A 57,110-nucleotide genomic window follows, 5' to 3' on the forward strand; every position below is an offset into this window, starting at 1 on the left:
TACGACGTCATCATCAGCAACCCGCCGTTCCACACGCCCTCGCGTGCCGACCGTCCGGACATCGGCCAGCGCTTCATCGCCGTGGCCGCGCAGGCGCTGCGCCCGGGCGGGCGCCTGTACGTGGTGGCCAACCGCCACCTGCCGTACGAATACACGCTCAATGAGAGTTTCGGTGCGGTGCGCGTGGTTGCCGAGCGCGATGGCTTCAAGCTGGTCGAGGCAGTGAAGGGCAGGGGGAAGGGCAAGTGAAGCTGGTCAAGCTCATCGCCAACCTGGGCTATGGCAGCCGCAAGCAGGTGCAGTGGATGTTCCGCGAAGGCCGCGTCACCGACGCCGATGGCGAGGTGCTGTACGCCGACGACCAGGTACCGCATGAAGCGGTGCGCGTCGATGGCGAGCCGCTGGACCCGCCGGTGGGCCTGTCGATCGCGCTGCACAAGCCGGCCGGCTACACCTGCTCGACCAAGGACAAAGGTCGCCTGATCTACGACCTGCTGCCGCCGCGCTACCGCGACCGCGACCCGGTGTTGTCCACCGTCGGCCGGCTGGACCGCGACACCAGTGGCCTGTTGCTGCTGACCGACGATGGCGGCCTGCTGCACCGGATCATCTCGCCGAAGTCGAAGCTGCCCAAGGTCTACGAGGTGGAACTGAGCGACGACCTGCGCGGCGATGAAGTGGCGCTGTTCGCCAGTGGCACGCTGATGCTGGAGTCCGAGAAGACGCCCTTGCTGCCGGCTGAACTTGAAGTGCTGGATGCGCGCCGCGCACGCCTGGTGCTGCATGAAGGCCGCTACCATCAGGTACGCCGCATGTTCGCCGCCACCGGCAACCATGTGCAGGCCCTGCACCGCAGCCGAGTCGGCGGGCTGGACCTGCAGGGATTGGACGAAGGGCAATGGCGGCAGCTCACTCCTACCGACCTGGATACGCTTTTCGCTCCATGACCACCATCGCTGCGCTGCCGTTCCTGCCCGACGCCATCATCTTCGACATGGACGGCCTGATGATCGACAGCGAGCGGGTCTCGCTTGCCTGCTGGAGCCAGGCCGCCGATGAGTTCGGCCTGGGCCTGGACGAAACGGTGTTCCTGCGCATGGTCGGACTCGGCGACCGCGATACGCACGCGTTGCTGCGTGTGCAGGGTGTCGAGGACAGCGTGATCGAAGCCGTGGCCGCACGCTGCCACGATCTCTACGAGGAACGCACGCAGACCGGCCTGCCGCTGCGGCCGGGCATCCTGGAGCTGCTGGAACTGCTGAAGGCGCACGCGATACCGCGTGCGGTGGCAACCACCACGCGGCAGCCGCGGGCCAACCGCAAGCTGTCCGCCGCCGGCCTGCTGCCGTATTTCGATGCGGTGATCACCAGCGGCGACGTGGCACGGCCGAAGCCGGCGCCGGACATCTACCTGCTGGCCGCGCAGCGGCTGGGCCAGGTGCCCGAGCGCTGCCTGGCGCTGGAAGACTCACCGGCCGGCACGCGCGCAGCGCTGGCTGCCGGCATGACCGTGATCCAGGTGCCGGACCTGGTGCATCCGGACGAAGAGCTGCGCGCATTCGGACACCGCATCGTCGGCTCGCTGCTGGACGCGCACGCGCTGCTGGTGCCGTTGCTGCCGAAATAACCGGTAGGTACCGACCACCGCCCTGGTGGGTGCCGACCGTTGGTCGGCACGCTTCACCGCTCTCGCTGGGCATGGCCCGGCGCTACCGCTCTGGTGGGTGCCGACCGTTGGTCGGCACGCCTTCCCATCACACCCGGCCGAACACCAGCGCCGCGTTGGTGCCACCGAAGCCGAAGCTGTTGGACATCACCGTATCCAGCGTCTGCTCGCGGCTCTCGCGCAGGATCGGGAAGCTTTCCACCTTCGGGTCCAGCTCGCCGATGTTGGCCGAACCGGCGACGAAGCCGTCGCGCATCATCAGCAGGCAGTAGATCGCCTCGTGCACGCTGGCCGCACCCAGCGAATGGCCGGACAGCGCCTTGGTCGAGGACAGCGGCGGCACCGCATCGCCGAACACTTCGCGGATCGCGTTGAGCTCGGTGACGTCGCCCAGCGGCGTGGAGGTGCCGTGGGTGTTGAGGTAGTCCAGCGGACGATCCACGCCCTGCAGCGCCATCTTCATGCAGCGCACCGCGCCTTCACCGGACGGCGCCACCATGTCGGCGCCGTCGGAGGTCACGCCATAGCCGATCAGCTCGGCATGGATGTGCGCGCCGCGCGCAACGGCGTGGTCGTAGTCTTCCAGCACCAGCATGCCGCCGCCACCGGCGATGACGAAGCCGTCGCGGTCCTTGTCGTACGGCCGCGAGGCGCTGGCCGGGGTTTCGTTGAAGCTGGTCGACAGCGCGCCCATCGCATCGAACATCACGCTCATCGACCAGTGCAGGTCTTCGCCACCACCGGCGAACATGATGTCCTGCGCACCGTGGCGGATCATGTCCGCGGCGGCGCCGATGCAGTGCGCCGATGTCGCGCAGGCGGCCGACAGCGAGTAGCTGACGCCCTTGATCTGGTAGGCGGTGGCCAGGCAGGCCGAGACCGTCGAGCACATCGTGCGCGGCACCATGTACGGGCCGACCTTGCGCACACCGCGTTCGCGCAGCAGGTCGACCGCGCCGATCTGCCATTCGCTGGAGCCGCCACCGGAACCGGCGATCAGGCCGGTACGCAGGTTGCTGACCTGCTCGGGGCTGAGCCCGGCATCGGCGATGGCATCGCGCATGGACAGGTAGGCGAAGGCCGCCGCATCGCTCATGAAGCGCTTCTGCTTGCGGTCGATCAGCGCGTCCAGGTCGAGGTCGACACGGCCGCCGACCTGGCTGCGCAGGCCCGCGTCGGCGTGGTCGGACAATGCCGTGATGCCGGAGCGCCCTTCGCGCAGCGCATTCGAAACGGTATCCAGATCATTGCCGAGGCAGGACGTGATGCCCATGCCGGTGATGACGACGCGACGCATCAGAAGCTCCCGGTTTCAGTGAACAGGCCGACGCGCAGATCGCGCGCGCTGTAGATTTCGCGGTCATCCACGTACATGCGGGCGTCCGACTGAGCCATCACCAGCTTGCGGTTGATGACCCGGCTGATGTCGATCTCGTAACGCACCAGCTTCGCATCCGGCAGCACCTGGCCGGTGAACTTCACCTCGCCGCAGCCCAGAGCACGGCCCTTGCCGGGGGCACCCAGCCAGGTCAGGAAGAAGCCGGTCAGCTGCCACATGGCATCCAGGCCCAGGCAACCAGGCATCACCGGGTCGCCGATGAAGTGGCAGCCGAAGAACCAGAGGTCGGGGCGGATATCCAGTTCGGCGCGTACCATGCCCTTTCCATGCGGTCCGCCGTCCTCGCGGATTTCGGTGATGCGGTCGAACATCAGCATCGGATCGTTGGGCAAACGGCCGGCAGCGGCGCCGAACAGTTCACCGCGTGCGCTGGCCAGCAGCTGTTCGCGGTTGAACGCGTGGAGACGGGTCATGAAGCACAATCCTGGAAGCGAAGAACAGGGAAACAAGCGCCCGAGAATGCCCGTGGAAACTGCGCCGATCAAACATTTCAACCGTACGCAACCGTAGTGTTTTCAAGGGAATACGCGCATCCTGTTGATGTGCAACGACCATACCTGTGCGTGTGGTCGGTTCAGCCTGCCCCCGCCCTTTCCGCCTGACATGACCCGACTGCGCAAGATCATCCACGTCGACATGGACGCCTTCTACGCGTCGGTGGAGCAGCGCGACGATCCGTCACTGCGCGGCAAGCCGGTGGTTGTGGCATGGCGTGGCGCGCGTTCGGTGGTGTGCGCGGCGTCCTACGAGGCGCGCGTGTTCGGCGTGCGCTCGGCGATGCCGGCGGTGCGTGCCGAGCGCCTGTGCCCGGATGCGATCTTCGTACCGCCGGACTTCGCACGTTACAAGGCGGTGTCACAGCAGGTGCGCGAGATCTTCCTGCGCCACACCGACCTGGTCGAGCCGCTGTCGCTGGATGAGGCCTACCTGGACGTGACCGAGCCCAAGAGCGGCATGGAACTGGCCACCGACATCGCGCGCACCATCCGCGCGCAGATCCGCGAGGAAACCCAGCTGACTGCTTCAGCCGGCATTGCGCCGAACAAATTCCTGGCCAAGATCGCCTCTGACTGGCGCAAGCCCGATGGCCAATTCGTGATTCCGCCGCAGCGGGTGGACGCCTTCCTGCTGCCGTTGCCGGTGAACCGGGTGCCCGGCGTCGGCAAGGTGATGGAAGGCAAGCTGGCCGCGCGCGGCATCGTCACCTGCGGCGACCTGCGGCAGTGGGCACTGATCGATCTGGAAGAGGCGTTCGGCAGCTTCGGCCGCAGTCTGTACAACCGCGCACGCGGTGTCGATGAACGGCCGGTGGAGCCGGACCAGCAGGTGCAGTCGATCTCCTCCGAAGACACCTTCGCCGAGGACCTGCCGCTGGAAGATCTGGGTGAGGCCATCGTGCAGCTGGCGGAGAAAACCTGGAACGCCACCCGCAAGACCGAACGCGTCGGCCACACCGTGGTGCTGAAACTGAAGACCGCACAGTTCCGCATCCTCACCCGCAGCTTCACCCCGGAGCGCCCGCCGGAATCGATGGAAGAACTGCGCGACATCGCGCTGGCCCTGCGCGCGCGGGTGGATCTGCCCGCCGACACCCGCTACCGCCTCGTTGGCGTCGGCCTCAGTGGTTTCCGCGACAAGGAACCTGTGGTGCAGGGCGAACTGTTCGAGCACTGATCATTGCCGTGCCGACCAACGGTCGGCACCCACCAACAGCAGCAGGTTCCATCAGCAGCAGGAAACTGTCGAAGGCGAGGTGGGTCCGGTTGCGGGGGCGTGAGCGCCATGGATGGCGCGACCGAGCCTCCATGGACGGATTCACGGCGTCCCCCGCAGCCGGACCCACCTCGCCATCCCACGGATAGCCAGCTGTTGCTTCGGCTGTTGCCGTTGCATTGAGCAGGTGCAGGGCGCAGCCCTGCAAAAGACCCCCCCTACCTCATGGCCACTGCATCTCGCCCTTGGCCACCTTCGCACTCAGCTCCAGCGACGCCACGCCTGCCAGCTTCGGATAGCGCGACTGCATCGCCTTCACCAGCGCCGCACTGTCCTTCGCCTTTGCCGCCTCAACATCGAACGCACGGATGTAGTCTGCGGTGAAGCGCAGCGCACTGGCATCCAGTGCCGCACCCGGCGCGTAATGCCCCGGCACCACCACCTTCGGCTTCAGTGCCTGCAGCCGCTGCAGGGTCTGCAGCCAGTCGGCGTGCGACTTCGGGGTCTGCGTGTCGGCCATCCACACGTGTTCGCCCGCCACCACCGGAATGCCACCGACGATCGCGCGCAGCGTCGGCACCCATAGCACCGTGCGGTCCGGGGACGGGCCATCGAGGCCGATCAGCGGCAGGCGCTGGCCTTCCAGTTGCAGGGCATCGCCGTCCAGCACCTGCGGCACCACGATGCGCGCCGGCACGTCGGCGCCCATCTTCGGTCCCCAGTAGGCCAGTTTGCCGGCCTGGGTCTGCTGGATGTGAGCGACGGTCTGCGCAGTGGCGACGATGCGCGCCTGCGGGAACGCGTCCTGCAGCGTGGCCAGGCCGAAGTAGTAATCCGGATCGCCGTGGCTGATGTAGATCGTGGTCAGCTGCTTGCCGCTGGCGCGGATCAGATCCACCAGCTTGCGCGCATCGCTGGCGCCGAACTGTGCGTTGACCAGGATCGCATCGTGGCGGCCTTCGACCAGCACCGAGGACACCGAGAACATCGCCTGCGGGCCGGGATGGAAGGTCTGCAGGTGCAGCTGGGATTTCGTCACCGTGGCCGGCGCCGCGGTGGCCGGTGCGGCCAGCAGCGGCGCACTGGTGAAGGTGGCGGCCAGGGCGAGGGGAAGCAGCAGGGCAGCGGTACGCATGGGAATTCCTTGTGGCGGATGGCGAGCCGAGCGTGGGCGCGGCTCTACAGGTGGGTAGCGCCGGGCCATGCCCGGCGGCCTGGCATCAGTACGCCGCGGTGATGATCTGCTTCGGGTAGCGGTGCGCTTCCAGCTCGGCGACGAACGCCGCGCCGTAGTCGGCGTAGCTGATGCGGCTGTGGCCGCTGGCGTCGGCCAGGAACGCCTTGGGCTGCACGCGGTACTGGCCGCGCTCTTCGCCCGGGCCGATTTCGGCGGCCGGCGAGAAGAAGGTCCAGTCCAGGTCATCCACCGCCTGCAGGCGGTTGAACGCCTCACGGTGGGCCAGTGCGTACGGCTTGTAGGCCTCCGGGAAGGTGGGGGTATCGACCAGCTGCACGCCGGGCGCGACTTCCAGGCTGCCGGCGCCACCGACCACGACCAGGCGCGGCACGCCGGCCTTGCGTGCGGCAGCAGCCAGCTGCGCGGCGACCTCGCCGACGCGGCCGATGTCATCGCCCGGGCGCGGGCCGTAGGCACTGGCCAGCACGTCGTGGCCGGCGATGGCGGCGACCAGCGCGTCCGGGTCATCCAGCGAGGCGATCACCGGATGGGCACCGGCCAGTTCAGCCGGAAGGTCCTGTGCGCTGCGCACGATGACGGTGAGTTCGTGGCCGCGGGCCAGCGCGTGGCGGGCGATCTGGCGGCCGATGTTGCCGGTGGAACCAACGAGGGCGATCTTCATGGCAGGACTCCGTGGGGCGGTGTGGGGTGGGAATGGGGCCACTCTAGGCCGCTGCAGTCGCTCGAAAAACAGCGTATAACGCGCTTGTTTGTTGCATGGATCGAGCATATGGACCGATTGACCGCCATGACCGTGTTCGTCGAGGTCGCCGAGCGCGGCAGCCTCACCGCCGCCGCCGAGGTGCTGGACATGTCGCGGGCGATGGTCAGCCGCTACCTGGCCGAGGTCGAGGGCTGGCTGGGGGCGCGCCTGCTGCACCGGACCACGCGCCGGGTCAGCCTGACCGGGCCGGGCGAGGCAGCGCTGGCGCGCTTCCGGCAGATGCTGGCGATCGGCGAGGAACTGCGGGGCGAACTGGCCAGCGATGACCCCGAGCCGCATGGCACGCTGCGGGTAACCGCCAGTGTCTCGTTCGGGCAAAGCCACCTGGCGCGGGCGGTGGCCGGCTTCGTCGCACGCCACCCGGCAGCGCGCATCGAACTGCTGCTGGTCGACCGCACGGTGAACCTGGTGGAAGAGCGCGTGGATCTGGCGGTGCGCATCGCCCGCCAGATCGACCCGAGCCTGATCGCGCGGCGGCTGGCCACCTGCCGTTCGGTGCTGTGCGCGACGCCGTCCTACCTGCAGGCGCGTGGCACACCGACCGCGCCCGAGCATCTGGCCGCGCACAACTGCCTGACCCATCACTACGTCGGCAAGAGCCTGTGGCAGCTGCACCGTGAAGGCCGTTCGCTGTCGGTGGCGGTGGGCGGCAACATCAGCGCCAACGAAGCGTCACTGCTGCTGGAGGCAGTACGCGCCGGTGCCGGCATCGCCATGCTGCCGACCTACCAGGTGGCGCCGTTCCTGCGCAGTGGCGAACTGATCGAACTGCTGCCCGAATTCAGTCTGGACGAACTGGGCATTCATGCGGTGTACGCGTCACGGCGCCAGCAGCCCGCTATCATGCGGCGATTCCTGGACTTCCTGGCCGAGTGCTTCGCCAGCCCGGCCTTCCAGGATCTGGATTGGCGCCCACCGGGCAAGGAGAACACATGAACCATGGACAGGCCTTGATCGACCACAACCGTGCTGCCTGGGACCGCCAGGCCAGCGAAGTGCGCGAATGGTCGCGCCCGGTGGAAAGCTCAACGATTGCCGCCGCGCGCGAGGGCCGCTGGCAGGTACATCTGACCCCGCGCGCGTTGCCACTGGACTGGATGGGTGATGTGCGCGGCCGTCGCATCCTGTGCCTGGCGTCGGGCGGTGGACAGCAGGCGCCGGTGCTGGCGGCGGCCGGGGCAGACGTCACCGTGTTCGACCTGTCCGATGGGCAGCTGGAACAGGACCGCGCGGTCGCCGCGCGCGATGGCCTGCAGCTGCGCACCGTGCAGGGTGACATGCGCGATCTGCACGTATTCGCCAACGACAGTTTCGATGTGGTGTTCCACCCGATCTCGAACCTGTACGTGCCCGACGTGCGCCCCGTGTGGACCGAATGCCGGCGCGTGCTGGCGCGCGACGGCATGCTGATGGCCAGCTTCTACAACCCGGTGCTGTTCGTTGGCGCGCGCGATCCGCAGCTGGATGCACAGGGCCTGATCCGGCCGCAGTACGCCATTCCCTATTCGGACCTGGAAGACCTGCCGCCGGCCGAGCGCGAGGCGAAGCTGGCACGGGGCGACGCACTGACCTTCGGCCACAGCCTGACCGAACTGATCGGGGGCCAGCTGGATGCCGGCTTCATCATCGATCGCTTCATGGAAGACTGGCAGCCGCAGCCGCGCTTCCTGATCGATCGCTATCTGCCCACCTTCCTGGCGACCCGCGCGCGCCGGATCGGCTGAGGCGGATCGGCGCAAAAACCAGCGGCGTACAATGGACGGCCCCACGTCATGCAGGTGCCGTCCCTTGTCGTATCCCTATCCGCTGGTCGTGTTCGACCTTGATGGCACGCTGGTCGACAGCGCAGCTGATATCGCCGAAGCACTGAACCGCACGCTGGAGGACATCGGTGTGGCACGCGTGCCGGAAACCACGGTGCTCGGTTGGATCGGCGACGGTGTGCGCCGCCTGGTCGAACAGGCCGTGCATGCGGCCGGCCGCGAGGTGGACCTGGCCGAAGTGATGCCGGTATTCATGGTGCACTACCGTGAGTGCCTGCTGCGTAGCCCGCGTCTGTTCGATGGCGTGGCTGAAGCACTGGCGCGACTGCGTGCGCGCAACGTGCCGCTGGCGATCTGCACCAACAAGCCCGAAGCGCTGGTGCCACCGCTGCTGCAGCACCTGGGTATCGGTGATGCGTTCGCGCTGGTGCTGGGTGGCGACTCCCTGCCGCAGCGCAAGCCCAGTGGTGAACCGCTGCGGCATATGGCCGCGCACTTCGGGCTGCCTGTAGAGGCGTGCCTGATGGTCGGTGATTCGTTGACCGACTACCGCGCCGCCGAAGATGCAGGCATGCCGATCGCGCTGGTGCGTTACGGCTATCCGCGCGGCCTGGATCTGGCCACCGCGCATGCGGTGGCGGTGATCGACGACCTGCGTGAGTTGCCGGGGTTGAAGGGCTGATGCAACGGATAACGCCGGTCACCGGGCGGTAACCCGGGCCGACGCAATGGGTAGTGCCGGCCGCTGGCCGGCAAGCCGGAACGCGTTGCCGAAGGTCATGATGTTGCCGGCCAGCGGCCGGCACTACCATGACCGTCGCGGTCACTTCGGCTGGTAACGCACGCTCAGCTGGTACTCGCGACCAGGCTGGTTGAACCACGCCACCGTCTCGTAGCGGCGGTCGAACACGTTGGCGGCACGCGCCAGCAGCGACCACTCCGGCGTCAGCGCGTACTCGGCGCGCAGGTCCAGCGTGCCGTAGCCGCCGACCTTCACTGCGTTGGCGGCATCGTCATAGCGCTTGCCCGCACCCTGCACGGTCAGGCCGGCGCGGAAATCACCGAAGCGGCGGTCAATGTCCAGGCGCGCGGTCTGCTGCGCGCGGCGCGGCAGCCAGTTGTCGAACTGGGTGCTGCCGTGGGTGCGGTTGCGTGGGTCGGTGTAGCTTAGCTGCGCATTGATGTCGAAACCGGCCAGCAGCACGCCACCGGTCAGCTCGGCGCCACGGATGCGTGCCTTCTCCACCTGCTGCATTTTCATTGTGGACGCATCGTAGGTGATCAGGTCATCAATGCGGGTCTCGTATACGTCCAGGCCCCAGTGCCAACCTTTGCCGTGCTGCGAAACGCCGAGGTTTGCGCTCTTGGACTTTTCCGGGTTCAACGTTGGCACGCCGCTCCACGGGTCATACAGGTCACTGAAGGTCGGTGCCTTGAACGCCGTGCCGTAGCTGGCATTGACGCGCAGGCCGTGCTCCAGTTCCATCGCCCAGCCCACGCTGCCGGTGGCATGGTTGCCGAACTGCTGGTTGTCGTCGTTGCGCGCGCTGACCTGCAGCTGATGGCGGCCGAAGCGGCCCTGGTACTGCACGAACACGCCGGTGTTGCGGCGGCTGTCGACCAGATATCCGGCGCTGCTGCCATCCAGGTTGTCCTCACTCCAGTCCACGCCGGTGCTCAGCAGCTGACCTTCGGCCAGCGTGATGTCACCCTGCAGCGAGGCGCTGTCACGATGGGTCTGCGCGCTGCCAAACACCCCTGGTGCACCGAAGTTGTCGGATTCATTGTCGCTGCGGCCGACGTTGGCAGTGAATGCCAGGCGTTCGGACGGGGTGTAGCGCACCTTGCCGGCCAGGACCTGCTGGCGGGTTTCCGAGTAGTTGTAGTAACCGTCGTAGTGGTTCTTGCCGTCGGCGCGCAGCGCGCTGCCTTCCACGTTCCACTGGTCGTTGAAGCTGTAGCCGCCACGCAGGCTCTTGGACAGGTTGCGGTAGCCGTCGCGGTCGGGTTCGTCTGCGAAGCAGCCGGCGAACAGCGTGGCCGAGCCGCGGCAGGCATCGATGCCGTCGGAGTGCTGGTAGGCGATGTCGGCGCCGAACCAGCCGCGCTCGGTACCACCGCCGATGCCGCCGCTGGCTTCGCGCAGGCCATTGCTGCCGCCACCGAGCTGGAAGTGCGGGGCGAAGTCGCCCTGGTTGCGGCGGGTGAAGATCTGGATCACGCCGCCGATGGCATCGGCACCGTACAGGCTCGACTGCGGGCCGCGTACGATTTCGACGCGCTCGATCTGCGCCAGCGGCAGGTCCTGGTACATGGCCAGGCCGAGATCGGCGCTGTTGATGCGCACGCCATCCACCAGCACCACGGTGTGGCCGGAGTTGGTGCCGCGCAGGAACAGCGAGCTCTGCTTGCCGAGGCCGCCAGCATTGGTCAGGTTGATGCCTGCGCGGCCGCGCAGCAGCTCCTGCAGCGAGGTGGCCTGGCTGGATTCGATCTGCGCGCGGTCGATTACCTGCGCCGGCGCGATGCTGTACTGCAGGGCGATCGGGGTGCGGGTGGCGGTGACCAGGATCTGGTCAAGCGCGGTGGTGTCATCGGCGGCCTGGGCCAGCGCGGGAAGGGCGGCGAGCACGGCCAGGGACAGCATTCGGGACTGCAGCTTCATCGGGGGAACTCCGGGTGCCACGCACGCCCGCGTGGCGAAGGGGAGGAGCCGCGAAGGCAGGCACGCGCCGATGCCGCAGCACAGGCCGCGATCATCCAGCGCCATGCCCACCGCATCGCGACCTGAGGCTTCCGGGCCGGTCTCCGGGCTTGCCGCCGGGTGGCGCGAGGCCACCGTCCAGGCGCCTTCCCATGCCTGCGGCACAGTGGCGGTGTTGCCTGGAACTGACGTGCTTACCGTTGCGGGGGCAGCGCCGGCATGGCGTGGAATCACGCGTCACCGGCTTCCCGTTTCAACCTGCCGGCCATGGCCGCAGGTCACCTGGAAGTGCGCGCAGTCTACGGCATCGCAGGCAGCCCGTAGCGTCGAGCTTGCTCGACTGCCCTTAGAATGGCCCCTTGATCCCGTGGTGCCGTTGCCGATGTCCGCCCGTTTTCCGTTGTACCTGCGTCGCCCGCATGGGATGCACGCATGATCCTCGACCTGGTCCGCCACGCCGGCAATGGTCGCGATGAATTCCTCGATGGCCGCAGCGATCCGCCGCAGCTGGCCCGCCTGCCACAGGAACTGGTCGAGGCCTACGCCGCGCATCCCTGGGAGCGGGTGATCAGCTCGCCGCGCCTGCGCTCGCTGCACACCGCCATGGCACTGGCCACCCCACGCGGGCTGGACGTGGACGCGGACGAGGAATGGGAAGAACTGGACTTCGGTGATTGGGACGGGCAGTCGCTGTTCGACCTGCCTGAGGATGCGCTGGCCGCTTTCCATGCTGACCCGCATGCGTTCCCACCACCGAATGGTGAAAGCTGGGGCCACTTTGAGCGACGTATCGCACGCGCGCTGGATCGCCTGCTCGATGATGACGATCCGGTGCCGACGCTGGTGGTCAGCCATGGCGGTCCGCTGCGTATGGTGCTGTCGCAGGTCTGTGGACTGCCGATGTCGCTATGCTGGGCCCTGCGCATCGACCACGGCACCCGCCTGCGGGTGTGGCTGGAGCGAGGTGAGGTCGGGCTGGTGGGCGAACTGCTGGAGCTGCAGCAGCCCTGACGAATCCGGTAGCGCCGGGCCATGCCCGGCGAATTCCACATCACCCGCGCTACGCGCTCGCCGGGCATGGCCCGGCGCTACCGGTCAATCCTCGTCGGCGCTCTCGGCCACGCTGTCTTCCGCGTCATCATCGGTGTCGAAGCGCTGCTCATGCACCGGTCCCGAGGCCGGGCCGGCCGCTTTCAACGGATGCGCGGCGATGCGCGCCTCATAGTCCTGCACCAGCGCATCGCGCTGCGGCTCGCTCAGTTCCTGCCAATGGCAGTCCAGCAACGCGCCTTCCAGTGAATAGAGCAGGTTCAAACTGGGCTTGAAGCCGGCGCGCTTGACCTTGACGAAGGCGCCGACCGCGCCGATCGCCACCAGATCCTCGCGGCTGCGCAGGCCGACCTGGCGCAGCCACGCCGCACTCTTCGGGCCGATGTTGCGCAGCTTCGGTGCGCTCATCCCAGCGCCTCGACGAACACGCGGGCGATGGCTTCCAGGCCGGCCTGGTCGTCGGCGTCGAAGCGGCCGACCTTGGGGCTGTCGATGTCGAACACGCCGATCAGTTCATCGCCGCGCAGCAACGGCACCACCAGTTCCGAGCGCGAGGCCGAATCGCAGGCGATGTGGCCGGGGAAGGCATCGACATCATCCACGCGCTGGGTCACGCGCTGGCTGGCGGCGGCACCGCACACGCCCTTGTCCAGCGGGATGCGGACGCAGGCCGGCAGGCCCTGGAACGGTCCGACCACCAGCTCTTTGCCGTCGTACAGGTAGAAGCCCACCCAGTTCAGGTCGGGCAGGGCGTGGTAGACCAGTGCCGAGAGGTTGGCCGCGTTGGCGATGCGGTCGGACTCGGCGTAGACCAGGCCACGGGCCTGTTCCAGCAGCTGGGCGTATTGTTCCGGCTTGCTGCCGGTAAGCGAGGCATTGGCGAACATGCCCGCAGTCTAGCAAGCGCGCCGGGCCGGCGATAATGCACGCTCTGTTGTCCCGCTGGAGCTTATCGATGCCGTTGCCCGCCACGCTACCGCCTGCCCTGTTCGTCACCGGCACCGATACCGAGATCGGCAAGACCGCGGCCAGCACCGCGCTGCTGCATGCACTGCGCCGGCGCGGCCTGCGCGCGGTCGGCATGAAGCCGGTGGCCAGCGGCAGTGAGGATCTGGGACAGGGCCTGCGCAACGAGGACGCGCTGGCGCTGCAGGCGGCCAGCTGGCCGGTGCCGGACTATGCCGACCTGAACCCGTATGCGCTGCGGCAGCCGCTGGCGCCGGAGCTGGCTGCTGCCGAGGACGGCGTGCAGGTGGAGCTGGCGCCGATCGTGGCTGCATTCGAGCGCCTGCGCGCGCAGGCAGACATCGTGGTGGTGGAGGGCGTTGGCGGTTGGCTGGCGCCGGTCTCGGCCACGCTGGACCAGCTCGATCTGGTGCGTGCGTTGCATCTACCGGTAGTGCTTGTGGTCGGCATGCGGCTGGGCTGCGTCAACCACGCACGGCTGACTGCGCAGTCGCTGCAGGCCAGCGGCGTGGAGTGCCTGGGCTGGATCGGCAATCACATCGACCCGGCGATGCAGCGCCAGGAAGAGAACATCGCGACGTTGCAGCAGCGGCTGTCGATGCCGTGCTGGGGGCGGTTGCCGCATCTGCCGGGTGCGAATGGTGAGGCGCTGAGTGCCAATCTGCACGCGGACCTGCGGTAGCGCCGGGCCATGCCCGGCGAGCGCGCAGCGCGGCGACCAGAAAGTCCACCGGGCATGGCCCGGCGCTACCGATCAATCAGCGCGATGCCAGCTCCTTCGCGATCGCACCGAGCCGCTCCACCGCGCCGATGAAGCGCGCATCCAGCGTCTGGCAGCACGACAGCCGCAGGCAGTGACGGTAGCGCGCGCCACGCGAATACACCTGGCCGGGCATGAACACGATGTCCTCTACCAGCGCACGTTCGAACAGTTCGCGGGTATCCACCCCCGGCAGTTCCAGCCACAGCAGGAAGCCACCCTGTGGCTCGGTGGCACGGGTGCCGGCCGGAAAGTGTTCGGCCACCAGCTGGCGCAGGCGACCGACCTGTTCGCGGTACAAGCGGCGCATGCGATGCAGATGATGCTCGTAGCTGCCTGCTTCCAGATAGGCCGCCACCGCATCGCCCAGCAGCTGCGGTTCGCCACCGGTGGACTGGAACTTGAGCAGCGCGATGCGCTCGGCGAAGCGCCCCCCGTCCAGCCAACCAATGCGATAGTCCGGCGCCAGCGTCTTGGAGAAACCACCGACCACCATCACCCAGCCATCGCGATCGAAGGCCTTCAGCAGTGGTGCCGGCGGCTCGCAGAACTGCAGTTCTGCGTACACCGCATCTTCGATCAGCGGCAGCTGGCGCGCGTTGACCAGTTCGGCCAGGCGTTGTTTGGCGGGTGTCGGCATGGTGCAGCCGAGCGGGTTGTGCACGGTCGGCATCACCACCAGCGCGGCCAGCGACGTGTGCTCCAGCATCGCTTCCAGTGCATCGACATCCAGGCCGTGCTGCGGGTGGGTGGGCAGCTCGATGGCCTGCAGGCCGAGGTTGGCCAGCAACGGGTACAGGTTGAAGTAGGACGGCGCCTCGATGCCTACCGCGTCGCCGGGCTGGGTTACTGCACGCAAGGCCAGCTGCAGGGCTTCCATCGCGCCGTGGGTCAGCAGCAGCCGCTCGCTGTGGGTGTGCAGGCCCATACGTGGACCGCGCCGCACGATCTGCGCCAGCAGTCGCGGCGAGCCGTTCGGGCGCGCGTAGGTTTCCACTGTCTGCTGGCCGTGGCGCAGTACCTGTGCGGTATGCCGGGCCAGCTGCGCACCGGGATAGAACTGGCGTCCGCGCGGTCCCGCGAAAGCCAGATCGATCACACCGGCGCGGCGTTGTGCCTCCAGCACGCGGGCCATCAGCACCTGCTGCAGCGGCGCGGTCGGCGCTGATGGGGTATCACGCAGCGAACGCTGCGGCACCGACAGTCGCGGCGCAACTTCGAAGCCGGCCTTCGGCCGCGGAATCACCAGGCCGGCATCTTCCAGCTGGCGATAGGCGGCGATCACCGTGTTCAGGCTGAGCCGGCGCTGCGACGCCATCTGCCGCAGCGAGGGCAGGCGGCTGCCGACCGGGAGACGTCCGCCGTGGATGGCTTCGGCCAGTTCATCGGACAGCCGTTGGTAGCGGGGTGGGATCATCGCGCTCTGGTCATCTGTATCCATCGAACTTCCCGCCATCTGGTTCTGTACCCATGATGATGGCGAGCCTAGCATGTCGTTGTCGGACGGGCCTGATCGGGGCGTGGCCGATACTTCCCAAGCGCACGGCTGGATGGCCGTGCGTCTTTTTTTGTGTGTAGGTAGCGCCGGGCCATGCCCGGCGGAATGCATGGGCCCGCCGGGCATGGCCCGGCGCTACCGGAATGGTTCAGCGCATCGGCACCAGCACCGCCTCGCGCCGGTACAGCGCCGGGAACTGCTTGCCCAGCGCGGCCAGCTTCGGTGCGTCGTAGTAGCGGATGTAGGCCGCCTGCGGGTAGTTGGTCATGTAGTTCTGGTGGTAGCTCTCGGCCGGGTAGAAACGTTGGCCGCTGCCGAGCTGGGTGACGATCGGCGCGCGGTAGCTGCCGGCCTGGCCGAGCTGCGCGATGTAGGCGCGGCTGGCCGCCTGCTGGCGGGCGTCATCAGAGAAGATCGCCGATCGATACTGGCTGCCCTGGTCCGGTCCCTGCCGATTGAGTTGGGTCGGGTCGTGCACCACCGAGAAGAACACCTGCATCAGCTGCCCGTAGCTGACCTGGCGCGGGTCGTAGTCGATCTTCACCGCCTCGGCATGACCGGTCTGGCCGCTGCTGACCCGCTCATAGCGTGCATTGGCAGCGCTGCCGCCGATGTAGCCGGACACCGCATTGCTCACGCCCTTCACGTGCTGGAACACGCCCTGCACGCCCCAGAAGCAACCGCCGGCGAACACCACGCTGGCATGGGTGGCGTCATCGCGGAACGCGGCGTCGCCGCTGGGCGCCGGTAGTGCCTTGGCCTGCGCGCTGGCTTCCAGCGGTGCCGCGACTGCGCCGTGGTCGACCAGCAGCACGCCAGCGATCAATGCAGTAGCCACCAGGCCGGCGACACCGGCGGCGATACCTTGTTCAAAAGAGAGTTTCATCGTGTGCTCCCGTTTCAACCGAAGGTGAAGGCGTAGGCCTGCACGCCCGTGTCGAGGAATTCGATCTCGAAGCGATGCGGGCCGACCGTGCCACGCTGACGTACCAGCTGGTACAAGCGGTGTTCATTGACCACGCCGCTGCCATCGGCACCGACATCGCTGCCGGCATCGGCAGCGGTCAGCGGCTTGCCGTCCAGCCAGACGCGGAACCGTACCGGCGTGCCGTCCTGGCTCGGTGCCAGCACCAGGTGCAGGTCCCGCGCGTGGAACTGGAAGGCGATGCGGCCACCGGCCTGCTGCAGCTGTGCGGCTTCGTCGGTGACGGTCCAGCGTCCGGACAGGCCCCACTGGTTCAGTGCCAGGGTGGTTGGCAGCGTGTAGTCGAACGGGCTATCGCTGCGTTGGCCGCCGGGTGAGGCGAACTGCTCGGCACGCGCGTGGCCCAGATAGGTCTCCGGCGAGCGCAGGTTGCTCATGTCGGCCTGCACGGCCACACCCTTCAGGTCGGCGGCGGCGGGGTCGGCCGGTGGTGGCAGGTTGGTCTGCCCGGCTTCGGTCAGAAGCCGGCGGATCACTTGTTCCGAGCGTGCATAGTTGCCCTCGCCGAACTGGTGGCCGCGGATGTTGCCCTGTGCATCGACGAAGTACTGCGCCGGCCAGTAGCGGTTGTTGAACGCGCGCCAGATCGTGTACTGGTTGTCGAGCGCCACCGGGTACTCGACCTTCAGTTCCTGCACCGCCTTCATCACGTTGCTCGGGTTGCGTTCGAAGGCGAACTCCGGCGTGTGCACGCCGATCACCACCAGCCCATGGTCACGGTAGCGACGTTCCCATTCGTGCACGAACGGCATCGCGCGCAGGCAGTTGATGCAGGAGTAGGTCCAGAAGTCGACCAGCACCACCTTGCCACGCAGCTGCTGTGCACTCAGCGGCGGGCTGTTGAGCCAGCCGGTGGCGCCATCCAGCGCGGGCAGGGTGCCTTCCACCGGCAGCGGAGCATCGGCACCTGCATTGGCGCCGGCCATCATCATCATCGGCGGTGCCGCCGGCTGCGCGCCGGGTACTGCGTCCAGCAGGTTTTGCTCGATACGCGCGGTGCTGACCGTTGAAAGACGGGTCAGCAGGCCAGTGTCCCAGCCCAGGCCGATCGCCACCACGGCCAGCAGTGCGGCTACGCCCAGCACCTTGCGCAGTACGTCACCCAGGCCGAGCCGCGCCTGCAGCGCACGGAACACGCGGCCGCCGACCCACACCGCCAGCGCCAGCGCGGTGATCGCACCCAATGCATAGGCAAGCAGCAGGCTGCTGGTACCGACGCTGGCGCCATGCAGGGCAGCACCGGTCAGCACCAGGCCGAGGATTGGACCGGCGCACGGCGCCCACAGCAGGCCGGTGGCGACGCCGATCAGCAGCGAGGTCCACGCGCCGCCACGTCCTGCGGCGTCCGCGGCATCGGCGCGTGCGCTCAAGCGTGCACCCACACGCTGGAACGGCGCCAGCAGATGGTCGGCCAGCCGTGGCCACAACAGGGCGACCGCGAACAGCGCCATCAGCAGCAGGGCAATCCAGCGCCCGACCTGGTTGGCCTGCGCCACCCATTGGCTGCCTACGGCGGCCAGGCTGGCGACCACGGTGAAGGTGAGCGCCATGCCCAGCAGCAACGGCAGCGTGCTGCGCAGGAATGGACGGTCGGCACGCGCGAACACGAACGGCAGCACCGGCAGGATGCAGGGGCTGAGCAGGGTCAGCGCGCCCCCGAGGTAGGCAAGCAGCAACAGCAGCATCGTCAGGCTCCGGAAGCAGGGGAAGAACCGACCGGCACCCGCCAGCCGTCGGCAGTGCCAGCAGGGGCACCGGGAACGAACACCATCGCCGCACCGTTCATGCAGTAGCGCAACCCGGTTGGACGCGGGCCGTCGTTGAACACATGGCCGAGATGGCCGCCGCAGCGGCGGCAGTGCACCTCCACCCGCAGCATCCCGAAGGTGACGTCGCGGTCTTCGCCGATGGCGTTGTGCAGCGGTGCCCAGAAGCTGGGCCAGCCGGTGCCGCTCTCGAACTTGGTGGACGAGGAGAACAGCGGCAGCGCACAGCCGGCGCAGGCGAAGGTGCCCTGCCGATGTTCCTTGTTGAGCGGGCTGCTGTACGGGCGCTCGGTGGCCTGCTGGCGCAGCACCGCGTACTGCGCCGGGGTCAGCTGCTGACGCCACTGCGCATCGCTGCGCATGACCTCGAACTGTCGCGACGGACGCGCTTCGGCGGCGGCCGGGGCGGCGCGGCTGCAGGCCCCCAGGCCGAGCAGGCCGGCGGCGGTGGCAACACCGCCCAGGCCCAGCAGATGGCGGCGGGAGAGGGACATGGCGGACTCCGGGAAGGGGCGACGGGGCCATGCTGCGCCCGCCCGGGTCAACGAATCCTCACGCAGGATTCAATTTTTCGTGAGGTATCGGCGGCCGTCCCGCGTCACAATGCAGCCAGCCTCCCCACTGGCCCCGAGCTGCCGATGTCGACCAAACGCGTGCTGATCGTCGAAGACGATGCCCACATCGCTGACCTGCTGCGCATGCACCTGGGCGATGAAGGCTATGACGTGGCCCACGCCGCCAGCGGTGACGGTGGCCTGCGCCTGCTGGAACAGGACGGCCCATGGGATGCGCTGGTGCTGGACGTGATGCTGCCCGGTGTCGACGGCCTGCAGGTGTGCCAGCGTGCACGCGCGATGGCGCGCTACGTGCCGATCATCATCATCAGCGCGCGCGGCAGCGAGACCCAGCGCATTGTCGGCCTGGAGCTGGGCGCGGACGACTACCTGGCAAAACCCTTCTCGATGCCGGAACTGGTGGCACGGGTGCGCGCCCTGCTGCGCCGGGCCGAGGCGATGGCACAGAGCGCACGCATCGATGCCGGCGCGATCGAGCTGGGCGGGCTGCAGCTGGATCCGGTCGCGCGCACCGCTTCGGTGGATGGCAATGCGCTGGAACTGACCCCGCGCGAGTTCGACCTGCTGCTGTTCTTCGCCCGCCACCCGGACCAGGTGTTCGCACGCATGGAACTGCTCAACCAGGTCTGGGGTTACCAGCACGATGGTTACGAGCATACGGTCAATACCCACATCAACCGCCTGCGCAGCAAGATCGAGCCGGACCCGGCAAACCCGCGGCGGCTGCTGACGGTGTGGGGCCGCGGCTACAAGCTGGTCGACCCGGCCGGGGCGGCGGCATGATCAAGCCCAATCTGTGGCAGAAGCTGGCGGCGGTGATCGCCGCGCTGATGCTGATGTGCTGCATGGCGCTGCTGGCACTGCAGATGCGCGCCAACACCCGCCATGAGCAGGAAGTGGTGCAGCGGCTGTCGCTGGGCCTGGCCGAACACATCGCCCAACGCAGCGAACTGATGGACACCAGCGGCATGCGCGATGCTGCGGTGCGTGCGCTGTTCGGCCAGCTGATGGCGGTCAATCCCAGCGTCGAGGTCTACCTGCTGGACGACCAGGGCCGCATTCTCGGCCACGACGCGCCCAGCGGTCATCTGGTGCGCAACAAGGTGGACGTGGCACCGCTACGCCGCCTGCTGTCGGGTGCGCCACTGCCGATCCTCGGCGATGACCCGCGCAGCGCCGATGGCCGCAAGGTGTTCAGTGCCGCACCGTTGATCGTGCAGGGGCGCCAGGCCGGTTACGTGTACGTGGTGCTGGTCGGTGAACACCGGCAGATGCTGGCCGACGACCTGGCGGCGGGCAGCCAGTGGAACACCACATGGTGGTCGGTGATGCTGGTCGGAAGCCTCGGCCTGCTGGCCGGGCTGGTGGCGTTCTACTGGGTGACCCGTCCGCTGCGGCGGCTGACCCGGCGCATCCAGGCCTTCGATATCGATGCGCCGACACCGTTGCCGCCGCCCGAACCGCTGCGCCCGGGCGAGCGCGACGAGCTGGTGATTCTCGAACATGCACATGCGCAGATGGCGCAGCGGCTGGGTGAGCAGTGGCAGCAACTGCGCCAGCAGGACCTGCAGCGGCGCGAGCTGGTCGCCAACATCTCGCACGACCTGCGTACGCCGTTGTCGTCGCTGCATGGCTATCTGGAAACGCTGGCGCTGAAGGACGTCACGCTGTCACCGGACGAGCGCCGCCGCTACCTCGGTATCGCGCTGGCACAGAGCGCCAAGGTTGGCCGGCTGGCGCGCGCGCTGTTCGAGCTGGCGCGGCTGGAGCACGGTGAAGTGCGTCTGGAGTGGGAAGTGTTCGCGCTGCCGGAACTGCTGCAGGACGTACTGCAGAAGTTCGAGCTGGCCGCGCAGGCGCGCAACCAGCGCCTGCACGCCGAGTTCCCGCCGGGCCTGCCGCTGGTACGTGCCGACCTGGGCCTGGTCGAGCGGGTGCTGACCAACCTGCTCGACAATGCATTGCGGCACGCGCCGGAAGGTGGGCGGATCGAAGTGTGCCTGCGTGCGACCGCGGACAGCATCGAGGTGAGCGTGGCCGATGATGGTCCCGGCGTGGCAGCGGCGCTGCGCGCACAGTTGTTCCAGGCGCCGGCCGCACTGGGCGCACGGCGTGGCGAGAACGGTGGCCTCGGCCTGTTGATCGTGCAGCGTATCGTGCAGCTGCATGGCCGCCGCATCGAACTGCGCGACAGTGAGCGTGGCGCGCTGTTCGTGTTTGCCTTGCCGCGCGCGGAGCCGGCGGCCTAGCAGGCCGCCTCGCTCTCCACGGCACCGCCGCTTTCCAGCGGCAGGTGCAGGCGGATGCAGGCACCGCCCAGCTCTGAATCGGTTACCTCGACGTGGCCGCCATGCTTGTCGGCCACCACCTGCACCAGTGCCAGGCCGAGACCGAAACCGGGGCTGCCCGGGTCCAGCCGCACATAGGGTTGCAGCACCTGGCCGCGCAGTTCGGGCGCGATGCCGGGGCCGTCGTCCTCCACCTGCAGGCACAGCCAGCCATCGTTGACCGTGCTGGCGATGCGGATCTGCCGCCGCGCATAGCGCAAGGCATTGCCGAGCAGATTGCGCAGCGCCAGTTCCAGCATATGCCGGTTGACGTTGACCAGGCCGGTGGGCGACAGCACCTGCTGCACTGGCATCGGCAGCGGTGCGAACTGGGCCACAACGCCGCGCACCAGCGCGGCCAGCTGCAGGCGCTGGCGGGTCAGCTGATGGCAACGGCCCAGCGCGGCGTACTCGACGCCGGCATCGGTGAGGTGCTGCAGGCGATCGACGTCGGTACGCAGGCCACCCAGCGCATCGCGCTGGATCTCGTCGAGTGCGGTGTCCTCCAGGTCGGCCAGGCCGAAGCGCATCCGCGCCAACGGCGTGCGCACTTCATGCGCGACCGCCTGTGCCAGCACGCGCTGGCTCTCCAGCAGTTGCTGCAGCTGCTCTGCCATGTGGTTGAAGGCATTGGCCAACGGCCGCACCAGCGCGGTGCCGGCACGCGGCGCGCGCGTATCCAGCTGGCCGTCGCGCATCTGCCGCGCCGCCTGTGCCAGCTGCGACACATCGCGCCACAGGCGGTAGACCATTACATACATCGGCAGCGCCACGGCCACCATCAGGATCAGCAGCAGGATCGCCACGCCGGACACTTCGCTGTCCTGCCAGCCTTCCTCAGGCAACGCCTCATCCAGTGGCCCCAGCATCACGGCATAGCCGCTGTCGCCGATCCGCTGCAGGCTGCGCATGTGTTCCAGGTCGATCTGCACTCGGCCGTTGTTGAACGGCGGTCGCTGGCTGGCCGACAGCGCCTTCTCTGCCTCGGCCAGCGGCACCATCCGCAGGGCATAGGCGAAGTCGGCGTCGAGCCCTCGTGCCAGCGCCGGCCACTGGTCGCGTGGTGTTTCCGCGAAGCGTTGCTGCAGCAGCGCATGGGTGCCACGCATCTCGGCCAGCAGGCTGGCTTCGGTGCGGTCTTCCAGCAGCGCATCCCAGGCCCACAGGCCCAGCACGATCAGCAGCAGGTGGGCGACCAGGAAGCCGATGCCATAGCGCAGGAAGTGGAAGGCGTGGCCGCGCATCGCCGAGGGCGTACGCTTCATCCCCATGCCGAGCGGCTGAACAGGTAGCCGCGGCCGCGGACGGTCTTGATCCGTTCCGGCTGTTCCGGGTTGTCGCCCAGCTTGCGGCGCAGGCGCGAAATGCGTGCATCGATCGAGCGGTCGAGGCCATCAAACGCGATCCCGCGCAGGCCGCGCAGCAGCGCATCGCGGTCGAGGATCTGCCCGGCGTTGCTGGCCAGCAGGAACAGCAGGTCGAACTCGGCGGTGGTCAGCTCCAGCAGGCTGCCCTGCAGGTGCACGTTACGGGTGGACGGGTCGATGTTCAGCTCGCCGAAGCGCAGGCTGCCGTCACGCGGCTCGACCCGGCGGTGGCGGCGCAGATGGGCACGCAGGCGCGCCAGCAGCACCCGGGGCTCGATCGGTTTGCCGATGTAGTCGTCGGCGCCCAGTTCCAGTCCCAGCACCTGGTCGATGTTGTCGGTACGCGCGGTCAGCACGCAGATGATGCCGTCATAGTGGGGTCTGATCTGCCGACACACTTCGAAACCATCCTGGTCGGGCAGGCCGACATCCAGCAGGACCAGGGCGGGCTTTTCGGCCAGGATCCGGGCCACCGCGCGTTCGCCACTGCGCTCGTGGGCGACCTGGTAGCCATGCCGCTGCAGATAGTCGCTGACCATCGTACCGAGGCGGGCATCGTCTTCGACCAGTACGATATCCAGCATTTTCAAGGCCTCCGTGGGGCGTACGTACCGCCACGGCACGAGCGCGGCGATGCTATCCCAGCCATTGGGCCGCCCGGGTCCTGGGGGCGGGCGCCATTCAGCCGGGGTTGCTGGCGCGCGGGCCGGGTCTCAGTCCCGGCAACAACTTGGCGTCCAGCATAGCTTGTTGCCGTTACAAAACGTTACCTTCGTGATACGTCCGGTGACCATCGCTGACAGCAAAGCGACTGACGCGGGGCAGGGGGCGGGCCGAGCATGGAGTCTCCTCCGTTCCGCGTGCCGTCCTCATGTCGCCCGCTGCCTTCTCCCTGCCGAACCTGTCCCACCGCCGCCATTGCGGGGGTATCCGATGAGCGGCGTGGTTGGCGCCTGGCTGCCGCCGGCCGAGGACGAGCACCTGCTGCAGCAGCTGGCGCCGATGCTGCGCGCCCTGCAGCAACGTGGCCGTGGCCGCATCGGTTACTGGACCGACGCCGAGGCCGGCCTGGCGCTGGGTCACTGCCGGGCGCCGACCGACACTCCGCTGCAGCCACTGAGCTCGGACTGTGGCCGTTACGTGCTGTGCCTGGACGGTCGCCTGTACAACCGGGCTGACCTGCAGTCGCAGCTGCGCGATCTGCCGCGCAGCTGCAGCGATGCACGGCTGCTGCTGCAGGCGATTGTCGAGTGGGGCGTGGAGCGGACGCTGTCGCGTATCGAGGGCGCGTTCGGTTTCAGTGTCTGGGACCGGGAGTCGCGCGCGCTGTGGCTGGCACGTGACCCGGTAGGCGAGCGGCCGCTGTACTACGGTTGGTACCAGGGCCAGTTCCTGTTCGCCTCCGAACTGAAGGCGCTGCAGGCGTTCGCCGGCTTTGCGCCGAGCATCGACCAGGATGCGCTGAGCCTGCTGCTGCGCCACGACTATGTCCCGGCGCCGCACACCATCTACCGCGGCATCCACAAGCTGGTGGCCGGCGCGATGCTGCGCATCGACCTCAACGACCATGCCGCCGGGGGCTCGAGCCAGGCTGCGCAGGGCGGGTCGCGCTACTGGTGCGCGCGCGAGGCGATGCACAGCGCGCTGCAGGAACCGCTGCAGCCGGCGCCGAGCCTGGAACAGGCCACCGACCAGCTGGAAGCGGTGTTGCAGAAGGCCATCGCCGCTCGCATGCACTCGCCGCTGGCCTGCGGCGCGTTCCTGTCCGGCGGCACCGATTCGTCGCTGGTGACGGCGATGATGCAGGCCCAATCGACCCTGCCGATCGAGGCATGGACGGTGGGCTTCGACGATCCGGGCCACGATGAGAGCGACTGGGCCACGCAGGTCGCACGCCACCTGGGCGTGCAGCATCACCTGCACCGCATGGACGCGCGCCAGGGACTGGACCTGCTGCAGCGCCTGCCGCAGGTCTGGTGCGAACCGTTCGCCGACGCCTCGCAGCTGCCGACCCTGTTGGCCAGCGAGCTGCTGGGCGCGCGTAAGCCGGTGGCGCTGACCGGTGATGGTGGCGATGAGCTGTTCTTCGGCCATCCCAGCTATGGCCGCGCACTGCGTAACGCACGCCTGTGTGGTGGCCTGCCGGACTGGGTACGCGACCTGGCACGGCGCAGCGGCAACCGCATGAACGTCGAACGTGGGCGCCTTGGTGGCTGGCGCGCGCTGGTAGCCGAGGTCGCTGCCAACGACGTGGAAGGCCATTACCTGCAGCGCGTGACGCGCTGGCGGCAGCCGGCACAGGTGGTGCTGGGCGCGCGCGAACCAATGACGATCTTCCAGCAGCAGGACACCGCGCTGCCGGCCGAAGCGCGCATCCAGCTGCTGGATTTCCGCATGGACCTGGCCGAGGGCATCCTCGCCAAGGTCGACCGTGCCGGCATGGCGGCCGGCGTGGAAACCCGCGCGCCGCTGCTGGACATGGATGTGGTGCGCCTGGCCTGGCGCCTGCCGCAGCATTTGAAATACCACGACGGTGAGCACAAGCGGATCCTCAAGCACCTGCTGGCACGCTACCTGCCGGAACCACTGGTGTACCGCCCAAAGCGCGGCTTCGGCCCGCCGATGGCACGCTGGCTGGCCGGTCCGTTGCGCGACTGGGCCGAGGCACTGCTGGACCCGCAGCTGCTGCGCAACCAGGGATGCTTCGATGCAGTACGCGTGCGCGGCATCTGGGAGGCGTTCCTGCGCGGTGAGCGCAAGTGGCACACGCACCTGTGGAACGTGTTGATGTTCCAGGCGTGGCACCAGCACTGGCACGGTGGTCGCGGGCGCTGAGCCGTTTCTGCATTGCGTGCAACGGATTGAATCAGCGTGGCGCGGGGCGGATGCCCTTGCGTACGAATGTCCTCCGGCGCCGGCCGTTGGCCGTCACCTCCCCCTTTACTTCGTACGCAAGGGCATCCGCCCCGCGTTCGGAGTTCGTCGGCGCCTCGTTGAAAGGCACCACGAGCGCTGCGCTTTACCTGCCGTAAGCCGAGCCTCGTCGGGGTGGGCAGGGGTCTGGGCAAAGTAAAGGAGGAGGTGACGGCCAACGGCCGGCGCCGGGGGACATTTGCCCAGGCCCCTGCCCACCTCGGCGGGGCCCATCAGCTCGCAGGGAATCCAGACGAGGAAGCGCTCTTCAATCCAGACGTCAGGCAAAAAAAGACCCGGCAGAGGGAGGGATCTGCCGGGTCCGGATTGCGTGGGGGGAGGGACCCACGCAATGAGCGTTGCGTCGCGTCAGTGGTTGCTCGCGTCCGCCGTTGATTGGTTGTAGCCCTGCACCAGTTCGGACCAGGCCTTGCTGGCCTGCAGGCCAAGCCCGACCACGTCCTGCTGGGCCTGGCCCAGCCGCTGCAGGTTGTCCTGCCACAGCTGCGCACCCTTGGAGAGCGTCCCGGCCGCATCCTCGCCGCGGGCCAGTTCACCCAGCCAGCCGCCGGTCGCGGTCAGGTTGCGCTCCATCACCTTCAGCTGCACGCCGAACATGCTTTCCGCGTTCTCCAACGCCAACCGGTTCGCACGTGTTGCCGCGGCGGCGAGCTGGCGGGTGGCATCACTGAAGCGATCGCTGAAGGCGGCGGCCATGGGGCATCAGGAAGTGACTTGATGCATTGCAGCATACGCTCTTGATGCGGCAATGCAACAAAAACAGCAAAGACGCCATGGGCGCCTTTGAAAAACCATTCAGATCAACGGGTTGATCAGATGGCCGGGCCGCGATAGCGACAGCCGGAGGTGCAGGTTTCGTGCACGGTGATCTCGCTCAGTGCAGGCAGGCTGGGCTTGAGCTCGTTCCAGATCCACACCGCCAGGTTCTCGCTGGTCGGGTTCTCCAGGCCGGGGATGTCATTGAGGTAGTGATGGTCCAGGCGGTCGTAGATCGGCTGGAAGGCCGCCTTCACGTCGCCGAAATCCATGATCCAGCCGGTCTGCGCGCCGGGCTCGCCCTCGACCTTCAGTTCCACCCGGAAGGAGTGGCCGTGCAGGCGCGCGCACTTGTGCCCCGGCGGCACGTTGGGGAGGCGGTGCGCCGCCTCGAGCATGAAGACTTTGAAGATTTCCATGGCGCGATTGTACGCCGCCGGCGGACAGCGATCCTGAGCGGATGTTGGGCCTTGGTGAAGAAATTCTTTCCATCCGGATGAAGAGATGATAGTTTCTCTTATATCCGTATGAAGAGATGTTATTGGCCGGACCCCGGCCACGCATGGATTACTGCGGAACTTCGTCGCCCTTACACCTCCCCCACATCGTCATGCCCAAGCACACCCTGCTCGTGGCGGCCCTGGCCGTCGCTCTGGCCGCGCCTTTGTCCGCCGCCGCCGAAACCTCCGCCGACGCCAGTGGCGAAGCCAGCACCCTGGCTGCCGTCCGCGTTACCGGTTCCAACATCAAACGTGCCGATACCGAGGCCTCCAACCCGGTGCAGGTGATTGGTCGCCAACAGCTGGAACAGACCGGCAAGGCCACCGTGGCCGACGTGCTGCGTTCGATCTCGGCCAACACCGGCAACGCCAGCAACGAAACCACCAACAACGGCTGGGCCTCCGGCTCGGCCGGCATCGGCCTGCGCGGCCTGTCGCAGAAGAACACGCTGGTGCTGCTCAACGGCCGCCGCCTGGCCAACTATGGCTTCCCTGCCGGTGGCCTGTCCGACACCTTCGTCGATCTCAACGCATTGCCGCTGGTCGCGGTCGAGCGCATCGAAGTACTCAAGGACGGCGCCTCGGCCGTGTACGGCTCCGATGCGGTGGCCGGCGTGGTCAACATCATCACCCGGCAGAACTTCGAAGGCGCCGAGATCGGCGGCAGCTTCGGCGGCGCCGACCAGGGCGGCCTGCACGAGCAGAACCTGAAGTTCGTCGGCGGCCTCGGTGATCTCGACACCGATGGCTACAACATCCTCTTCAGCCTGCAGGGGTACAACCGCGAGCGCCTGGACCAGGACGAACGCAACCTGACCAAGAGCGGCATCTACACCGACAAGCCCGGTGGCCGCTGGAACGGCTGGTCGGCCAAGGGCGCGCGCTATCTGGTCAACGGTGTGTCGGTGCCGATGCTCGATGCCAGCGGCAACTGCCCGGCCGGTACTACCCGCGTCGCCAGCGCACCGATCGATGGCCTGGCCGGTGATACCTGCGGCTTCAACCAGGCGCCGTTCACCACGCTGATTCCCTCGACCAAGCGCTACCAGGCCTATGCCAACGGTACCTTCCGCCTGAACGACAACGTCGAAGCCTTCGGCGAAGTGCTGTACAGCCAGATCAAGAGCACCGCGTGGTTCGGCAGCAGCCCGTTCTTCACCCTGGAGAGCGGCCGCTTCGCACTGAACGCGGACAGTGGCCTGGCCGAACCCGTGACGTCGCTGCTGCCGGCCAGCAACCCTTACAACCCGTACGGCCGTGCGATCCCGATCGAATACACCTTCTTCGACCTGGGCGGCACCCTCAAGACCAACCGCTCCACGGCCTACCGCGGCGTGTTCGGCCTGCGTGGCACCACCGCGAAGTGGGACTGGGAAGTCGCAGCGTTCGGCGCGCGCAGCAGCGAGCGCGAGAGCGTCTCCGGTGGCTTCGCCAACCGCTGGGCGCTGGCCGATGCGCTGGCCACCGGAAGTTACAACCTGCTGAACCCGGCCGCCACGCCGCAGTCGGTGCGTGACTCGATCAACATCGCCACGCTGCGCCCGGCCGAGTCCAAGCTGCAGGGCATCGACGCGAAGATCTCCGGCAGCCTGGGCCATACCTGGGCCGGTGAGATCGGCTTCGCGGCCGGTGCCGAGTGGCGCCGCGAGAAGCTCGATTCCAACAACCCGTGGCAGATCGATGCCGGCCTGCAGGTGCGCCCGGCCATTGCCGAAGTGCACGGCAAGCGCCAGGTCAGTGCGGCCTACGCCGAAGTGAACGTACCGCTGGCCTCGACATTGGAGCTGTCCGCCGCCGCGCGCGCCGATCACTACGATGATTTCGGCGACGCGTTCTCGCCGAAGATCGGCCTGCGTTGGCAGCCGTTGGATTTCCTGCTGGTGCGTGCCTCGGCGTCGAAGGGCTTCCGTGCGCCGTCGCTGTCGGAGAACTCCAACAGCACCAGCATCGCCTACGGCAGCGTGGTCGATCCGCGTGATCCGGACGTGCCGGGCTCGCGGCAGAACCCGACCTTCTTCACCGTTGGCAACAACGAATTGAAGCCGGAGCGGACCAAGAGCCTGAACTTCGGCGTGGTGCTGTCGCCGTGGGCCAACACCAACCTGAGCGTGGACTACTACCGCATCCAGCTGGACAACCTGGTCGGTACCAACAACACCCAGACCCTGGTCAACGACAATGTCGCCGGTGCGGTGCAGCGCGATGAGCGCGGCAAGCTGCAGGCGGTCTACAACCGCTACCAGAACCTGAGCGAGCTGAAGACCTCGGGCATCGATGTCGAGCTGCGCCAGCGCATCCCGACCGCTGCGTTCGGTGACTTCACCGTGTCTTCGGCCTATACCCACGTGCGCGATTACCGTCGCCCGACCGTGGTCGGTGGCCCGCTGGTGGACTATGCCGGCAGCAATCTGGGCGCGACCCTGCCCAAGGACAAGGCGACCACCACGCTGGACTGGAAGTACGGTGATTTCAATGCAGCGGTGACCTGGTACTACACCAGCAGCTATCGCCAGGAAGCCAGCACCGCTGCCAAGGCCGTGCAGCAGCAGGTCGGCAGCTACAGCCAGTACGACCTGTACCTGGCCTACACCGGCATCGACAAGCTGACCGTGTACGCCAAGGTGCAGAACCTGGCCGACAAGACGCCACCGTACGACGCCTCGTTCCCGGGCATCCGCGCGCCGTACGACTTCAGCCAGTACGACCTGCGTGGCCGCTACTTCACGCTGGGCTTCGATTACCGCTTCTGATCCACCTGCCGCGGCCGGTCACCTGAGAGGACCGGCCGCGCGACCGTCTGCCGTTGTGTTCCAGGGGAGTCACCGTGTCCTTGCATCGCCGTGCCGTTCTTCCGTTGCTGATCGCCGCCGCCGCACTGTTCCTGCCGCATCCGGTGCAGGCACAGAGCGCTTACTTCTTTCCGCAGATTGCCGACCCAGCGGCGTTCGATACGGCCGTGCCCACGCCGGAGCAGTTCCTCGGCTATCCGATCGGCAGCCGCTACACCCGACACGACCAGCTGGTGGCGTACTTCCAGGAACTGGCGAAACGCTCGGACAGGATCAGCGTGCGCGAGATTGGCCGCAGCTATGAGGGCCGCCCGCTGCTGATCGCCACCGTCACCGCTGCAGGCAATCATGCGCGGCTGGAACAGATCCGCCAGCAGCACGCGACCCTGGCCGATCCGGCGCAGCCGCGCAGTGCGGCCGGTGACAGCCCGGTGGTGGTGTGGTTGGGCTACAGCGTGCATGGCAACGAAACCTCCAGTGCCGAAGCGGCGATGTTGACCGCCTACTACCTGGTGGCCAGTCGTAGTGCCGAAACCCAGCAGTGGCTGCAGCAGGCGGTGGTGCTGTTCGACCCGGCGCAGAACCCGGATGGCCGTGATCGTGCGGCCAACTGGCACAACGCGTGGGCCTCCGATCCAGCCTCGGCCGACCCGGCCGACAAGGAGCACGTCGAGCCGTTCCCGCAGGGCCGCACCAACCACTACTTCACCGACCTCAACCGCGACTGGCTGGCCCTGACCCAGCAGGATTCGCGGCCGAAGGTGGAGGTGTTCCACCAGTGGTACCCGAACGTGCAGATCGACTTCCACGAGATGGGCAAGGACAGTACCTATTACTTCGAGCCCTCGCCGAAGAGCATGCATAGTCCGTTGATTCCGCCGGCGTCGTACGAGTTCAACAAGACCCTGGCCAAGTACCACGCGCAAGCCTTGGATGCATTGGGGTCGCTGTACTACACCGGCGAGAATTTCGACAACTTCTCGCCGGTCTACGGCTCCACCTATCCGGACTTCCATGGTGCAGTGGGCGTCACCGTTGAACAGGCCAGCTCACGCGGCCGCGTGCAGGAATCAGTGAACGGCCTGTTGACCTTCCCGTTCACCATCCGCAATCAGGTCGCTACCGGCCTGGGTACCGTGCGCGGCGCAGTGAGCGAGCGCAGCGGGCTGTTCGACCTGCAGAAACAGTTCTTCCAGAGCGCGCTGAAGCAGGCCGCGCAGCAGCCGGTGAAGAGCTTCGTGTTCGGCGATGCGCATGACCCGGCATTGACCCGGCGCCTGCTGGAACTGTTGCTGCTGCATCGCATCGAGGTGCGCGCGCTGGATCGTGCAGTCAGTGTCGATGGGCAGCACTTCGAAGCGGGCAGCGCCTACGTGGTGCCGGTGCAGCAGGCGCAGTTCCGCCTGGTGCATTCGATCTTCGCCGAGACGCCGCCGATCAAGGGCGATGTGTTCTACGGCAGCACCAGCTATGCGATCGCACCGGCGTATGGCGTGGCATTCGCGGGGAGCCGCAGCCGTATCGAAGGCGGCGCACGCGTGACTGCGGTGCCGGCAGCGCAGGGCGCGGTGCTGGGTGGCCAGGCCGGCTTCGCCTATGCCATCGACTGGCGCGACTACAACGCCGGGCGCGCGTTGGCCGCGCTGCAGGACAAGGGATTGAGCGCGCGTGCGGCGTTCCAGCCGTTCACCACTGCGACTGCACAGGGCGAGGTCAACTTCGCTGCCGGCAGCCTGGTGATTCCGGTCGCCGGTCAACCGTTGCAGGGTGCGGCGTTGCTTGAGGCGGTGACCGCCGCAGCACGCGACGCTGGCGTGCAGGTGCACTCGCTGGCGAGCGGCCGCAGCCGCGAGGGCATCGACCTTGGCAGTGACGGTGTCAAGGCGCTGCGCAAGCCCGCCGTCGCGCTGGTGATGGGCGAGGGCGTGGCCGCCACCGAAATCGGTTCGGCTTGGTTCCTGCTCGATCAGCAGCTGCACCTGCCGGCCAGCAAGCTGGACCCGCAGCAGCTGGGCAAGGTGCCGCTGGACCGCTACACCACCATCGTGCTGTCGGGCGGCACTTACACCGGCGTCGATGCCACGGCAGTGGCCGCACTGAAGCGCTGGGTGCAGGCCGGTGGTTCGCTGGTGACCTACGGTAGTGCCTCGAAGTGGGCGATCGAACAGAAGTTGGCCGACGGCGAGAAACCTGGCAAGGACGAAGACGCTGCTGACGAGAGCCGCCGCGCGTTCGGCGACCAGCGTGACATTGCTGCGATCGAGCGCGTCAGCGGCAACATCCTCAGCGCTGATGTGGATACCAGCCATCCGCTGGCCTTCGGCGTGCCGCGCCGGCAGCTGGCGATCAACAAGGAAAACACGGTGACGCTGCAGCCGAGCGCGAACCCGTTCTCCACGGTGGTGCGCATCGATGCCACGCCGCGGGTGAACGGCTATCTGTCCGAGCGCAACCGCGCGCGGGTGGCCGGCAGTGCGTGGCTGCTGGTTTCGGCGCAGGGGCAGGGCAACGTGGTGTTGTTTGCGGATGATCCGGCGCACCGCAAGTACTGGCACGGGACGGACCGGCTGCTGATCAACGCGATCTTCTTCGGGAATCTGGTGAATCCGGCTAAGGCGCGGGGTTGAGGCGTTTCGCGCCTTGTTGATGCTGGGGGTGGGAGGACGGATGGGCCGCGCAGGACACGCCGCAAGTACGTCCTTGTAGCAACTGTGTTGATGGGAGGCTCGTGCCCTTCAGGTAAACGGGCACGGTAGTGCCGGCCGCTGGCCGGCAGCCTTTGGTCTTTCGCCCTGGCTCGCCTCAGGCAGGGACTAGTCCGCTTTCAGCGTCGCGGACACGGGCGTTGAGGATGACCAGCATCTTCCGCATCACTGCCACGATGGCCACCTTGCCTTCCTTGCCGCGGGCTCGTAGCGACTGGTAAAAGTCGCGTAACCGAGGTTCATGCCGCATGGCCGACATTGCCGCCATGTAGAGCACTTGCCGGATTTCGGCTCTTCCACCGTGGATGCTTCGTTTTCCTCTCATCGTGCCGCTGTCGTGGGACATCGGAGCTACCCCGACCAGGCTGGCGATGCGCTTGCCAGTGATCCTGCCAAGCTCTGGCAGATAGCTGGCTAGAACTGCCTGCAGCGCAGGCCCTACGCCCTTCATTGACTTCAGCGTCTTCAGTTGAGGTTGCTGACCAACCTGCTCGGCGATCTGCTTGCCCAGACGCTCAACCATCGTTTGTAGGCGGGTGATGTTGCCCTGCAGTAGTCGGCGCAGTTCACGATCAAGCACCATTTCCTGCTGCTGCCGCGCGATGGTCAAGGCGTCCATCGCCTGCCGACGTGCCCGAACGAACTCCCGCATCTTCTGCTGCCAAGGCTGCAGCGGCTGATAGGGAGGTAGCTTCACCAGGGCGGCCATCTGCGCCAACGCGTAGGCATCCAAACGGTCGGTTTTGGCAATCTGACCCAACCCCTGAGCCAGTTTCCGGGCGCGCAAGGCATTGGCACGGGCCACCGGATGACCGACCTTGTGCAGTAAATCCAGCACCGGCTGCTCATAGCCACCTGTGGCTTCAAGCACGATCTGGCTGGTCGGACGCTTCTTCAGCCAAACATCCAATTCAGAAAACCCGGAGCGGTTGTTGCTGACCTGCAGGGTTTCTCCGTCCGTCGTACCGATATCCAGCTGGCGCTTACTGACATCAATCCCGATCCCGTTCATCATCCGACTCCGTATAGTCTGGAAGGGTCGAGAGCTCCCCCCGCTTGCCCAGTCTTATCACTGCGAGTGTCAGCTCCAGCAACTGTTTGGGCGGATCAAGGGAGATTCCGGCGTGGGCGCCAAGCTACATGGCGATCGTCGAGATCCAGGCTTGTACGGCGGCCCACGCCGGCTCTCGGCACCTACGCTGCCAGATTCCGATCAGATAAGGCTCGTAGGCGCCATCCATGGCGCCTGCGGTCCTGCGCAACCCATCCGTCCTCCCCAGACAGTTTCCCGCGGGCGCGGACGCATCAAACCCAGGGCGGGGGCAAAAGCAAAAGCAAAAGCGGAAGCAGCGGCTTCGGCTTTTGCTCTTGAATTTGAATTTGAATTTGAATTTGAATTTGAATTTGAATTTGATTCTTCTTCCTCCGGCTACCCCGCGGGAGAAGGAAGGCGCTGGAGATGTCTGAAGCGTTGGGGAGCGGGGGCGGCGCAAAACCGTGAGGCGCATGGATGCGCCGACCGAGCCCCCATGGATGGGTTTACGGCGTGTTTTGCGCCGCCCCCGCTCCCCAGCGCCCCCGTAAAACCAACCGCGAGCCTCTAAACACGGATAGCCAGCATAAAAAAAGGACGGCGCCTCAGCGCCGTCCCTCGATAGCCCCCCGCGCAGCGGGAAGCGCCATCCATGTCAGCTGGGATCAGCTGGCGCGACCGCCGCCACCCTGGCCGCGGCCACGGCCACCACCATTGCCAGCACCGCCACGACGCTGGCCCTGACCGGCGCCTGCACCGGCACGCTGCTGGCCATTGCCACCGCCCTCACGACGACCACCGCCAGCCTTCTTCGGGCCGGCATGCGCGTGACGCGGTGCATCGCCGTGCGGACGGCGCGCGTGGTTCTTGCGCGGTGCGCGCTCACCGGTTTCGTGCTCGGCCTTGCCCGGTGCACTGTTGCCCCAGCGGATCGGCACCTGCAGCTCGAAGCCCGGCACATCGCGGATGTCCATGTCGCGGCCGAGCAGGCGGGTGATCGCACGCAGCAGCTTCACTTCATCCTGCGCGACCAGCGAGATTGCCTGGCCGGTGGCGCCGTTGCGGCCGGTACGGCCGATGCGGTGCACGTAGTCTTCGGCCACCATCGGCAGGTCGAAGTTGATCACCTTCGGCAGCTCGTTGATGTCGATACCGCGCGCAGCGATATCGGTAGCCACCAGCACGGTCACCCGGCCGGCCTTGAAATCGCCCAGTGCACGCAGGCGCTGGCCCTGGCTCTTGTTGCCGTGGATCGCCGCGGTCTTGATGCCGGACTTTTCCAGGAACGCGGCCAGCTTGTCGCTGCCGTGCTTGGTGCGGGCAAACACCAGAGTCTGCTCGCGGCTGTCCTGCGCCAGCAGGTGCAGCAGCAGGTCGCGCTTGCGGCCGCCATCGACCGGGTGCACGCGATGGGTGATGGTTTCAGCGACGGTGTTCTTCGGCGTGACCTGGATCTGCTCCGGGTTGCGCATGAATTCCAGCGCCAGCTGGCGGATGTTGTCCTCGAAGGTGGCCGAGAACAGCAGGGTCTGGCGGTTCTGCTTGGGCAGCTTGGCCAGGATGCGCTTGATCGAGGGCAGGAAGCCCATGTCCAGCATGCGGTCGGCTTCGTCCAGTACCAGCAGTTCAATGCCGGACAGGTCGATGCTGCGACGCTCCAGGTGGTCGATCAGGCGGCCCGGGCAGGCCACCAGCAGGTCCACGCCACGGCGCAGGATGTCGAGCTGGTTGCCCATGCCGACGCCGCCGTAGATGCAGGCGCTGGGGATGCGCAGGTACTTGCTGTAACCGCGCAGGCTGTCATGCACCTGGGTGGCCAGCTCGCGGGTCGGGGCCAGGATCAGGGCACGCGGCTTGCGCGGGCCGGTACGCACTTCCTGCGAGGCGGTGCCCAAGTGCTGCAGCAGCGGCAGGCCAAAGGCAGCGGTCTTGCCGGTACCGGTCTGCGCGCCGGCCAGCAGGTCGCGGCCGGCCAGCACCAGCGGGATCGCCTGCTGCTGGATCGGGGTCGGGGTTTCATAGCCCTGCTCGGCGAGCGCACGCAGCAGGAAGGGCGCAAGGCCCAGGGATTCAAAAGACATTGAGATTGCTCCAAGTACAAGAAACGCCTGTCCGAACGGACAGACGGGGGCAGATCAAACTGATCGGCTGACTCGGAGCGTTCCCGTGAACCGCGCTGCGAGAATTGGGTGCAGCCGGCACGGAGCGCAGGCTGGAATGCGTGACGAACGGCGTCGGAGTGGGGGCGGGCAATCAGGGCGGACCCTGGTCGCCGGCGATCCCGGAGGGAAACGGACGGCCGCTGCAGACCCGCCTAGTCTAACCGATGGTTGAGACCCCGCGCAAAATGGCCCGTTCAGGTAGGGGTTCTGTCTGCAGGGCTGCGCCCTGCACCCGCAGAGGCCGAAGCAACGTCAACGTCAACGTCAAAAGCCGGTTTCCTGAGGGATGGCGGGGTGGGTCCGGTTGCGGGGGGCGCTGCAAGTACGTCCATGTAAGCTCGGTCGCCGCATCCATGCGGCTCACGCCCCCGCAACCGGACCCACCCCGCCTTCGACAGTTTTCCGCGATCTGCGGTAGATCCACGCCATGCGTGGATGCTCTTCGTTCAATTGTCGAAATATTCGATTTCAATGGAGATTCATCCACGCATGGCGTGGATCTACTGGCCACCGGCCTACTGTCGAAGGCGGGGTACTGTGGGTTTGCGGGGTGTGAGCGGCATGGATGCCGCGACCAAGCCCCCATGGACGGGTTTACGGCGTCCCCGCAAACCCACAGTGCCCCGCCATCCCACGGAATGCCCGCTGTTGCTGTTGCTTCGGCTGTTGCTCTGGCTTGAAGCAGGTGCAGGGCTGCAAGCCCTGCCGAACCCCCCACTACGGTAGGGTGGGCCGATGCGGCGCTGCAGCTTGGCGCCGCCGCATATTTGATTACACTTGAAACTTGTTTGCCCATGACTCCGGACACCCACCCATGAAGCTTGGTTCTTTGAAGGAAGGCGGCCGCGACGGCACCCTGATCGTCGTCTCGCGTGACCTGCGCCACGGCGTGCGCGCCACCGGCATTGCCGCCACCCTGCAGCAGGCCCTGGAGGACTGGAGCCACATCGCGCCTCGCCTGAACGCGCTGTACGAATCGCTCAACGCCGGCGACGCCGATGGCGTGTTCGACCTGGACCCGCAGGCGCTGGCCGCGCCGATGCCGCGTGCCTATGAATTCGTCGATGGCAGCGCCTACCTGCCGCATGTCGAGCGCGTGCGCCGCGCCCGTGGCGCCGAGGTGCCGGAGAGCTTCTACACCGACCCACTGATGTACCAGGCCACCAGCGCCGGTTTCCATGGCCCGCGCGACGCGGTCAAGGTGGTCAGCGAGGACTACGGCATCGACCTGGAAGCCGAGATCGTGGTGATCACCGACGACGTGCCGATGGCGGCTACCCCGGAACAGGCTGCGGGCCATATCCAGCTGGTCGGCCTGGTCAACGATGTCTCGCTGCGTAACCTGATTCCGGGCGAGCTGGCCAAGGGCTTCGGCTTCCTGCAGTCCAAGCCGCGTTCGGCGCTGTCGCCGGTGTTCGTCACCCCCGATGAGCTGGGCGCCGCCTGGCAGGACAGCAAGGTGCACCTGCCGCTGCTGACCCACATCAACGGCCAGTGGTTCGGTGCGCCGGAAGCGGGCGTGGACATGCAGTTCAACTTCGCCCAGCTGGTCGCGCACGCGGCCAAGACCCGTCCGCTCAGCGCCGGCACCATCGTTGGCTCGGGCACCATCGCCAACGAAGACACCAGCAAGGGTGCCTCCTGTTTCGCCGAGCAGCGCGTGGTCGAAACCCTGCGCGACGGCAAGCCGAGTACGCCGTTCATGTCGTTCGGGGACGTGGTCCGCATCGAGATGCTCGATGCCGCCGGAAACAGCATCTTCGGTGCGATCGAGCAGCGCATCGAACAGGCGGCCAAGCCCTGAGCATGGAGGCGGCGATGGAGATCCCGGTCGACGACGGCATCGCGCTGTATACCTACTGGCGATCCAGCGCCGCCTACCGCGTGCGCATCGGCCTGGAGCTGAAGGGCCTGGCCTGGGAGGCCCGGCCGGTGCACCTGGTGCGCGAAGGCGGCGAGCAGCATCTCGACGCCTATCGCGCGCTCAATCCGCAGCAGCTGGTGCCGACTCTGCTGCATGAAGGGCAGGCGCTGACCCAGTCGCTGGCGATCCTGGAGTACCTGGATGAGCGCTTCCCGCAGGTGCCGCTGCTGCCGGCCGATGCTGCCGGTCGTGCGCGGGTGCGAGCATTGGCCCAGCTGGTGGCCTGCGACATCCACCCGATCAACAACCTGCGGGTGATGCAGTACCTGGAGCGCAGCCTGCAGGTGCCGGCCGATGCCCGCACGCAGTGGACCCTGCACTGGATCGCCGAGGGTTTCACTGCGATGGAAGCGATGCTGGCCAACAGCAGCGCGACGGGCACCTTCTGCCACGGTGACCGTCCCGGCCTGGCCGACATCTGCCTGCTGCCGCAGCTGTACAACGCGCACCGCTTCGGCCTGGACCTCACGCCGTACCCGACCTTGCGCCGCATCGAAGCGGCATGCCAGGCACTGGACGCCTTCGACCGCGCACGCCCGGAAAATCAGCTCGACGCCGCCTGAAAGGAAAAGGGGACGGAGGGGATTAAGTCGTATGTGCACTTACGACTTAATCCCCTCCGTCCCCTTTTTTCGTGTGGTCAGAATCCGTGGGTGATGCTGGGCGCACCGGCCGAGAAGTCGGCGTACGGGTCGTGCTCGCCGCTGCTGCCTTCGGACAGGCGGAACTTCAGGGCCAGGCCATCGCGTGAGTCGGCCGCGCGCAATGCTTCCTCCTGCTCGATGGTGCCGGCCTTGGCCAACCGGAACAGGCACTGGTCGAAGCTCTCCATGCCTTCTTCCAGCGAGCCTTCCATCGCGGCCTTGATCTCGTGCACCTGGCCGCGGCGCAGCAGGTCGCGGATCATCGGCGTATTGATCAGGACCTCTGTGGCCGGCAGCCGGCGGCCTTCCTTGTTCTTCACCAGGCGCTGGCTGACCACCGCGCGCAGGTTCAGCGCGAGGTTCATCAGCACGTTCTTGTGCGCGCTTTCCGGGAAGAAGTTGAGGATGCGCTCGATGGTCTGGTCGGCATTGTTGGAGTGCAGGGTGGCCAGGCACAGGTGACCGGTCTCAGCGAAGGCGATCGCCGCCTCCATCGTTTCCGCGTCCAGGATCTCGCCGATCAGGATCACGTCCGGCGCCTCGCGCATCGCATTCTTCAGCGCGTTGTGGAAGGCATGGGTGTCCAGCCCGACCTCGCGCTGGTTGACGATCGACATCTTGTGCTTGTGCAGGTACTCGATCGGGTCCTCGATGGTGAGGATGTGGCCGGTGGTAGTGCTGTTGCGGTGGTCGATCATCGACGCCAGCGAGGTGGATTTGCCGGAACCGGTGGACCCCACCACCAGCACCAGCCCGCGCGGGGTCATGATGACGTCCTTCAGCACCTGCGGCAGGTTCAGCTCTTCAATGCTCGGGATGCGGCTGCGGATGGCGCGAATGACCATGCCGACTTCGCCGCGCTGCTTGAATACATTGACCCGGAAGCGCCCCGCATCAGGCAGGGCGATGGCCATGTTCAGCTCCAGCTCGCGCTCGAACTGCGGCACCTGGCCTTCGTCCATCAGCGAGTAGGCGATCTTCTTGACCATGCCCGGCGGCAGGCCAGTATTGCCCAGCGGATAGAGCTTCCCCTCGATCTTGATGTAGACCGGTGCCCCGGTGGTCAGAAACATGTCCGAAGCGTTCTTTTCGGTCATCAGCTTCAGGAAGTAGCCGATATCCATTGCGAATTTTCCCCAACGAAACGGTCGACGCCCGTTGCCAGCACGGTGTCGGCTTGACGACAATGGCCGTGAACCGACAACCGGTACGGCCTCCCCAATGAAACGACTTAGCTTCGCACGAATGCGCCATGGCCTGTATGTGATGGCGTTTGCATTCGCACTGTCTGCCCCCGTTTGGGCGCAGGACGCCGCACTGGAACTGGCGCAGGCCCGGCAGGCGGTCGACAAGGCCACCCAGGCCGATGCCGACCAGTACGCTCCGGATCTGATCGGGCTGGCCCGGCAGGGGCTGGAGCAGGCCCAGCGCGCCGCCGGCGACCGCCGCGAGCGCAAGAACGCCCCGGCGATGGCCCTGCGCGCCGCCGCCGATGCCGACCTGGCCCGCGTCCGTAGCGAGGAAGCCACCGTCACCGCGCAGCTGCAGCTGCGCCGCAACGAGGTCAACCAGCTGCAACGCCAGCTGTCGACCGGGGAGGACCGCCGGTGAAGCCGATGACCGCCGCAACCCTGGCCGCGCTGCTGGCGCTGCCGACACTGGCCGTGGCCGCCGACAATCCGATGGTGGCGCAGCTGAGCCAGCGCCTGATGTCCATCCAGGCCAATCCCGACACGGCTGAGCTGGGCGCTTTCGAGCGCGTGCAGGCGCAGCAGGCCATCGCCACCCTGGACAAGGCCAAGCGCCGCGACCAGGAACTGGCCACCTACCTGGCCGAGCGCCGGGTAGAAATTGCCGAGACCGCCGTGCGTACCGCACTGGCCGCGCGTGAGGTCGATCGTCTCGAGCGTACCCGCAGCGACCTGCTGATCGAGGCCAGCCGCCGCGATGCCGCCCGTGCCCGCCAGGAAGCCGAGCAGCTGCGCATGCAGGCGCAGATGCAGGCCGAGGAGGCAGAGCGCCTGCGTCAGGCCGCCGAGGCCGAGACGCTGGCCCGCCAGGATGCCGAGAATGCCCTGACCAGCGTGGCTGGCAAGCAGCAGCAGCGCCTCAGCGCCGCGCAGCAGAACGCTGCCAAACTGGCCCGCGAGGAAGCCGAGCTGGTGTCCGGGCAGAAGCTGCCGGGCTCGAAGTTCGACGGCCGCGGTGAGGTGTTCACCTTCAATGGTGACGCCTTCGCCGCCGGTGCCTCCAGCCTGTCCGGTGGTGCCCGCAACCAGGCCAAGGCACTGGCCGAGTACCTGAACATCGGCAAGAAGGGCCGCCTGCGCATCGAGGCGTATGACAGTGCCAATGGCGTCGGCCAGAAGCGTGCCGAAGCGCTGCGCGATGCCCTGGTCGCCGGCGGTGTCGCAAGCAACCGGATCCAGCTCAGCGGCAAGAAGGCAGCGTCCACCCGGGCGCGTTCGGCCGAGGTCATCATCGCCCCGTAATTGCTTGATATTGTTTGTTTTTCGTTGCGATGAGCATTCAGCCTGAACCCCGCCCCGGCGGGGTTCGGTCTTTTTGACGCAGGGGCTTGAACCCCGCCCGGAGCAGGCGTAGGGTCAATCGTCCGGGACGCAATGCCGCGGACCGGACGATGGGAGGGCCGGGCCGATGCAAGCAGGGCGCGAACCGCAGCAGATCGACGTGCGCAGGCCAGTGCCGCAGGTCGTTGCAGGCGTCCAGGTGGCCATCGACCGGCGCTCCTCCATGAACAACGCCCCGTGCCTTGAGGCCGGGGCGTTCGTGTATCTGTCGAAGGAGGTCCATCATGTTTGAAGATCAGCCCCAGAGCGAGATCGACGCCCGCCGCGCGCGCGATCCGGAGTTCCGGGCACTCCATGACCAGCACCGCAAGTTGAACAAGAAGTGCATGGACGCGGAGTTGGGTGTACTCCCGATCGATGATGTCACCCTGGGTCGCATGAAGCGTGAGAAGCTGCTGGCCAAGCAACGTCTTCTGCGAATGTACGAGACACCGCTTCCAACGACGTCCCCCGCGCATTGACGCACCCCGTCACGCCCGGAACGGCGTGACCCCGCCAGAGATGGCCCCGCCGGGCGCTCCTGCCCCGGCATCGCGGCACCGCCGATGAGGCGGCCGCGCCAAGGCACCACAGGCGGTGGTGCCTTGGCCTGCAGGCACAACTCACCGATGCGGGCGGTACCGGTCTCCTCGTCGATCCGGGGCCGCCCGCATCCCTTTTGGGTGTTCAGCCGAGCATGGCTCGGCTCTACAGCAGGCAGCCGAGCATGGTGGGGCAGCCGAGCGTGGGCTCGGCTCTACAGGGCATGCGGCAGCGCCTGACTTTCATCGCCATCCGTCGGATAATCATCGGTCCGGCCCTGCGTGGCGCGAACCGAAAGTCCCCGAATGCCCATCCACTCTTCCGTCCTCGAACTCATCGGCCAGACCCCGATCGTCAAGGCCCAGCGCCTGGACACCGGTGCCTGCGAGCTCTACCTGAAGCTGGAGAGCGCCAACCCGGGCGGGTCGATCAAGGATCGCATCGGCCTGTCGATGATCGAGGCAGCGGAAAAACGCGGCGACCTGAAGCCGGGCGCGACCCTGGTCGAGGGCACCGCCGGCAATACCGGCCTGGGCCTGGCCCTGGTAGCGCAGCAGAAGGGCTACAAGCTGATCCTGGTCGTTCCCGACAAGATGAGCCGCGAAAAGATCTTCAATCTGAAGGCGATGGGTGCCGAAGTGCGTTTGACCCGCTCGGACGTGGCCAAGGGCCATCCCGAGTACTACCAGGACCTGGCCAAGACCATCGCCGAGCAGACCCCGGGCGCCTACTTCATCAACCAGTTCGGCAACCCGGACAACCCGGCCGCGCATGAATTCGGTACTGGCCCGGAAATCCTCGAGCAGATGGGCGGCGACCTCGATGCCATCGTGTTCGGCTGCGGCAGTTCCGGCACCATGACCGGCCTGTCGCGCGCCTTCGCCAAGCTGTCGCCGAAGACCGAGCTGGTGCTGGCCGATCCGGTTGGTTCGATCCTGGCCGAGTACATCAACGACGGCAATCTGAACGACAAGTCGGGCAGCTGGCTGGTGGAAGGCATCGGCGAGGACTTCCTGCCGTCGATCTCCGATTTCAGCCGCGTCAAGAAGGCTTATGCCATCAGCGACGCCGAGAGCTTCCACACCGCACGCGAGCTGCTGGGCAAGGAAGGCATCCTCGGCGGTTCGTCGACCGGCACCCTGCTGGCGGCGGCGCTGAAGTACTGCAAGGAGCAGACCACGCCGAAGAAGGTGCTGGTGCTGGTGCCGGACACCGGCAACAAGTACCTGTCAAAGATGTACAACGACTACTGGATGCTGGACAACGGCTTCCTGCAGCGCCCGCAGCACGGCGACCTGCGCGACCTGATCCTGCGTCCGTACGGCCAGCGCGACACCGTGGTGATCGGCCCGAACGACCTGCTGACCACGGCCTACCAGCGCATGAAGCTGTATGACGTGTCGCAGCTGCCGGTGCTGGACGGCGATCAGCTGGTCGGTATCGTCGATGAAAGCGACGTGCTGCTGCATGTCTATGGCGATGAAGCCCGTTTCCGCGACCCGGTGGCGACCGCAATGGTCAGCAAGCTGGACCGGCTGGACGTGAAGTCGCCGATCGAAGCGCTGTTGCCGGTGTTCGACCGCGGCCAGGTGGCGATCGTGATGGACGGCAATGCCTTCCTGGGCCTGATCACCCGTATCGACCTTCTGAACTACCTGCGTCGGCGCGTTCAATAAGCCGCTGATCACAGATGTTCGCCGCTGAATCCTGGTTTATCCGCGTCAAAGGTCGTTAAGGCCGCGCTGATAGACTTCCGCACCTTCGATGGCGCCGTGCGTCGGCGCCCCTCAGGAAAGAACATGTCCAACGCTACTTCCCAGGATCGTGCCCTGGCCCTGGCTACCCTGGCCATCCACGGTGGCCAGTCGCCGGACCCCAGTACCGGTGCGGTGATGCCGCCGATCTACGCTACCTCGACCTATGCGCAGTCCAGCCCGGGTGAGCACCAGGGCTTCGAGTATTCGCGTACCCACAACCCGACGCGCTTCGCCTACGAGCGCTGTGTGGCCTCGCTGGAAGGCGGTACCCGTGGCTTCGCCTTCGCTTCGGGCATGGCCGCCAGCTCGACCGTGATCGAGCTGCTGGACGCCGGCAGCCATGTGGTGGCGATGGATGACATCTATGGCGGCAGCTTCCGCCTGTTCGAGCGTGTGCGTCGCCGTACCGCCGGGCTGGACTTCAGCTTCGTCGATCTGACCGATCTGGCGGCGTTTGAAGCCTCCATCACGCCGAAGACGAAGATGGTCTGGATCGAGACCCCGACCAACCCGATGCTGAAGATCGTCGACATCGCTGCGGTCGCCGCCATCGCCAAGCGCCATGGCCTGATCGTAGTGGTCGACAACACCTTCGCCTCGCCGATGCTGCAGCGTCCGCTGGAGCTGGGCGCGGACCTGGTCCTGCATTCGGCCACCAAGTACCTCAATGGCCACTCGGACATGGTCGGCGGCATGGTCGTGGTCGGTGACAACGCCGAACTGGCCGAGCAGATGGCCTTCCTGCAGAACTCGGTGGGTGGCGTGCAGGGCCCGTTCGACAGCTTCCTGGCCCTGCGTGGCCTGAAGACCCTGCCGCTGCGCATGAAGGCGCATTGCGCCAACGCGCTGGCCCTGGCCCAGTGGCTGGAAAAGCATCCGGCGGTGGAGAAGGTGATCTACCCGGGCCTGGCCTCGCACCCGCAACATGAGCTGGCGGGCAAGCAGATGGCTGGCTACGGCGGCATCGTTTCGATCGTGCTCAAGGGCGGTTTCGATGCGGCCAAGCGCTTCTGCGAGAAGACCGAACTGTTCACCCTTGCCGAATCGCTGGGCGGCGTGGAAAGCCTGGTCAACCACCCGGCGGTGATGACGCATGCGTCGATTCCGGTGGCGCGTCGTGAGCAGCTGGGCATCAGCGATGCGCTGGTGCGGCTGAGTGTGGGTGTTGAGGATCTGGGGGATCTGCAGGTGGATCTGGGAGAGGCTTTGAAGTGAACAATGAAACGATTCTGAAGGCGGAAATTGCTCGCCGCCGAGCACGCATCAGCAGCCATGACACCCAGATGAAGGCGCTGCCTGCATTCATTCGCGACGTTTCCGAGGGCATGGCTGCCTGGCGCGCATGGACGTCACTGGCGCTGCTGGATATCAAGCACAAGTATCGCCGTTCGGTGCTCGGGCCATTCTGGATCACCATCAGCATGTTCGTGCTGATTCTGGGTATCGGCCTGCTCTACAGCCAGCTGTTCCGCATGAACCTGCGGGAGTACCTGCCCTATATCGCCCTGGGTGACATCGTCTGGATCTACATCTCGACGACCGTCCAGGAGGGCTGCACGACGTTCACTGCCTCCGAAAACCTGATCCGTTCGATGCGCCTGCCGATGACCTTGCATGTGATGCGGCTGGTGACACGCACGTTCATCGTGTTCCTGCACGGCGCGATCGCCTACCTGCCGTTCGTCATATTCCTCAAAATCGAACCTGAACTGGTCTGGCTGCTTGCTCTGCCGGGCGTTGCCCTAATCGTGCTTGCGACGATTCCGGTCACGGCTATCTTTGGCCTGCTCTCGGCCCGCTTCCGTGACCTCCATCCTGCGATCGCGAATTTCATGCAGCTTGGTTTCTTCATGACGCCGATTATCTGGAAGGCGGACATGCTGGGTCCGCATCGTTGGGTTGCCGATATCAATCCGATCTACCACTTCATCCAGATCGTGCGCATGCCACTGATGGGACAGGTTCCGGAAGCGCACTCGTACTACTTCGTACTCGCCTTCATCGCTGCGGCGTTTGTGATCGCGCTTCCCTTCCTGGCGGCAAATCGCCACAAGATCTCGCTGTGGGTGTAACACCATGACCTTCATTGAAGTGGTCGACTGCAGCGTGCAGCTGCCGATCTATGGCACCAACAATCGCTCCATGAAGGGAGCCATCATGTCCGCTGTTACCGGCGGGCGAGTGGCTCCCACCAGCCGCAACGTGACCGTGGTGGATTCTCTCCAGAACGTCACCTTCAACCTGCGTGAGGGTGACAAGCTAGGCCTCGTCGGCCATAACGGGGCAGGCAAGACAACGTTGCTGAAAACGCTTGCGGGTGTTTATGAGCCAACTTCTGGCTACATCCGCAGCCAGGGGCGCGTTGCCAATCTGTTGGACGTGACGATGGGCATGGATTTCGAAGCAACCGGCGTCGAGAACATCCGGTTGAAGGGTCTGCTGCATGGGCTTTCCCGCGCTGAGATCCAAAGCAAGATCCCGCAGATCTGCGAGTTCTCGGGCCTTGGTCCCTATGTGAACATGCCGGTGCGCGTGTACTCCAGTGGCATGATGGTGCGCTTGGCGTTCTCGATTGCCACCAGTTTCGATGCAGAGATTCTGTTGATGGACGAGTGGCTGGGTGTCGGCGATGCGGACTTCAACGCCCGTGCTCAGCAGCGCCTCGCCGAAATCGTACAGAAAGCCAGCATTCTGGTCCTGGCCAGCCACAATCAGGACATCATCGCCGCCAATTGCAATCGCATCATGCATCTTGAGCATGGGCGCATCACCAGCGATCAGCCGATAGAGGCCCGTGCCTGAATGAATACTCGTAACCGGGACTACTGGATCAACAGGAGCGGTGATCTCTATGCCGACCAGCAGAAGGTCCGGCGTGAGGCAGGCAACAGCAATTACGCCAGGCAGGAAGCGTGGCTGGTGGGATTCCTCGCGGAGCGTTCCGAACAACTGGGGCGGCCGGTCCGGGTACTGGATTTCGGGGTGGGCTTCGGACGCCTTGCGCGGTTGCTACCGCAGCATGCCTTCGTGGACTACTTCGGTTTCGATATCTCCCCCGCGATGGTGGAGCCGCTGCTACGTGAACCGCCTGCTGAACTGGCCGTAGACATCGGGCGCCGCATCCGCGTCGGATCTTCATTGACCGAGGCCATGCAGGGTGAGCAGTTTGATATGATCTTCACCGTCTCGGTGTTGATCCACAACAACCGCGAACAGGCGGCAGACGCACTTGCACAGATGCGTGCGTTGCTGGCGCCCGAGGGGCGGCTGTGCTTCATCGAGAACCGACCGGTGTCGATCAGCCTGCTGGCCAACCTGTGGCATGCAGGTTGCTGGAGTCATGATTTTGCCGGCACGTTGGCGCCTGACATGAATGTGGACGTCGAAGACGGAATCCTTTCGGACCATGCCATCTACATTCTGCATGAACCTGCCGCGGGGATCCTTCGTCAGCTTCGTGTGCCGGGCGCCCACGGGTTTGAACCGATCACCGCCGGTGACTACCTGTTGCGGACGCTGGAGGCTACCACGGCTGTTGCGCGTGGCATGGAAGTGGAAAGTGCCGCGCTTGGCGACGGCATCGCGCAGATGCGCGATGCGGTGGAACTCTATCGTCAGGCCGAAGAGCACGCGCGAAGAAATCTGGACATCGCGCGACAGCATCTTGGCGATGACGTGGGCCTGTTGGATGGCGTCGCCCATCTTACCGCAGCCATCGATGCGCTCCCGGCATTGGCGGCGCGTATCGGCGTGCTGGGGGGCGAGACCTCTGCGCAGCACGCCCAGTCCTCGGAGCGGATCGAAGCGCTGCATGCGCGTGAAGCGGCCCTTGTCGAGTCGCTGACGCAGCAGGAGCGGGAGCTTGAGCAGGCGCAGGCCCGGTTGGAAGCTGCGCAAAGCGCCAACCAGCACCTGCAATGGCAGCAGGGCCTTCGTGAACAGGTCCGCCAAGTCCTGAGCAGCCGGACGGACGAGGGCGCCATGCCATACCTCGACGCGCCGGTCGGTGGCAGTGCCTCGGTCGGTCAGCCCGCACCCTCGGTCTACGAATTCAACGCCCGTCGCGACCTGCGTTTCGCACAGACTGTGGTCGGGCATGAGCGGGTATGCCACATCATGCATCAGGAGTGGTTCGGTATCCGCGCGGCCTGCGGCTCGCTGCCGGGGCACAAGCTTGCGGTGACCAGTACCTCAGCGCCCGGCGCCGGTGATGTTGAGGAGGTGGCCCGTCTGCTTGCCGCCAACAAGGTGAATCGGCTGGTTATCCATGGATTCTCCGACGGCATGTTGCAGTGGGTGAAAGGTCTCGCTGCGGCTGGATTCGACCGGATCTACATGGTCTGGCATGGTGCGCCTTCGATGTGGATCCATGCTGAAGAGCGGCGCCTGTTCGCCCTGGCCTACAAGGCGGTCCGCACCGGCCTGATCCGCAGGGTCAGTGTCATGCGCGCAGGTTCCCATGCGGCGCTTGCAGACGTAGCGGGCTGGCAGAGGCAGCTCTACAACATGCCGCCAGCCTATACCGGCAAGCGCATTCCGCGGCGGGCGACTGGTGCCACCGTATTCATTCCGTCCTGGAACCTGATCCACAAGAACATCTTCACGAATGCTGCGGCTGCGGCTGCGACCGGTGAAGTGGCAAACATCTGGCTGATGGCGGATGATTTCGCATTGCCGTACCGGGTTGACAAGAATGTCAAGCGTCTTCCAAAACTCAGCCAATTGCAGATGATGGAGGCGATGTCGCAAGCCGATGCAGTGATGAATGCCTCAATCGTCGATTGCCATCCGATGGTGGAGTTGGAGGCGCTTGCTGCAGGTACTCCCGCGCTGCGGGGACGTCTGGGGATGGATGCGCTGGAAGACCATCCCTATGTCGAGATTACCCAGGTGGCCGATCCTCTCAGTGTTGCCGACGTGCGCCAGACGTTGCGTCGGATGCTGGCGGCTCCCGTAGTAGAGATGGATGACATGATGTCGTCCTACTCGCGCCAGATGGTGGCGTTGTCCTTCGAGCGATACTCAGAATTTATGGAAATCTAAAAATGGGCTTGAGGGTTTTTGTTACCCGCGAACTTTTCCCCTTTACCGCCGGTGGCATTGGACGCGTGATCGCGAACATGCTGATGACCGCGCCGGAAGAAGAGCGCGCGGAGATGGCAGTACTTTACGTTGGCGACAACGTCGAAGCGGATGCGTTCGCGGTCGCCCACCCGGTCGTGACCTTCCTCGCGTGGCCGCATTCGCGCTTTCAACAAGTAGACGAGCGTGGGGAGATTTTCCCGCCAATGCCGGCGTTCACCCACAGTATGCTGCACTGGGAATCGGTGCATGTGCTGCAGGGGCTGCTCGAGCTGGAACGTCTGAAAGGCCCGCTTGAGTATGTCGAGTTCGTGGACTGGGGGGCACCTGCGTTCGCCGCAACCCAGGAAAAGCTGCTTGGCAGCGCATTGACGACGGCCACGCTGGCCGTGCGCCTGCACACCACAGACAGCATTCTGGCCGATTTTGAGCCGCGCGTGCAGAGTGTGCACGGGTTGAATCTCTTTGACCTGGAACGAAAGGCACTGGCCGATTGCGACCTTATCGTCGGTCAGATCGCGCCGGTTGCCGAGGCGTTCCGCGTGTTCTACGGTTTCAGCGAGGAGGAGTGGACTCCACGCCTGCGCCTGCATGCTCCGCCGGTGTTGCTGGATACGATGCAGCCGGTCGCGCAGACCACCGTGATCGATGATACAACGTCGCTGTTGTTCACTTCGAAACTGCAGGACATCAAGCGCCCAGATACTTTCATCCGTGGCTGCATCCAGTTCCTGCGGGACAGGCCGCGTTATCAGGGCAACATTGTTTTCCTGGCGCATTCTTTTGATGTGAGCTATCAGGAGTATGTCATCTCGCTGGTGCCGGAGGACCTGCGCAGCCGGGTGGTGTTTGCCCGTGGCGTAACCGGTGCGGCGCGCGAGAAGAGCATTTCTGGCGCGGTATGCGTATTCCCGTCGCCATGGGAGTCGTTCTGCCTTGCTGCGTACGAGGCGTCGCTGTCAGGCGCAGCCTGCGTGCTCAATGCGCAGAATCCGGCTTTCGGGCCGGGCAGTCCGTGGCGGGATGGATGTAACTGCAGCACGTTTGATGGCAGCGCCGAAGACCTGGCACGCGCGCTTTGCGGGCTTTTTGAAAGCACCGTCGGCCGACTGTCGCCGGTCGAGGTGCCGAAGGACCCGCTTCCCTGGAAGGGGCTTGATCCGGTGGCGGTGCCTGCTGCCGTTCCCCTGGACAGGCAATTGACCGTAGTCGTCGTCAATCGCGATAGCGCGGGCCGGGTGTTGAATTCGCTGGACAGCATCCTCGCGTCCAATCTGACGCTTGACAAGCTGATCGTGATTGACGATGCCTCGCGCGACCCGCGCGATATCGCTGCGCTGGACCAGCTGGGCAACAATGATCCACGTTTGTCCGTGCACCGGCTTGCGGTGCCCGTTGGTGACGCTGTAGCGCGCAACATGGGCCTTGCGTTGGTTGAGACGCCGTTTGCTGGATTCGTGCGTGGTGGTGACCAGTTGCTGCCGGGCTTCCTCAATGGCGCGGTGAGCGCATTGGCGTCGCAACCGGATTTTGATGTGGTCGTGGGGCAGGTGGGCGTGACCGTAGATCCCGATGATGTGATCGCCGGCAATGTCGCCCCGGATGGATTCCGCATTTTCTATGGTGAAGGACGCCTCGCAGGACTCTACGAGAACCGCCTGGCGCCGGAAAGCTACGTGATCCGGACCGAGGTCGCCAGGCGCTTCGCATTCGATCCCGTCATCCCTGCACTTGAAGTATGGGAAATGATGCTGCGCGCCTGCCAGTCGGGTGCACGCTTCATGGTGACTTCCGCCGTGAACGTGCTTGCACGGCATCAGGGGCAACCAGATGAACGGCACTTGGAGCAGATCCAGATCGCGATGCGCCGACGCCTGCAGCGCAAGCGCGTGCGTGTCGGCTCACTGGAGGTACCTGCGTACTTCATCTTCGGTGCGCATGTATCGCCGAGCGGGTTCATGGGGGATGCCTCCAACGCGGAAATGGCCTATCGGCTGCAGGCACTGATGGAAAGCGAGTCCGTGCGCTACACCCTGGCACTTGCCAGGCTTCTGCAGAAGCGGGCGCCATGGGTACTGCGCTTGGGTAAATGGTCGGTGCAGAGACTGGCGCCGATCTATCGCCGATTGCGGTGAGCGTTCCGGGGCAGCATCGATGCATGTGATCGTCATCCAGCTGGCGTGTTGGCGTGTTGGCGGAGAGCCGGCTGCATTGGCGCGTGGCCGCCTGCGCGCGATACCCGCTGCTTCGGTGCTGATCGTTGGCGAGGGAGCGCCGCCCGCCGACCTGCTCGAGGAGTGTGCAGAGAGACGCACGCTGTGCGTGGATTCGCCTTTGCATGCGATGCAGGGCCGACGGTTGCCTGATGTCCGCCGCAGTGGTGACGCGGAGCAGCTCGGTTGGTCATTGGCGGTGATGGCGGCGCTTCGGGCGCTGCAGCAGGATGTGCACCTGGACTGTGTGGAGATTCCATCGTGTGGTGCGCTGGCCTACGCACTTCTCCAGGAGCGAGCTCTGTCAGAGGTGTTTGACACTACGCGCGTGATGTTGCGGTTTGACGGCATCCAGGCCATCGAAGTCCTGAGGCAGGGACGCAATGTCGAGATGGCTGCGCTGATGTTGATGGACATGGAGCGGATGTGCCTGGAGCAATGCGACCAGGTTCTGGTCGATAGTCAGGCAATCGCAGAATCCTTGCAGCGCTTCCTTCCAGGCAGCCAGAGGCCGCTTCACCTGCGGGCGACGCTGCCGGAGCCGGCCGGGCTCATGTCGGAGTACCATGCAGTGGGTTCAGCACTGGCTTGCGTCGCAACCGAAGCGCCTGCTCTCAGGCAGTGCCTGCGGGCTATTTCCGGTTACCTGCAGCAGAGCAATGATGGTCTGCTGCAGGTCTCGGTCGTCTGCCAGCCTGCGCTTCTATCCGAAGTGCTGTATGTGGTGCCTGCTGCCCTGCGCCATCGTTTCCAGGAGGCGCCTGCAGATTGCCTGCGCGCTTCGCCCATGCGTGTGGTCATGCCTGATCGCTGGTCTGCAGGCTCGGCTCTGGCGCGGGAGCTGCTTGCTCATGGCCATCGCCTGATTGTGGATGTCGCCAACCCGGCGCTGGCTGCTGCACAGGGGTGGGAACAGGAGCGGACCCATCTTGGCTACACGGATGCCCGTGGGCTGTTCGAAGCGCTGCGGGCTTCGCAGCAGTGGGGGCCCACGCGTCATCTGCGGATGGGGCCTTCCCCGCCGCTGCCCAAGCTTGACGTTGGTACGCCGGGCCCCGCCAAGGTCTCCGTGGTCGTGCCCTGCTACAACATGGGCCGCTGGCTGCCGCAGACCTTGCGCAACATACAGCAGTTTTCATGGAGCGATCTGGAGGTCATCGTTGTTGACGATGGATCGACGGATCCCGGCACGGTGCAGCTCATCGAAGAGCTGGAAGCAAGCCCCAACGCTGGCCTGCGCGTGGTCCGTCTTGAGTTCAACCAGGGATTGTCTGCTGCCAGAAATGCCGGCGTTGCCGCAGCGCAGGGTGAGTTCACCCTATGTCTGGACGCTGATGACCTGGTGTCACCAGAGTTTGTTTCGATTGCCGTACGAGCACTGCAGCGACACCCTGCGCACGACTTCGTTGTTCCCCGCTGCGCCTACTTCTTCGGTGACGAATCTGCGCTTGATGTGAACGAGTTGCGGCTCGGCCAGGGCTTGCCAATGGTTGGTGCGGCATTTGATTCCGGTACGCTGGGCAATCGTTTCTCAACGGCGACCAGCCTGGCGCGAACTTCGGTACTGCGTGCACTCGGCTATGACGAAAGCCTGCGTTCCTATGAAGACTGGCAGCTTTACCGGCGCGCGCTGCAGCAGGGCAGTCGTTTCATTGTCACCAACGACGTCCATTTTTTCTACCGACAGCGACCGGATTCAATGATCCACGATCCGGCCATGCGCGCTCGCCACAGCCTGCTTTATGCGGAGATGGTGGGTGGAGCGACGTTGATCGGGCAGGGGCCGGTGGTGTCGCCGAACCTGCTGGGGGCGCTGGCCGCTCCCCCGCGGATCGATGGGAGCTCATCCGGGCTGTTGCTGGGGGGCGTTGTCGAGGCGCTCGACGAGATGCAGGCATTGCGCCGTAGTCGCATCGTCGGGCTGGGATACAGATTGTCGGCGCTGTTGCGGCAGCTACGTCGTTGAGATGCGTGGCAATACCATCGCATCTAAGTGGCTCACCCGGCAGAAGCTACTGCGATCTGCTCATCAGAATCTGTTGCCATCTCCAAGTATCCCGACACATCTTGGCCAGATCCAATTTCGCGCTCCAGCCCAGCCGGCATTCTGCAAGTGAGGGATCAGCCCAGCATTCACCGATATCGCCTGGTCTCCGGCCAACGATCTCGTAGGGTACCGGTCGTCCCGATGCTTCGCTGAAAGCCCTGATGACATCGAGTACCGAGTAGGGTATTCCGGTTCCCAGATTCAATGCGTTCAAACCGGAAAGATTAGGTAGTGCCTCCAGTGTTCGAATATGTGCTGTGGCCAGATCGCATACGTGGATGTAGTCCCGGATGCCGGTTCCATCAGTCGTCGCATAATCCGCACCGAATACCGAAACATGCGAGCGAAGCCCGGCTGCAACCTGGGCGATATAGGGCATCAGATTGTTGGGAGTGCCACTGGGTTCTTCCCCCAGTAGCCCGGATTCATGTGCGCCCACCGGATTGAAGTAACGGAGATTGATCGCCTGCAGCAACGGGTCGGCCAGTTTTGCATCGTTGATGATCTGCTCGACGAAGAGCTTCGTGCGACCGTACGGGCTTGTCGCTGAAGTAGGGGCGCCTTCATTTATAGGGCAATGGGAAGAATTTCCATAAACCGTTGCCGATGAGCTGAAGACGAGCTTGTGACACGCATTGCGCTGCATGCATTGGAGCAGGTTGATCGTCCCGGCAACATTGACATCGTAGTAAGCCAGAGGCACAACTGCACTTTCTCCCACTGCCTTGAGAGCCGCGAAGTGCATGACGGCCTCGGGGCGCTGCTGAAGGAAGGCACGGTCAAGGATCGCGCGGTCCCTGATGTCGCCGGTGATGATGTTCAGTACGCGGCCGGTGAGCATGTTGAGTCGTTCGCCCACGTCTGGCCGGGCATTGCTGAAGTCATCGACGACGGTGACTTCGTGCCCCCCAAGCAGAAGCTCGGCACAAACGTGGCTCCCTAGGTAGCCTGCTCCACCGGTGACCAAAACGCGCATTCTCTGCTCCTGCAATCGGCAAGCTTCATTGTTGCATACAAGGCCTGCCAGGCTCACGCTAGTCTGTTGAGGCGTTGACTAGCCCCCTGTTTCCGGCTCAAAATCCGCAGTTAGCTTGAATTTATCTACCTTAGGCGACCCCGTGAATAGAACCCTACGCTTGCAACGAGTCAGAGCGCTGATGGCGACGCCCACAGCGCCATTGCTCAGATTGACCCTGCTGGGAGTCGGCCTGGTTCTGGTGCTCCTGCCTGGCGTGCTTCTGATGCGGGAGTTGCTGCACGTTGGCATGCAGGAAGACGCGATGATCGGACTGCGTCATCTGCGCAACATGCTCGAGGGCAGCGGATTCGTATACAACCGCGGTGAATCGGCACTCGGCGCGACAAATCCGCTTTTCTGGATCTTCTCGTTCCTTGCCATCAAGCCATTCTACTTGGCAAGTCCGTCCCTCGACGTGTTGGTGGCGCACTACTATTTCTGCGGGTTTGCGCTGCTGGCAGCGGCTATCGCCTTTGCAATGGCCACGCCTTCGCGGACTCGCACTGTGTCGGTTGCTGCCATGGCGCTCCTGAGCGTCCTGTTCTTCTGGCCCCTGCGCTTCCTCTATCTGGGGCTTGAAGGGCCGTTCATGCTCGTATGTGTTGGCGTTATTGGCCTGCTGGCTGTCCGATCTGTGGGCACGCGGGATGGTCTGCTCGCAACACTGGTTGGCTTCCTGTCATGGAACCGGCCGGAAATTGCACTCATTCTGATTCCTGCAGTCCTCTTCTATGCACTGCTGATGTCGGACAAGTCGAGCCGTATCCGGGTCTCAGTCGGCTATCTGGCAGGCGCAGTGGCATTCCCGTTGATGCTGAAGCTCGTATCCGGCGCTTACATCGTGGGCACAGTGCAGGCGAAGGCATACTTTGGCAATCCCAGTCCACCGTACAATCTTGATTTCTTCGTGCAGCGGATCATCTATCTGGACTCATTCATCGGTCTTGGTGGTGGGGTGACGGTGCTTCTGCTGGTGGGCATTTTCGCTTCTGCAATCATCGGCATCCTCGATTTCCTGCAAGGTGATCGCAAGCAGATGCCGTGGGTTCGAGGCGTGTACCCCGCGTTCGTCGCAGGATATTCGTGTTTCGTCCTGTTCATTCCTTCTCTGTGGGAATGGTATGTAACTTTCTGGCTTTCCTTCGCGCTGGTCCAGTATGGCGTTCTCATCAGTCGAGGAATCAATTGCTGCTTCTCAGCACTGCGTGGCAATGTAGGCGCAGCCGTGCTGGGCGTCACAATCGTGCTGTTGTCTACGAGCTGGTTGATGGGGCACCGACTTGCAACCCAGCGCACGGAGATCGTCGGTTGGATTACCCAGGACGCGGGTTTCCGTGGCCGCTTGTCCAAGGAACTGAACGAGCGCTGGCATGCTCGCTCGGTCTGGATGGAGGCTGCTGGCTGGCAGGGTTATTTCAACAATGCGCGCATCTTCGACGAAGTCGGGCTGGTGGATGATGAAACACAGCCGCTGGCACAGAAGTACGGCTGCGCGTATTTCGTTTCTGCACTCAAGGAGTTGCAGCCACAATTCGTCATCAAGAGGCAGTTCGAGATGGACCGGAACGTGATGCTGACGCCTCCGCGCAGTTGCCCGAACGCGCCTCTCTTCTCGAATGATGCGGATCGACTCTGGTTTGATTCCAACTATGAGGCCGTGGAGCACTACGGAACGCCCGCTCCCGGCTACTTCGGAGAGTATTCATTCCTCGTCCTCTACCGTAGCCGCAACAAGTAGCGGATACCCGCGCCCGGTTGGCGTCCGGCGGCTGCAGGGCAGCGGAGGCACAGCTTCCGCTGCGCCTCCAGGGACGACGTTCTGCTCGATGGGGACACTAGTTGCTCGCGGTACCTAGGTCGTCTGTCGGCGCAGGGATCGACGCCCTTGCCACTGCCTCCGCTGGGGCGTCCCTTCAAGCATGACGGGGCCAGTCGCGAGCGGTAGAGGGAGGGGCAGATGCATGATCAATGATTGCGCAGGACAACGGCAGGCTGGGCGCTCCAGCTACTCTCCGGCCTACTGTGCCGCATGGGTGGGATATTCCTCCCATGCGGCGGGCTGCATCGCCGGCAACGTGTCAGCCGGCGTCCGGCGCTCTCAGTCGTGACGGCGGCCTGGCACCGCCGTCTTCTTGAAGACAAAGTGCGAATCAAGCCTGTACTTCACCGCGTAGCCGATGCTCAGGCCAATGATTCCTCCGACATACCTCATGGCGTCTTCTTCGAAAATGAAGTGGAAGGCAGCTTCGGTCCCCCAGAAAATCAGCGTCGTCGCCAGCCCCATAACTACATAAAGGGTGAATGTCTTTGCTTCTTGGGAGGCGCTCTCTGAGCTATGGCCGAAGATGAAGTGCTTGTCGAGGAAGTACTTGCACAACAGGCCTGTTGCAGTTCCAAGCACGACAGACGCCGGCACCGAATATGGTCCCTGATACAGAAGGACAGCCAAGGCCTGGGTGCCGATGTTGACCAGAATGGAGGCGGCCGCAAAGCTCGAGTAGGCAAAGATCAAACGTGATCTGCTCAAAGCTTGATCCTGCGGAAAATGAATTCTGGGATATTCTTGATGATCATCATTACCGCCCACCAGAAGCCAGGCAGGTAAGCCACGGATTTGCGCTTTCCAATTGCCTTGAGAATCCCGTTGGCCACCTGTTCCGGTGTCGCCCAGAGTGCTCCCTTCTTGAACGCGGCTGTCATTGGTGTATCGACGAATCCAGGCTTGATGGCCAATACATTGACGCCGCTCGCGTGCAGGCGCTGGCCAAGCCCGCTTAGATAGGTGGTAACGGCGGCTTTTGCACTGCCGTACAGGTAGTTGCTGGCGCGACCGCGATCGCCCGCTACCGAGGAGATCACGGCCAGAGTAGCGCCATGCTGTAGACGCTGTGCAAGTGCAGCGGCAAGAGCGATCGTCGCGGTGGCATTTGTGGCGAACTCGTGTAGTGACAGGTCTACAGAGGCATCGCAGGCGGCCTGGTCCGGCAGAGTGCCGTGGGCGATTAGAACGGTATCGATGCCCCCAAACGCTGCCCATGCGTTGTCCAGCAGTCCACCGTGTGCGGCCACATGGTTCACGTCCAGAACCCCGGTCTCCACACGCTGCGCGCCGCGCACGCGTAGGTCGGCGGCAATGGCATCAAGCTTCCCGGCGCTACGGCCGACCAGATAGAGCGCCGCGGCACGTCCGGCGTATTGGCGTGCTACCGCCTCGGCGATGGCCGATGTCGCGCCGATGATCAGGATCTTCTGCATGGTTACTCCATCACCCGACGCCAGAAGCCGGATGAGAATCGAGGGTCGATGAAATGGGAGAATTGCTCCCAGGCCGGATAGGCCTGGCGGAACAGCGCGCCGGACATGCGTGCGTCCTTGGCCGGATACACCGCGCCACCGGCGTCGCTGACGATGCGATCGAGGCGCTCCAGCATCGTAAGCAGGCCCGGGCCGTCATTGGGGAAATCGAGGGCCAGGGTTGTGCCTGGACGCGGGAATGAAAGCATCCCCGGCGACGGGATGTCGCCAAACTCCTTGAGAACAGCCAAGAACGAGCCGCGACCGCTGCGGGCGATTTCAGCCAGCAAGGCTGCTGTCGCATCGCGAGCGTGCGCAGGCGGCAACACGCACTGGTGCTGCAGGAAGCCTCGCGGTCCGTACATGCGGTTCCAGTGGTTGATGCCGTCCAATGGATAAAAATAGCTCTGGTAATGCGATACATGGCGTGCCCGATGCGCGGGCTGCCGCCAGTAGTACAGCGTGTTGAATGGACGCAGAGTAAGGCCGTTGACCAACGAGACCGGGGGGACCAACGGCATGCTGCGTCGTGGGGCCGAACTGGGCGTGGCCGCTTGAGCGTCGCCGGGTGCGTGGTCGCCGCGAAGGAAATGGCCACGGCCGAGGTTGCGCCCTTTGGCAAGGCAGTCGATCCAGGCC

General features: G+C 65.4%; 49 protein-coding genes and 1 riboswitch (2 of these 50 running past the window's edge). Of the genes, 27 read left to right on the forward strand and 22 right to left on the reverse strand.

What is annotated here, in order from left to right; genetic code table 11:
• The 3 genes in view from SMAL_RS02315 to SMAL_RS02325 are tightly spaced (each overlapping or abutting the next) and all read left to right on the forward strand, a layout consistent with a single transcriptional unit that may run on beyond the window.
• Positions 1-249, forward strand: the final stretch of a protein-coding gene (locus tag SMAL_RS02315) for a class I SAM-dependent methyltransferase (RefSeq protein WP_012509938.1). It extends 822 nt beyond the left edge of the window; the window shows 249 of its 1,071 coding nt (coding positions 823-1,071); its start codon lies beyond the left edge, outside the window; its stop codon occupies positions 247-249.
• A complete protein-coding gene (locus SMAL_RS02320; RefSeq protein WP_004140604.1) occupies positions 246-947 on the forward strand; it encodes a pseudouridine synthase in 702 nt (233 codons plus the stop codon). Before SMAL_RS02315 ends, SMAL_RS02320 begins: the two co-directional genes overlap by 4 nt.
• Positions 944-1,627, forward strand: coding sequence for an HAD family hydrolase (locus SMAL_RS02325; protein WP_012509939.1), 684 nt, complete (start codon positions 944-946; stop codon positions 1,625-1,627). The genes SMAL_RS02320 and SMAL_RS02325 overlap by 4 nt, the downstream gene beginning before the upstream one ends.
• A gap of 127 nt (positions 1,628-1,754) precedes the next feature.
• Here SMAL_RS02325 and fabB read toward each other — a convergent pair whose 3' ends face one another.
• Positions 1,755-2,963, reverse strand: coding sequence for a beta-ketoacyl-ACP synthase I (gene fabB / locus SMAL_RS02330; RefSeq protein ID WP_004140658.1), 1,209 nt, complete (start codon positions 2,961-2,963; stop codon positions 1,755-1,757).
• Entirely contained in the window at positions 2,963-3,478 is a 516-nt protein-coding gene (fabA, locus tag SMAL_RS02335) for a 3-hydroxyacyl-[acyl-carrier-protein] dehydratase FabA (RefSeq protein ID WP_004140661.1), read from the reverse strand. Before fabA ends, fabB begins: the two co-directional genes overlap by 1 nt.
• Before the next feature lie 190 nt (positions 3,479-3,668).
• On the opposite strand from fabA, the gene dinB reads away from it, so the two are divergent.
• A complete protein-coding gene (gene dinB / locus SMAL_RS02340) occupies positions 3,669-4,739 on the forward strand; it encodes a DNA polymerase IV (RefSeq protein WP_012509940.1) in 1,071 nt (356 codons plus the stop codon).
• 262 nt (positions 4,740-5,001) lie between these two features.
• Here dinB and SMAL_RS02345 read toward each other — a convergent pair whose 3' ends face one another.
• Together SMAL_RS02345 and SMAL_RS02350 are read right to left on the reverse strand one after the other, a co-directional pair.
• Positions 5,002-5,913 (reverse strand): MBL fold metallo-hydrolase, encoded by a 912-nt coding sequence (locus SMAL_RS02345; protein WP_012509941.1) that lies wholly within the window; start codon positions 5,911-5,913, stop codon positions 5,002-5,004.
• An 85-nt stretch (positions 5,914-5,998) separates the two neighbouring features.
• On the reverse strand, positions 5,999-6,637 hold the full coding sequence (locus SMAL_RS02350) for an NAD(P)-dependent oxidoreductase (RefSeq protein ID WP_012509942.1): 639 nt from the start codon (positions 6,635-6,637) through the stop codon (positions 5,999-6,001).
• 108 nt (positions 6,638-6,745) lie between these two features.
• Between SMAL_RS02350 and SMAL_RS02355 the strand changes: the two genes are divergently transcribed.
• From SMAL_RS02355 to gph, 3 genes are all read left to right on the forward strand, one after another.
• Positions 6,746-7,675 (forward strand): LysR family transcriptional regulator, encoded by a 930-nt coding sequence (locus SMAL_RS02355; RefSeq protein ID WP_012509943.1) that lies wholly within the window; start codon positions 6,746-6,748, stop codon positions 7,673-7,675.
• Positions 7,672-8,463: a class I SAM-dependent methyltransferase gene (locus SMAL_RS02360; RefSeq protein WP_004140753.1), complete on the forward strand. Its 792-nt coding sequence runs from the start codon at positions 7,672-7,674 to the stop codon at positions 8,461-8,463. The genes SMAL_RS02355 and SMAL_RS02360 overlap by 4 nt, the downstream gene beginning before the upstream one ends.
• Before the next feature lie 64 nt (positions 8,464-8,527).
• A complete protein-coding gene (gene gph, locus SMAL_RS02365) occupies positions 8,528-9,184 on the forward strand; it encodes a phosphoglycolate phosphatase (protein ID WP_041864468.1) in 657 nt (218 codons plus the stop codon).
• 141 nt (positions 9,185-9,325) lie between these two features.
• On the opposite strand, the gene btuB is transcribed toward gph, so the two are convergent.
• Entirely contained in the window at positions 9,326-11,167 is a 1,842-nt protein-coding gene (gene btuB, locus SMAL_RS02370; RefSeq protein WP_012509945.1) for a TonB-dependent vitamin B12 receptor, read from the reverse strand.
• A gap of 117 nt (positions 11,168-11,284) precedes the next feature.
• Positions 11,285-11,507, reverse strand: a riboswitch (cobalamin riboswitch).
• Between the two features lie 131 nt (positions 11,508-11,638).
• Here btuB and SMAL_RS02375 point away from each other — a divergent pair.
• Positions 11,639-12,217, forward strand: coding sequence for a histidine phosphatase family protein (locus SMAL_RS02375; RefSeq protein WP_004140776.1), 579 nt, complete (start codon positions 11,639-11,641; stop codon positions 12,215-12,217).
• A gap of 84 nt (positions 12,218-12,301) precedes the next feature.
• Here the strand turns inward: SMAL_RS02375 and SMAL_RS02380 are convergent, their stop codons facing one another.
• A complete protein-coding gene (locus SMAL_RS02380) occupies positions 12,302-12,664 on the reverse strand; it encodes a TfoX/Sxy family protein (RefSeq protein WP_012509946.1) in 363 nt (120 codons plus the stop codon).
• Positions 12,661-13,143, reverse strand: a complete 483-nt coding sequence (locus tag SMAL_RS02385; RefSeq protein WP_004140850.1) for a GAF domain-containing protein — start codon at positions 13,141-13,143, stop codon at positions 12,661-12,663. Before SMAL_RS02385 ends, SMAL_RS02380 begins: the two co-directional genes overlap by 4 nt.
• A 68-nt stretch (positions 13,144-13,211) precedes the next feature.
• Between SMAL_RS02385 and bioD the strand changes: the two genes are divergently transcribed.
• On the forward strand, positions 13,212-13,904 hold the full coding sequence (gene bioD, locus SMAL_RS02390) for a dethiobiotin synthase (RefSeq protein WP_012509947.1): 693 nt from the start codon (positions 13,212-13,214) through the stop codon (positions 13,902-13,904).
• Between the two features lie 76 nt (positions 13,905-13,980).
• Here bioD and SMAL_RS02395 read toward each other — a convergent pair whose 3' ends face one another.
• The 4 genes from SMAL_RS02395 to msrB form a co-directional block, all read right to left on the reverse strand.
• A complete protein-coding gene (locus SMAL_RS02395; protein ID WP_012509948.1) occupies positions 13,981-15,423 on the reverse strand; it encodes an aminotransferase-like domain-containing protein in 1,443 nt (480 codons plus the stop codon).
• A 205-nt stretch (positions 15,424-15,628) separates the two neighbouring features.
• Positions 15,629-16,366, reverse strand: coding sequence for a peptide-methionine (S)-S-oxide reductase MsrA (msrA, locus tag SMAL_RS02400; RefSeq protein ID WP_004140925.1), 738 nt, complete (start codon positions 16,364-16,366; stop codon positions 15,629-15,631).
• 14 nt (positions 16,367-16,380) lie between these two features.
• Positions 16,381-18,150, reverse strand: a complete 1,770-nt coding sequence (locus tag SMAL_RS02405) for a cytochrome c biogenesis protein DipZ (protein WP_012509949.1) — start codon at positions 18,148-18,150, stop codon at positions 16,381-16,383.
• A 2-nt stretch (positions 18,151-18,152) separates the two neighbouring features.
• Positions 18,153-18,725: a peptide-methionine (R)-S-oxide reductase MsrB gene (msrB, locus tag SMAL_RS02410; protein ID WP_004140930.1), complete on the reverse strand. Its 573-nt coding sequence runs from the start codon at positions 18,723-18,725 to the stop codon at positions 18,153-18,155.
• A gap of 144 nt (positions 18,726-18,869) precedes the next feature.
• Between msrB and SMAL_RS02415 the strand changes: the two genes are divergently transcribed.
• Together SMAL_RS02415 and SMAL_RS02420 are read left to right on the forward strand one after the other, a co-directional pair.
• Positions 18,870-19,589 carry a response regulator transcription factor gene (locus SMAL_RS02415; protein ID WP_012509950.1) on the forward strand — a complete coding sequence of 240 codons (720 nt, stop codon included), beginning with the start codon at positions 18,870-18,872 and terminating at the stop codon, positions 19,587-19,589.
• Positions 19,586-21,055, forward strand: a complete 1,470-nt coding sequence (locus SMAL_RS02420) for a sensor histidine kinase (protein ID WP_012509951.1) — start codon at positions 19,586-19,588, stop codon at positions 21,053-21,055. Before SMAL_RS02415 ends, SMAL_RS02420 begins: the two co-directional genes overlap by 4 nt.
• On the opposite strand, the gene SMAL_RS02425 is transcribed toward SMAL_RS02420, so the two are convergent.
• The gene (locus SMAL_RS02425) at positions 21,052-22,398 is read right to left on the reverse strand and encodes an ATP-binding protein (protein WP_012509952.1); all 1,347 of its coding nucleotides are present in this window, start codon (positions 22,396-22,398) and stop codon (positions 21,052-21,054) included. The two genes, SMAL_RS02420 and SMAL_RS02425, sit on opposite strands and share 4 nt — an antisense overlap.
• On the reverse strand, positions 22,395-23,084 hold the full coding sequence (locus SMAL_RS02430) for a winged helix-turn-helix domain-containing protein (protein WP_004141029.1): 690 nt from the start codon (positions 23,082-23,084) through the stop codon (positions 22,395-22,397). The genes SMAL_RS02425 and SMAL_RS02430 overlap by 4 nt, the downstream gene beginning before the upstream one ends.
• A gap of 349 nt (positions 23,085-23,433) precedes the next feature.
• Here SMAL_RS02430 and asnB point away from each other — a divergent pair, with 349 nt between their 5' ends.
• Entirely contained in the window at positions 23,434-25,335 is a 1,902-nt protein-coding gene (asnB, locus tag SMAL_RS02435; protein WP_012509953.1) for an asparagine synthase (glutamine-hydrolyzing), read from the forward strand.
• Between the two features lie 447 nt (positions 25,336-25,782).
• On the opposite strand, the gene SMAL_RS02440 is transcribed toward asnB, so the two are convergent.
• Complete coding sequence (locus SMAL_RS02440) at positions 25,783-26,130, reverse strand: phasin family protein (protein ID WP_012509954.1); 348 nt, start codon at positions 26,128-26,130, stop codon at positions 25,783-25,785.
• 116 nt (positions 26,131-26,246) lie between these two features.
• A complete protein-coding gene (gene queD, locus SMAL_RS02445) occupies positions 26,247-26,609 on the reverse strand; it encodes a 6-carboxytetrahydropterin synthase QueD (RefSeq protein ID WP_004141227.1) in 363 nt (120 codons plus the stop codon).
• A gap of 191 nt (positions 26,610-26,800) precedes the next feature.
• Here queD and SMAL_RS02450 point away from each other — a divergent pair, with 191 nt between their 5' ends.
• Both SMAL_RS02450 and SMAL_RS02455 read left to right on the forward strand, forming a co-directional pair.
• A complete protein-coding gene (locus tag SMAL_RS02450) occupies positions 26,801-29,440 on the forward strand; it encodes a TonB-dependent receptor plug domain-containing protein (RefSeq protein WP_012509955.1) in 2,640 nt (879 codons plus the stop codon).
• 74 nt (positions 29,441-29,514) lie between these two features.
• Complete coding sequence (locus SMAL_RS02455) at positions 29,515-32,106, forward strand: M14 family zinc carboxypeptidase (protein ID WP_012509956.1); 2,592 nt, start codon at positions 29,515-29,517, stop codon at positions 32,104-32,106.
• Positions 32,107-32,281: 175 nt separating this feature from the next.
• Here the strand turns inward: SMAL_RS02455 and SMAL_RS02460 are convergent, their stop codons facing one another.
• Together SMAL_RS02460 and SMAL_RS02465 are read right to left on the reverse strand one after the other, a co-directional pair.
• On the reverse strand, positions 32,282-33,196 hold the full coding sequence (locus SMAL_RS02460) for an IS110-like element ISStma8 family transposase (RefSeq protein WP_012509957.1): 915 nt from the start codon (positions 33,194-33,196) through the stop codon (positions 32,282-32,284).
• Between the two features lie 686 nt (positions 33,197-33,882).
• Positions 33,883-35,298 carry a DEAD/DEAH box helicase gene (locus tag SMAL_RS02465; RefSeq protein WP_012509958.1) on the reverse strand — a complete coding sequence of 472 codons (1,416 nt, stop codon included), beginning with the start codon at positions 35,296-35,298 and terminating at the stop codon, positions 33,883-33,885.
• Between the two features lie 895 nt (positions 35,299-36,193).
• Between SMAL_RS02465 and SMAL_RS02470 the strand changes: the two genes are divergently transcribed.
• Entirely contained in the window at positions 36,194-37,183 is a 990-nt protein-coding gene (locus tag SMAL_RS02470) for a fumarylacetoacetate hydrolase family protein (protein WP_004141513.1), read from the forward strand.
• A 14-nt stretch (positions 37,184-37,197) separates the two neighbouring features.
• On the forward strand, positions 37,198-37,866 hold the full coding sequence (maiA, locus tag SMAL_RS02475) for a maleylacetoacetate isomerase (protein WP_012509959.1): 669 nt from the start codon (positions 37,198-37,200) through the stop codon (positions 37,864-37,866).
• Positions 37,867-37,943: 77 nt separating this feature from the next.
• Here maiA and SMAL_RS02480 read toward each other — a convergent pair whose 3' ends face one another.
• Positions 37,944-39,071, reverse strand: coding sequence for a PilT/PilU family type 4a pilus ATPase (locus SMAL_RS02480; protein WP_012509960.1), 1,128 nt, complete (start codon positions 39,069-39,071; stop codon positions 37,944-37,946).
• Between the two features lie 121 nt (positions 39,072-39,192).
• Here SMAL_RS02480 and SMAL_RS02485 point away from each other — a divergent pair, with 121 nt between their 5' ends.
• From SMAL_RS02485 to SMAL_RS02530, 10 genes are all read left to right on the forward strand, one after another.
• Positions 39,193-39,558, forward strand: coding sequence for a DUF4398 domain-containing protein (locus SMAL_RS02485; protein ID WP_012509961.1), 366 nt, complete (start codon positions 39,193-39,195; stop codon positions 39,556-39,558).
• Entirely contained in the window at positions 39,555-40,439 is an 885-nt protein-coding gene (locus SMAL_RS02490; protein ID WP_012509962.1) for an OmpA family protein, read from the forward strand. The genes SMAL_RS02485 and SMAL_RS02490 overlap by 4 nt, the downstream gene beginning before the upstream one ends.
• Positions 40,440-40,762: 323 nt before the next feature.
• Positions 40,763-40,999, forward strand: coding sequence for an HP1242/YdcH family protein (locus tag SMAL_RS02495; protein ID WP_012509964.1), 237 nt, complete (start codon positions 40,763-40,765; stop codon positions 40,997-40,999).
• 366 nt (positions 41,000-41,365) lie between these two features.
• A complete protein-coding gene (locus SMAL_RS02500) occupies positions 41,366-42,736 on the forward strand; it encodes a pyridoxal-phosphate dependent enzyme (protein ID WP_012509965.1) in 1,371 nt (456 codons plus the stop codon).
• A gap of 123 nt (positions 42,737-42,859) precedes the next feature.
• A complete protein-coding gene (locus SMAL_RS02505; RefSeq protein WP_012509966.1) occupies positions 42,860-44,032 on the forward strand; it encodes a cystathionine gamma-synthase in 1,173 nt (390 codons plus the stop codon).
• Positions 44,029-44,889 carry an ABC transporter permease gene (locus tag SMAL_RS02510; protein WP_012509967.1) on the forward strand — a complete coding sequence of 287 codons (861 nt, stop codon included), beginning with the start codon at positions 44,029-44,031 and terminating at the stop codon, positions 44,887-44,889. The genes SMAL_RS02505 and SMAL_RS02510 overlap by 4 nt, the downstream gene beginning before the upstream one ends.
• A gap of 4 nt (positions 44,890-44,893) precedes the next feature.
• Positions 44,894-45,619: an ABC transporter ATP-binding protein gene (locus SMAL_RS02515; RefSeq protein WP_012509968.1), complete on the forward strand. Its 726-nt coding sequence runs from the start codon at positions 44,894-44,896 to the stop codon at positions 45,617-45,619.
• Positions 45,620-47,860: a methyltransferase gene (locus SMAL_RS02520; protein WP_012509969.1), complete on the forward strand. Its 2,241-nt coding sequence runs from the start codon at positions 45,620-45,622 to the stop codon at positions 47,858-47,860.
• Between the two features lie 2 nt (positions 47,861-47,862).
• Positions 47,863-50,034 carry a glycosyltransferase gene (locus SMAL_RS02525; RefSeq protein WP_012509970.1) on the forward strand — a complete coding sequence of 724 codons (2,172 nt, stop codon included), beginning with the start codon at positions 47,863-47,865 and terminating at the stop codon, positions 50,032-50,034.
• 19 nt (positions 50,035-50,053) lie between these two features.
• Positions 50,054-52,078 (forward strand): glycosyltransferase family 2 protein, encoded by a 2,025-nt coding sequence (locus tag SMAL_RS02530; protein ID WP_012509971.1) that lies wholly within the window; start codon positions 50,054-50,056, stop codon positions 52,076-52,078.
• A gap of 46 nt (positions 52,079-52,124) precedes the next feature.
• Here SMAL_RS02530 and galE read toward each other — a convergent pair whose 3' ends face one another.
• Complete coding sequence (galE, locus tag SMAL_RS20695) at positions 52,125-53,135, reverse strand: UDP-glucose 4-epimerase GalE (RefSeq protein ID WP_012509972.1); 1,011 nt, start codon at positions 53,133-53,135, stop codon at positions 52,125-52,127.
• A 181-nt stretch (positions 53,136-53,316) separates the two neighbouring features.
• On the opposite strand from galE, the gene SMAL_RS02540 reads away from it, so the two are divergent.
• A complete protein-coding gene (locus SMAL_RS02540) occupies positions 53,317-54,915 on the forward strand; it encodes a DUF8728 domain-containing protein (protein ID WP_012509973.1) in 1,599 nt (532 codons plus the stop codon).
• A gap of 360 nt (positions 54,916-55,275) precedes the next feature.
• Here the strand turns inward: SMAL_RS02540 and SMAL_RS02545 are convergent, their stop codons facing one another.
• The 3 genes in view from SMAL_RS02545 to SMAL_RS02555 are tightly spaced (at most 2 nt apart) and all read right to left on the reverse strand, a layout consistent with a single transcriptional unit that may run on beyond the window.
• Positions 55,276-55,704 carry a GtrA family protein gene (locus SMAL_RS02545; RefSeq protein WP_012509974.1) on the reverse strand — a complete coding sequence of 143 codons (429 nt, stop codon included), beginning with the start codon at positions 55,702-55,704 and terminating at the stop codon, positions 55,276-55,278.
• Positions 55,701-56,432 carry an SDR family oxidoreductase gene (locus tag SMAL_RS02550; RefSeq protein ID WP_012509975.1) on the reverse strand — a complete coding sequence of 244 codons (732 nt, stop codon included), beginning with the start codon at positions 56,430-56,432 and terminating at the stop codon, positions 55,701-55,703. The genes SMAL_RS02545 and SMAL_RS02550 overlap by 4 nt, the downstream gene beginning before the upstream one ends.
• Before the next feature lie 2 nt (positions 56,433-56,434).
• Positions 56,435-57,110, reverse strand: partial view of an FAD-binding oxidoreductase gene (locus SMAL_RS02555; protein WP_012509976.1) — the 3' portion only. The gene runs 638 nt beyond the window's last position; only the last 676 of its 1,314 coding nucleotides appear in the window; its start codon lies off the right edge, out of view — the gene reads right to left on this strand; it ends in the stop codon at positions 56,435-56,437.

This window comes from Stenotrophomonas maltophilia R551-3, from assembly GCF_000020665.1.
Classification (GTDB): Bacteria; Pseudomonadota; Gammaproteobacteria; order Xanthomonadales; family Xanthomonadaceae; genus Stenotrophomonas; species Stenotrophomonas maltophilia_L.

Bases quoted from the DNA above. Each gene is read 5' to 3' on its own strand.
- SMAL_RS02520 (WP_012509969.1), top strand. From the start codon at position 45,620: ATGAATACTCGTAACCGGGACTACTGGATCAACAGGAGCGGTGATCTC.
- SMAL_RS02450 (WP_012509955.1), top strand. From the start codon at position 26,801: ATGCCCAAGCACACCCTGCTCGTGGCGGCCCTGGCCGTCGCTCTGGCC.
- SMAL_RS02485 (WP_012509961.1), top strand. From the start codon at position 39,193: ATGCGCCATGGCCTGTATGTGATGGCGTTTGCATTCGCACTGTCTGCC.
- SMAL_RS02375 (WP_004140776.1), top strand. From the start codon at position 11,639: ATGATCCTCGACCTGGTCCGCCACGCCGGCAATGGTCGCGATGAATTC.
- SMAL_RS02525 (WP_012509970.1), top strand. From the start codon at position 47,863: ATGGGCTTGAGGGTTTTTGTTACCCGCGAACTTTTCCCCTTTACCGCC.
- SMAL_RS02430 (WP_004141029.1), bottom strand. From the start codon at position 23,084: ATGCTGGATATCGTACTGGTCGAAGACGATGCCCGCCTCGGTACGATG.
- bioD (WP_012509947.1), top strand. From the start codon at position 13,212: ATGCCGTTGCCCGCCACGCTACCGCCTGCCCTGTTCGTCACCGGCACC.
- SMAL_RS02355 (WP_012509943.1), top strand. From the start codon at position 6,746: ATGGACCGATTGACCGCCATGACCGTGTTCGTCGAGGTCGCCGAGCGC.
- dinB (WP_012509940.1), top strand. From the start codon at position 3,669: ATGACCCGACTGCGCAAGATCATCCACGTCGACATGGACGCCTTCTAC.
- SMAL_RS02440 (WP_012509954.1), bottom strand. From the start codon at position 26,130: ATGGCCGCCGCCTTCAGCGATCGCTTCAGTGATGCCACCCGCCAGCTC.
- SMAL_RS02425 (WP_012509952.1), bottom strand. From the start codon at position 22,398: ATGAAGCGTACGCCCTCGGCGATGCGCGGCCACGCCTTCCACTTCCTG.
- SMAL_RS02465 (WP_012509958.1), bottom strand. From the start codon at position 35,298: ATGTCTTTTGAATCCCTGGGCCTTGCGCCCTTCCTGCTGCGTGCGCTC.
- SMAL_RS02360 (WP_004140753.1), top strand. From the start codon at position 7,672: ATGAACCATGGACAGGCCTTGATCGACCACAACCGTGCTGCCTGGGAC.
- asnB (WP_012509953.1), top strand. From the start codon at position 23,434: ATGAGCGGCGTGGTTGGCGCCTGGCTGCCGCCGGCCGAGGACGAGCAC.
- SMAL_RS02530 (WP_012509971.1), top strand. From the start codon at position 50,054: ATGCATGTGATCGTCATCCAGCTGGCGTGTTGGCGTGTTGGCGGAGAG.
- SMAL_RS02415 (WP_012509950.1), top strand. From the start codon at position 18,870: ATGTCGACCAAACGCGTGCTGATCGTCGAAGACGATGCCCACATCGCT.
- maiA (WP_012509959.1), top strand. From the start codon at position 37,198: ATGGAGATCCCGGTCGACGACGGCATCGCGCTGTATACCTACTGGCGA.
- SMAL_RS02345 (WP_012509941.1), bottom strand. From the start codon at position 5,913: ATGCGTACCGCTGCCCTGCTGCTTCCCCTCGCCCTGGCCGCCACCTTC.
- btuB (WP_012509945.1), bottom strand. From the start codon at position 11,167: ATGAAGCTGCAGTCCCGAATGCTGTCCCTGGCCGTGCTCGCCGCCCTT.
- SMAL_RS02480 (WP_012509960.1), bottom strand. From the start codon at position 39,071: ATGGATATCGGCTACTTCCTGAAGCTGATGACCGAAAAGAACGCTTCG.
- SMAL_RS02420 (WP_012509951.1), top strand. From the start codon at position 19,586: ATGATCAAGCCCAATCTGTGGCAGAAGCTGGCGGCGGTGATCGCCGCG.
- SMAL_RS02470 (WP_004141513.1), top strand. From the start codon at position 36,194: ATGAAGCTTGGTTCTTTGAAGGAAGGCGGCCGCGACGGCACCCTGATC.
- SMAL_RS02460 (WP_012509957.1), bottom strand. From the start codon at position 33,196: ATGAACGGGATCGGGATTGATGTCAGTAAGCGCCAGCTGGATATCGGT.
- SMAL_RS02350 (WP_012509942.1), bottom strand. From the start codon at position 6,637: ATGAAGATCGCCCTCGTTGGTTCCACCGGCAACATCGGCCGCCAGATC.
- SMAL_RS02495 (WP_012509964.1), top strand. From the start codon at position 40,763: ATGTTTGAAGATCAGCCCCAGAGCGAGATCGACGCCCGCCGCGCGCGC.
- SMAL_RS02325 (WP_012509939.1), top strand. From the start codon at position 944: ATGACCACCATCGCTGCGCTGCCGTTCCTGCCCGACGCCATCATCTTC.
- msrA (WP_004140925.1), bottom strand. From the start codon at position 16,366: ATGAAACTCTCTTTTGAACAAGGTATCGCCGCCGGTGTCGCCGGCCTG.
- SMAL_RS02550 (WP_012509975.1), bottom strand. From the start codon at position 56,432: ATGCAGAAGATCCTGATCATCGGCGCGACATCGGCCATCGCCGAGGCG.
- SMAL_RS02505 (WP_012509966.1), top strand. From the start codon at position 42,860: ATGTCCAACGCTACTTCCCAGGATCGTGCCCTGGCCCTGGCTACCCTG.
- fabA (WP_004140661.1), bottom strand. From the start codon at position 3,478: ATGACCCGTCTCCACGCGTTCAACCGCGAACAGCTGCTGGCCAGCGCA.
- SMAL_RS02405 (WP_012509949.1), bottom strand. From the start codon at position 18,150: ATGCTGCTGTTGCTGCTTGCCTACCTCGGGGGCGCGCTGACCCTGCTC.
- SMAL_RS02385 (WP_004140850.1), bottom strand. From the start codon at position 13,143: ATGTTCGCCAATGCCTCGCTTACCGGCAGCAAGCCGGAACAATACGCC.
- SMAL_RS02515 (WP_012509968.1), top strand. From the start codon at position 44,894: ATGACCTTCATTGAAGTGGTCGACTGCAGCGTGCAGCTGCCGATCTAT.
- fabB (WP_004140658.1), bottom strand. From the start codon at position 2,963: ATGCGTCGCGTCGTCATCACCGGCATGGGCATCACGTCCTGCCTCGGC.
- SMAL_RS02380 (WP_012509946.1), bottom strand. From the start codon at position 12,664: ATGAGCGCACCGAAGCTGCGCAACATCGGCCCGAAGAGTGCGGCGTGG.
- SMAL_RS02500 (WP_012509965.1), top strand. From the start codon at position 41,366: ATGCCCATCCACTCTTCCGTCCTCGAACTCATCGGCCAGACCCCGATC.
- SMAL_RS02540 (WP_012509973.1), top strand. From the start codon at position 53,317: ATGGCGACGCCCACAGCGCCATTGCTCAGATTGACCCTGCTGGGAGTC.
- queD (WP_004141227.1), bottom strand. From the start codon at position 26,609: ATGGAAATCTTCAAAGTCTTCATGCTCGAGGCGGCGCACCGCCTCCCC.
- galE (WP_012509972.1), bottom strand. From the start codon at position 53,135: ATGCGCGTTTTGGTCACCGGTGGAGCAGGCTACCTAGGGAGCCACGTT.
- msrB (WP_004140930.1), bottom strand. From the start codon at position 18,725: ATGTCCCTCTCCCGCCGCCATCTGCTGGGCCTGGGCGGTGTTGCCACC.
- SMAL_RS02395 (WP_012509948.1), bottom strand. From the start codon at position 15,423: ATGGATACAGATGACCAGAGCGCGATGATCCCACCCCGCTACCAACGG.